This is a genomic window from Nocardia sp. JCM 38205 (assembly GCF_058222935.1).
This window is the reverse complement of sequence record NZ_JBYHFL010000002.1, coordinates 1,004,202-1,061,872: the sequence shown is the minus strand read 5'-3', so window position 1 is coordinate 1,061,872 and position 57,671 is coordinate 1,004,202. Positions and strand designations below refer to the sequence as shown.

Genomic DNA, 57,671 nt, shown 5'->3' with positions numbered 1-57,671 from the left:
GCTCACTGGTTCGCTGCGTCACCCGGATCGGTTCGCGGCTCTTTGTCGGACGGTCCGTCAAGGTGATGCTGAGCCCGCCCAGCGCACCGGCCATCAGGTCGTCGTCGCCGCTGTGCTCGGCCAGCATGACAGCGTCGGTGTAGCAGCGGCGGGACACAGCACGCTCGTTCGCGTCGTAGGTGAGCCAGCCGACGCAGCTCGAAAGCCAACCGGTGGCGGCGATCAATTCGGCACCGATGCGCGGCCCGTACTCCCCGTAATCGAGCAACCTCCGCGCCAACCGGTACTGCTCCAGCGCGTAGCGCGCGATCCCTCCCCCGCCGAAGCGGTTGTCGTGCTCCCACAGTCGGCGGGTCAGGTCGTGGAGGTAGGTGATGTGCGGGGTGCCGACCTTCACCGGGCCAGAGGTATCGGCGGCGGCGCCGGTGATGGCGACCGTCGTTGCCAGGCCGAACTGTCTGCGGTTCACGTCCTCGGCTCCTTCGTCCCCGCTTCCGATGGTCCCCGGACCTTCGGTTCCGAGCAAGAGTGGGACGAGGGCAGTGCGTGGGATGCCCAGTGCGTCGGCGGCGCGGCACAGTTCGCGCACGTCGAAGATGGTGCCGACTTCGCCGCGCTCCACTCGGCCGGTGTGCGTGCGATCCCAGTGCAGTAGTGCCCCGAAGTCGGCTTGGGACAGGCCCATCTGTTGGCGCACCAGGGCCAGCGCCCGGCCGGGCCTGCCCGCGGCGAGGAGCGTGCGGAACGCGGGCATTTCCCATGCGTTGGTGAGCTTTTCGTCGTCCATCCATTGCCCCCTGCGATGTGCGGTCAGCGAACTCTAGTCCCGAAACCGCACGTCAGGGATGTCAACGGCAGATTCTGCACATCACTGCTGCGCAGTTTTCGGCGTCGCCGCACCCCCGCCCGCCCGCGAAGCTGATCCCGCACCCGGCGCCGGGCCGATGCCGATCCACTCGGCACACCGACCGGCAAGGCCGCCGCCCGGTGGCGAAAGCCCCCGGCGCCGAGTGCCCGACCCGAAAGGCACCCATGGACACAGCGATTCGACGACGTCAGGCGGGCTGCGCGCCGCAGCGGCCGGTCCCATGTCCCCCTCGTCAGATGTCGGGCGAGGAGTTGGCAAGGGAGGTCGCGATGTTGGTGGCGGTTCGTGATGGGCTGGTGCGGCTTGTGGAGCGGGGGTGAGCGGGGTGGATTCTTGGCATGTGTTGACGGGGGTTGTTTCGGCGCTCGCGGGGTGCGGTGCGGCAGTGTTGATCGTGGGGTGCGTGTGGCCGGCCGACCGGCCGGAACCGCCGGCACCTCGGCGGGCGCGTGCGACGCGGCCGACGGTGCCGGGCTTCGATCCGACGGCGTGGACCTGCGGGTTGCCGTTGGCGCCGCTCTCGCTCGAGGACGCGCATCGCGCGATGCAGCATCACCGCGAGCACGATTGTGCTCGTAAGCGCGCCGCGTTCGTCACATTGGTTGCGGCCGGGCGCATCACGCCGGATTCGAGGCGACAACGCACTCGATGACGGCTGCGTGCCAGCTGGATCGCGACGCTAACCGCCGAACGATCCGGCACCGCCGAGGTCACGGTCCCGGCCCGGGTCGTACAAATGGGACCCCACACAGGATATTCCGGATTGCAGGGCTCGGCCGACGAGGATGACGGCGGCCTGGCGCAATTCCGCGGCGTCTACCTGGTCTGCGATATCGGCGAGCGTGCCGCGCAACACCAGTTCCTCGGGCTGGCTGGCCCGGTAGACGACCGCCGCGGGGCAATCGGGGCCGTGGAACTCGGCGAGTTCGGCGGCCAGGGTGCGGATGCGCGTGATGGCCAGGTGCAGGACGAGAGTGGCTCCGGTGCGGGCGAATTCGGCCAGGGCCTCGGATTCGGGCATGGCCGTGGAGCGGGCCTGGGTGCGGGTGAGGACTACCGATTGCACCACCTCGGGGACGGTGAGTTCGGTGCCGAGGATGGCAGCCGCGGCGGCGTAGGCGGGGACGCCGGGAGTGACGTCCCAGGGGATGCCGTGCGCGTCGAGGCGGCGGGTTTGTTCGGTGAGGGCGGAATAGATCGACGGGTCGCCGGAGCAGAGACGGGCGACGTCGCGGCCGGATTCGTGGGCGCGCACCAGGTGGGCAATGATCTGGTCGATATCCAGGTGCTGGGTGTCGATCAGCTCGGTGCCGGGCGCGCAGTGCGCGAGCACCTCGGGGTCGAGGTAGGTTCCCGCGTACAGGCAGACCGGGGAGCTGCGCAGCAGTTCGACCGCGCGGACGGTCAGCAGGTCCGCGGCGCCCGGGCCGGCGCCGATGAAGTGCACGGTCATGCGGTGAGTCTATTCAGCCGGTCATATCGAAGGCCGCGATGACCTTGTGCGACCGCACCCGCACCACCAGCTCGCCCGGCACGCCGTTGCGTTTGCCGAACTCCTCGGCCCGGTCGGCACCCATGTAGCGGCTGCCGATCGCGGTGGCGGTGCGCACCAGCTCATCGAGATCCTCCGACAGCGTCGCCGTGCCCTGGACCTGCACGAACGCATACGGCTCCTGCTCGAGATCCACGCACAGCGCGACGCGATTGTCGCGCGCCAGCGCCTTGCCCTTGGCCGAGGTCTTACCGGTGTTGAACACCAGCTCTTCGCCCTCGACGATGAACCACACCGGCACCACCACCGGCCGCCCGTCCCCCGCCGTGAACGCCACCTTGGCCGTGCGAGTGCCGTGACCGAGAAACTCACGCACCTTCGGATCCGTCAACGAAGCCATCCACCCAGCCTAGAGCCGCGATCGTCCGATGCCCGCGCACAACGAACGCATGTCACACCCGCTCCGGTCGGTCGGCGCCGAAGGGCCAGGTGGTCATCACGCCCATCAGCAGTTTTCGCACCCGCCGCGAACGGACTGGCTTTTATTTTTTTCTGACGTATGGTCGAAGCCAGTTGGAACTTCGAAAGCAGGAGCGACAATGGGTGACAAATCTCGCGGCAAGACCATGAAGAAACCGGCCAGCACGATCAAGGAGCGCCGGGCCGCGAAGCGTGAGCAGGCGGCGAATGAGTCGGTGATCGTCCGTAAGCGCAAGGGCTGATCGGATTTTCGCTCGCGCCGAGCCACACGGAACCGGGCAGGCGGCGTTTCGATCCACAGCACCCAGAAAATTCACACCGACTAGTTGGCGACTATTTTTTTCCCGGTCGAATACGGGATTCACAGCAGGATGTACCGCCGTGCAAAAAAGCGCGGCGGTTGCCGTTAAAAGGCCGGTCGTTTTACCTGAGGAGTACTCATGACTTCATCCGGAATCGCGGAGCGAAGAACACACCGCGGGTCGAGTTTCAGCACCGCGGAGATCAAGGCCCGCATCAAGGACATGTTCGACGCCAGGACGCAGCACGTACGAGCAGACGGGAACGGCAGTCGTGATCGTGACGAAGGGGAACCGTAGCGGCAGCGCGATACGCGCGCGGCCGCAACGCTGTACGCCGTCGACACTCTCGGGAGCCGGACGATCACCGGTCGTGATCGGCCGGCCGACGCGCCTACTCGAGGCGGTGGTCGCAGAGCTCCGCCGCAACGGCATACCCGCGAGCTACGGTGGCGCACCTAATATTTCGGTGCCCTTGCCCGAGGCCCACCGGGTGGACGATCGAGATCGAAACCACCACCGAGCGACCGGGAAGACGAGCCCACCGACGGCGGCCGAACCCGGAACCGCGGCGATCATCGTCCTCGTGGATCGCTCGCTGATCGAGTTCTCGTTCGGCGACCGGACGGGCAGCGCGACGGTCATCCGGCGGCTCGACCGCGCCCGGCGAATCCGCTCGATCGAACGCCGGATGCGGGATATGGCAACCAATTCGGCGCTGAGCATCGCCGCACGCCGCCTGCTCATCGTCTGCGACGCCGGTCGAACGTCGCCGGCGGAGCGGGCGGAAGCGATCCGCTGGGTGCGCGGACTGGCACATCGCATCGGCTACGAATGTTCGATCAACGGGCTGCACGGCCTCGGCACGTGGTACACGGTCGTCGTCCCCGGCACCGATATCGCCCACGCCTCGCGATCGGTGGTCGAGTGGTACCGGAAGGGGCATCTGCCGTCAACGGTCCGGCGCCGGTGAACGGGCGTGGCGCCGGGCCGCACGAACCCTCAGTGCCTGCCGAGTAGCGCAGGCTGCTGTTCGGCGACCAACTGCACCAGAGCGTCGACGACCGCCGACACCTCCGGGCGGCGCAGGGTTTCGGGACGCGACACCAGCCAGTAGGACAGCCGGATGGCGACGGCTTCGGGCAGGACGCGGACCAGGTCGGCGTGGCGGTCGGCCATGAAACAGGGCAGCAGGCCGAGGCCCGCGGCGGCGCGGGTGGCTTCGACGTGGACGAAGACATTGGTGGAGGTCACCGAGTCGGGCAGGGTAGGGACGAAGCTGGAGGCCAGATCCAGATCGTCCACCTGGAGCATGGAGTCGATGAAGTAGACCAGCGGATGTCCGGCCAGATCGGCGATGGACGCAGGCGTTCCGTGCTCGGCCAGGTAATCGCGGGAGCCGTAGAGGCCGAGACAATAGTCGCCGAGTCGAATCGCCTTGGCCCGCTGCACCTGTGGTTTGCCCACCACCACCTCGATATCCAACCCGGACCGCTGCTGGGACGCGCGCCGAGTCGTCGCCACGATCTCGACCGCCACCCGCGGATGCTCTCGCCGCACCCGCGCGGCGGCGGGCGCGGCGAGATAGGCGCTGAAACCGTCGGTCGCCGACATCCGCACCACCCCCTCCAGCTCGCGCTGCCCCCGCGGGCCCGCCATGAACTTGACGGCCGTCTCGATGGTCTCCGCCGCGACCAGCGCGGTGCGGCCGAGTTCGGTGAGCTCCCAGCCGCCCGCGGCCCGGGTGAGCACCCGCCCGCCGAGGGCCTGTTCCAGCGCGGCGATCCGGCGGGCGATGGTGGTGTGGTTGATACCGAGCTCGTTCGCCGCGGTGACGTAGCGTCCCGACCGTCCGACGGCCAGCAGGACCAGCAGATCATCGGCGCTGGGACGACGAGCCGGACCCGGAGCGGACGCGTTCATTTCTGCATTTTTGCAGATACGCCCTGCGCATCTGGTCATTGCCGCCGACATCGGTGTGCGCTGATACTCATCGTCATGGCCTGTGGCGGCCATCACATTCGATCAGTGATGTGGTCGCGATGATGAGGGAGTTTCGACGATGAGCGTGCACGACGCGGCGAAGACCGATGACAAAGGAGTACCGACCGGCCTGCGGAGAGTGGTCGCCGCGTCGATGGCGGGCACGGTGGTCGAGTGGTACGAGTTCTTCCTGTACGGCACCGCCGCGACGCTGGTGTTCAGCAAGGTGTTCTTCGCCGAGACCACCAGCGATCTGGATGCGATCCTGGCCGCGTTCGTCACCTACGCGGTGGGCTTCGCGGCCCGCCCGCTCGGCGGCGTCGTCTTCGGTCACTTCGGTGACAAGTACGGCCGCAAGAAGCTGCTCCAGTTCAGCCTGCTGCTGGTGGGTGCGGCGACGTTCCTGATGGGCTGTTTGCCCACTTTCGGCCAGGTCGGCTATTGGGCGCCGACGCTGCTGGTGATCCTGCGGTTCATCCAGGGATTCGCCGTCGGCGGTGAATGGGGCGGCGCGGTGCTGCTGGTGGCCGAGCACAGCCCCAACCGCAGCCGCGGATTCTGGGCGAGCTGGCCGCAGGCCGGTGTGCCCGCGGGCAATCTGCTGGCCACGGTGGTGTTGCTGGCGTTGACCTCCACGCTGTCGGACGCGGCATTCCTGAGCTGGGGTTGGCGGGTCGCGTTCTGGCTGTCGGCGGTGGTGGTGCTGATCGGCTACTACGTACGCACCAAGGTCACCGACGCGCCGATCTTCGTGGCCGCGCAGCAGGAGGCCGAGAAGGCCCGTGCCACCTCGTTCAGCGTGGTCGAGGTGCTGAAGCGTTACCCGCGTGGGGTTTTCACCGCGATGGGCCTGCGCTTCGGCGAGAACATCATGTACTACCTGGTCGTCACGTTCACCATCACCTACCTGAAGGTGCAGGTCGACGTCGATACCGACACCATCCTGTGGTGGCTGCTGATCGCGCACGCGATCCACTTCTTCGCGATCCCGATGGTCGGCAGGCTCAGCGACCGGTTCGGCCGGCGCCCGGTGTACCTGCTCGGCGCGATCACCGCGGGCACCTGGGGCTTCTTCGCCTTCCCGATGATGGACAGCGGCCACAACGCGGTCATCCTGGCCGCCATCATCATCGGCCTGCTGTTCCACGCGCTGATGTACGCCGCGCAGCCGGCGATCATGGCCGAGATGTTCCCGACCCGGATGCGGTACTCCGGTGTCTCGCTCGGCTATCAGGTGACCTCGATCGTCGCGGGCTCGCTGGCCCCGATCATCGCGGTGCGGCTGCTGGACACCTTCGACTCCTCGGTGCCCATCGCCTGGTACCTGGCCGGAGCCTGCGCGCTCACCGCCGTCGCGGTGATCGTCGCCCGCGAGACGAGTGGGCTGGATCTGGCCGAGATCGACTCGGCCGATGCGAAGTACCTGGCGGGCGAGGCCGCACGGGCCACCGCACCCGCACCCACTCCGGCCCCGGTGACGGCGAAATGATCGGCATCCAGCGTGGGCCGGTCGGCCGGGACGACCGTCCCGGCACCGCGCCCGGACGCGCGAGAACCAGCACATCCGCTGCGAGCCCATGCACTCGAAGGGCGGCGCGGTGAACACGCTCGAAGGGCGCCGCGCCCTGGTGACCGGCGGGGCGAGCGGGATCGGCGCGGCCTGCGCCCGGGCGCTCGCCGCCCGCGGGGCCCACGTCACCGTCGCCGATATCGATGAGGTCGGCGCGAAGGCGCTGGCCGAGGAGCTCGGCGGCAGCGCGTGGGGCGTCGATCTGCTGGCGGTGGGCGAACTCGAAGCGCTGACGCTCGAGGTCGAGATCCTGGTGAACAATGCCGGTATCCAGAGCATCGACCCCATCCCCGAATTCGCGCCCGAGCGGTTCCGCACCCTGATGACGCTGATGGCCGAGGCACCGTTCCTGCTGATCCGGGCCGCGCTCCCGCACATGTATGCCAACGGGTTCGGCCGGATCGTCAATATCTCCTCGGTGCACGGGCTGCGCGCCTCGGAGTACAAGGTCGCCTACGTCGCCGCCAAGCACGCGCTGGAGGGCATCTCCAAGGTCACCGCTTTGGAGGGCGGCAGGCACGGTGTGACGAGCAACTGCGTCAACCCCGGCTATGTGCGCACCCCCCTGGTCGACAAGCAGATCGCCGACCAGGCCCGCACCCACGGCATCGCGGAAAGTGAAGTGCTGGAACGCATTCTGCTCACCGAGAGCGCGATCAAGCGGCTGGTGGAGCCGGAGGAGGTCGGCGCGCTCACCGCCTGGCTGGCCGGGCCGGAGGCGGGCATGGTCACCGGCGCGTCCTACACGATGGACGGAGGTTGGAGCGCCCGGTGATCGGTCGGTGGCGGGTGCCGGTGCGCGGGGCCGCGGCGAGTCCACCTGGTCAGGCCAGAGGCCGCGCCGCTCGCTCCAGCACCCGACGTGCCGGGTCGGCGCTATGAGGGGGCCGATCCGGCACACCGACAGCCGCCATATCTTGCCAGGCGGCCGCAGCCCTGACACGCGCATCGAGCGCAGCCGTCGCGAGCAGGGCGCCCACTTGACCGTTCACAGCCAAGCAGGGTGCGGCGCCCACCGGGCCGGTCACAGCCATTACATGTCCAGCACTCGCCGCCCCGCGCACCGGTCAGCTCAGCACGGCGATCGCCATATCGCGCAAGATCGCCCGCGCCCGCGCTGCCGTCGCCGGCGTCGCGCTGTGCGGGGTGGAGTTCATCAGGCCGAACGCGGCGTGCGCCTTCACCCGGGCCGCGTCCTCGGCCAGTTCCGGATGCAGTTCGCGCTGCACGCCCACCCAGATCTCGACGTAGCGGCGCTGGAAGCGGCGCACTTCCCGGCGCGCGGGTTCGGGGACGTTGTCGAGATCGCGATCCTGGATGCGGATCAGTTCGGGCTCGCCGAGCGCGAAATCGAGATGGAAATCGACCAGCCTGCCGAGCGCCTCGCGGGGCGAACCGGCATCCGCGACCACGGCTTCGCCGCCTTCGAAGAGCCGGCGACTGACCCCGACCAGCAGTTCGACCAGCAGCGCCTCCTTGTTCGGGAAGTGCCGATACACCGCGGGGCCGCTGATGCCGACGGCCGCGCCCAGATCGTCCAGCCGCACGCCGAGGAAGCCGCGGTCGGCGATCAGGCGCGCGCCGGCATCGAGCAACTGCCGCCTGCGCTCGGCTTTCTGCTGTTCACGGCGCGTGAGCGTGCCGGTTTCCGTGCCGGTCATCGGCGCTCCTCCCAGCCGGTCTGGACAACTCGGTTAGTCAAGATTAACCTGTATTCCAGTTATCAGCGATTAACTGACTGGCAGGATGGCGTGATGACGATGACTCAGGACCCGCGCGCGAGCGCTGCGGTCTCCGACAACTACGCGGCGCATCAGGCGCTGGTCGCCGATCTGCGTGCCCGGCTCGCCGCGACCGCGCTCGGTGGCCCGGAGAAGGCCAGGCAGCGCCATATCGCACGCGGCAAGCTGCTGCCGCGGCAGCGGGTGGATCAGCTGCTCGACCCGGGCAGCCCGTTCCTCGAGCTCTCACCGCTGGCCGCGAACGGCATGTACGACGACGAATGCCCCGGCGCCGGCGTCATCACCGGCATCGGCCGGGTGTCGGGGCGCGAATGCGTGATCGTCGCCAATGACGCGACGGTCAAGGGCGGCACCTACTACCCGCTCTCGGTGAAGAAGCATCTGCGTGCCCAGGAAGTCGCGTTGCAGAACCATCTGCCCTGCGTGTACCTGGTCGATTCGGGCGGGGCCTACCTGCCGCATCAGGACGAGGTGTTCCCCGACCGCGAGCATTTCGGCCGGATCTTCTACAACCAGGCGAATATGAGCGCCAAGGGCATCGCCCAGATCGCGGCGGTGATGGGTTCCTGCACCGCGGGCGGCGCGTATGTGCCCGCGATGAGCGATGAAGCGGTGATCGTGCGCGATCAGGGCACCATCTTCCTCGGCGGTCCGCCGCTGGTGAAGGCGGCCACGGGCGAGGTGGTCACCGCCGAGGAGCTCGGTGGCGGCGCGCTGCATTCGCGGACCTCCGGCGTCACCGACCATCTCGCCGACGACGATCAGGACGCGCTGCGCATCGTGCGCCGCATCGTGAGCACGCTCGGCCCCCGGCCCGAAAGCCCCTGGGAGGTGCGCACTCCCATCGAGCCGGCGGCGCCGGTCGAGGAGCTCTACGACGTGGTGCCGGTCGACCTGCGCACCCCGTACGACGTGCGCGAGGTGATCACCCGCATCGTCGACGGCGATCCCGACGGCGGCAGCGGCTTCCACGAATTCAAGGCCGAGTACGGCAAGACCCTGGTCACCGGATTCGCCCACATCCACGGCCATCCGGTCGGCATCGTCGCCAACAATGGCGTGCTGTTCAGCGAATCCGCCATGAAGGGCGCGCATTTCATCGAACTGTGCGATAAGCGCAAGATCCCACTGCTGTTCTTGCAGAACATCACCGGGTTCATGGTGGGACGCGATTACGAGGCGGGCGGCATCGCCAAGCACGGCGCGAAGATGGTGACGGCGGTGGCGTGCGCGCGGGTGCCGAAGCTGACGGTCGTCATCGGCGGTTCCTACGGTGCGGGCAACTACTCCATGTGCGGGCGCGCGTACTCACCGCGCTTCCTGTGGATGTGGCCCAATGCCCGGATCTCGGTGATGGGTGGTGAGCAGGCGGCGTCGGTGCTGTCGACGGTGCGCGGCGATCAGCTCGACAGCAGCGGAAAGCCCTGGACCGAGGAGGATCAGGAGGCGTTCAAGGCCCCGATCCGGGATCAGTACGAGCGGCAGGGCAACCCGTACTACTCCACCGCGCGGATCTGGGACGACGGCGTGATCGATCCCGCCGACACCAGAACCGTGCTCGGCCTCGCCCTGTCGGTCTGTGCGCAGGCTCCGCTGGAACCTGTCTCCTACGGCGTCTTCCGGATGTGATGACCATGCTGAACACGAATCATCCCGTCGGTTTCGACACCGTTCTGGTCGCCAATCGCGGCGAGATCGCGGTGCGCGTCATCCGCACGTTGCGCTCCATGGGCATCCGCTCGGTCGCGGTCTACAGCGATGCCGACGCCGGTGCCAGGCATGTGCGCGAGGCAGATGTCGCGGTCCGGCTCGGTCCCGCGCCCGCCCGCGAGAGCTATCTCGATATCGCCAAGGTGGTCGACGCCGCCGTGCGGACCGGCGCCCAGGCCGTGCACCCCGGTTACGGATTCCTGTCCGAGAACGCCGCTTTCGCCGCCGCGCTGGCCGAGAAGGACATCGTGTTCCTCGGTCCGCCGGCCAAGGCGATCGAGGTGATGGGCGACAAGATCACCGCCAAGAACACCGTCTCCGCGTTCGACGTTCCGGTGGTGCCGGGTATCGCCGAGCCCGGCCTCGATGACGACGCGCTGATCGCGGCCGCCGCCGACATCGGCTATCCGGTGCTGGTCAAGCCGTCCGCGGGTGGTGGCGGCAAGGGGATGCGGCTGGTCCACGAACCGGGTGAGCTGCCCGCCGCACTGGTCAGCGCCCGCCGCGAGGCCGCGGCGGCGTTCGGCGACGACACCCTGTTCATCGAGCGGTTCGTCACCAGGCCCCGCCATATCGAGGTGCAGATCCTCGCCGACCAGCACGGCAATGTGGTGCATCTGGGCGAACGTGAATGCAGTTTGCAGCGCAGGCATCAGAAGGTGATCGAGGAGGCGCCCTCGCCACTGCTGGACGCGGCCACCAGGGCCAGGATCGGTGCGGCGGCCTGCAATACCGCGCGCAGCGTCGACTACGTGGGCGCGGGCACGGTGGAATTCATCGTCTCGGCCGACCGCCCGGACGAGTTCTTCTTCATGGAGATGAACACCCGCCTCCAGGTGGAGCATCCGGTCACCGAAATGGTGACCGGTGTCGACCTGGTCGAATGTCAGGTGCGGGTGGCGGCCGGGCAGCGGATCACCTTGGCGCAGGAGGACATCCGGCTCATCGGGCATGCCGTCGAGGCGCGGGTCTACGCCGAGGATCCCGGGCGCGGCTTCCTGCCCACCGGCGGCACGGTGGTCGACCTGGCCGAACCGAGCGGCAAGGGCGTGCGGGTGGATTCCGGGCTGCGGGTCGGCACCGTCGTCGGCAGCGATTACGACCCGATGCTGTCGAAGGTCATCGCGCACGGTCCCGACCGCGCGGCCGCGCTCGCGGCGTTGGATCGGGCGCTCGGCGAGACCGTCGTGCTCGGCGTGACCACCAATATCGAGTTCCTGCGGTTCCTGCTCGAAGACCCCGATGTCGTGGCCGGGCGTCTGGACACCGCGCTGCTGGATCGCCGGGCCGTCGACTTCACGCCTGCGCCGGTGCCCGATGACGCGTTCGCCGCGGCCGCCGTCTACCACTGGCTGCGCCGCTGGCCTACCCGGCCGGGCGACCCGTGGGATCAGCCGACCGGCTGGCGCCTCGGATCCGCCGCACCCACCTCGATCCGGCTCGAGGGCGGCAACCGCACCGAGCACGTCTACCTGACCGGCACCCCGGCGGCGGCGCAGCTGTGGATCGGCGAGGACGGTTCGCCGGTCTCGGTATCCGCCGAGCTCACCGCCCCCGGCGCGCTGACGATCACCGTCGACGATGTGCGCCACGACTACCGCCTGGCCGAACACGACAACCGGCTGTGGGTGGCCGGCCCGTCCGGTGTCTGCTCGCTGCGCGAGATGGCCGAGGTGAACGTCCGCGCCGGCGACGCCGATCTGGGTGACGCCGAAATCCGCAGTCCCATGCCGGGTTCGGTGATCGCGGTGCCGGTCGAACCCGGCGCCGAGGTCGCCGCGGGCGCGCCGGTGGTCGTGGTGGAAGCGATGAAGATGGAGCATTCGCTGACCGCGCCGACCGCCGGCACCGTCGAAGTGCTGGTGCGGCCAGGCGATCAGGTGAGCCTGGACCAGGTGCTCGCCAGGATCCACGCCGCCCCGGCGCCCGCGACCGACTCCCCCGCTGCCACAACGGCTACCGACCGATAGGACCACACGATGACCGACTTCCTTTCCACCGGAACACTTCCCGACGACTACCGCGACCTCGCGCTCACCGTCCGCGATTTCGCCAACCAGGTGGTGGCCCCGGTCGCCGCCGAACACGACGCCAACCACACCTTCCCGTACAAGGTGGTGCAGGGCATGGCCGAGATGGGCCTGTTCGGGCTGCCGTTCCCCGAGGAGTACGGCGGCATGGGCGGCGACTACTTCGCGCTGTGCCTCGCCCTCGAGGAACTGGGCAAGGTCGACCAGAGCGTGGCCATCACCCTGGAAGCCGGTGTGTCGCTGGGCGCGATGCCGATCTACCGCTTCGGTAACGAGGAGCAGAAGCAGCAGTGGCTGCCCCAGCTCACCAGCGGCCGCAACCTGGCCGCGTTCGGCCTCACCGAGCCCGGCGCCGGCAGCGACGCGGGCGGCACCCGCACCACCGCCGTCGCCGACGGCGGTGACTGGGTGATCAACGGCAGCAAGCAGTTCATCACCAACTCCGGCACCGACATCACCACCCTGGTGACGGTGACGGCGGTGACCGGCGAATCGGGCGGCAAGAAGGAGATCTCCACCATCCTGGTGCCCACCGACACCCCCGGTTTCGTCGCCGAACCGGCCTACAACAAGGTCGGCTGGAACGCCTCCGACACCCATCCGCTCTCGTTCACCGATGTCCGGGTGCCGCAGGAGAACCTGCTCGGTGAACGCGGCCGCGGGTACGCCAACTTCCTGCGCATCCTCGACGAGGGCCGCATCGCCATCGCCGCGCTGGCCACCGGTGTGGCGCAGGGTTGTGTGGACGAGAGCGTGCGCTACGCCAAGGAACGCGAGGCCTTCGGCCGCGCGATCGGCACCAACCAGGCCATCGCCTTCAAGATCGCCCGGATGGAGGCACGCGCACACACCGCACGTGCGGCCTACTACGACGCGGCGGCGCTGATGCTGGCCGGTAAGCCGTTCAAGAAGCAGGCCTCGATCGCCAAGCTGATCGCCGGCGAGGCGGCCATGGACAACGCCCGCGATGCCACGCAGATCTTCGGCGGCTACGGCTTCATGAACGAATACCCTGTGGCCAGGCACTACCGCGACAGCAAGATCCTGGAAATCGGCGAGGGCACGACGGAGGTGCAGTTGATGTTGATCGCACGGGAGCTGGGCCTGTGAGCGCCGAGCAGAACACCGCGCCCGCCCAGATGCGCCGCGTCGTGCAGACCGGACTGTGGTTCGAGGAACTCGAGACCGGCGTCATCTACGAGCACCGGCCCGGCCGCACCATGACCGAAACCGACAACGTGCTGTTCAGCACGCTGACGATGAATCCGCAGGGCCTGCATATCGACGCCGCCTACAGTGAAGCGCAGGAGCCGTTTCATCAGCGGCTGGTGAATTCGCTGTTCACCCTCGGCACCATGGTCGGCCTCGCGGTCGCACATCTGACCCAGGGCACCACCGTCGCGAACCTGGGCTTCAGCGAGGTGAAGTTCCCGGCGCCGCTGTTCCACGGCGACACCATCTACGCCGAGACCGAGGTGCTGGACAAGCGTCTGTCCAAGAGCAGGCCCGGCGAAGGCATCGTGACCTTCCGGCACACCGCGCGCAACCAGCACGGCACGGTGGTGGCGGTGGCGGTCCGCAATGCGATGATCCGCGTCCGGCCGCAGTCCGAGGACGGTGCGGCGTGAGCGAACCCTGGGTGCCCGCGGGCCCGGCCTGGCTGTTCTGCCCGGCCGACCGGCCGGAGCGGTTCGCCAAGGCGGCCGCCGCCGCGGATGTGGTGATCCTCGATCTGGAGGACGGTGTCGCCGCGGGCGACAAGGCCGCCGCGCGCAAGGCACTGGTCGAGACCCCGCTGGACCCGGAGACCACGATCGTGCGGGTCAATGCCGCGGGCACCGATGAGCACCGCCACGACCTGGCCACGCTCATCGAGACGGGCTATCGCAGGCTCATGCTGCCCAAATGCGAGTCGACCGCCCAGCTGGCGGCGCTGTCGGCCTATGAGGTGATCGCGCTGATCGAATCGCCGCTCGGCGCGCTGGAGGTGGCGCGCACGGCGGCGGCCGACAACACCATCGGCGTGATGTGGGGTGCGGAGGATCTGGTCGCCGGACTCGGCGGCGCGTCCAGCAGGCACGCCGACGGCAGCTACCGCGACGTCGCCCGGCACGTGCGCTCGACCTCGCTGCTGGCCGCCAAGGCACATGGGCGGCTGGCCCTGGACTCGGTGTATCTCGACATCGCCGACCTGGACGGTCTGCGGGCCGAGGCCGAGGACGCGGTGGCCGTCGGGTTCGACGTCAAAGTGGCCATCCATCCGAGCCAGGTGGCCGTCATCCGGGACGCCTGCGCCCCCACCGACGACGAACTCGCCTGGGCGCGTGGCGTTCTCGACGAGGCACCGCAGCATCGCGGTGTCTTCGCCTACCAGGGCCGGATGGTCGACGCCCCCGTGCTGCGGCACGCCGAGCAAGTCGTCCGGCGCGCCCGCCGCTGATCCACATACCGAGCCAGGAGAACCACGATGCAGCCACAGTGGGTGCCCACCGACCGGGATATCGCCGAAGCGAAGATCACCGATTTCGCCCGTTTCGTCACCGCACGCACGGGTGTCCCCACACCCGATTACGCCGCGCTGTGGCAGTGGTCGGTGCGGGACCTGGCGGGTTTCTGGCAGGCGCTGTGGGATTACTTCGAGCTCGGCGAGACCGCGGGCGAGGTGCTGGCCGAGGAAACCATGCCCGGTGCGCGCTGGTTCCCCGGCACCCGGTTGAACTATGTGGATCAGGTGGTGCGGCAATTCCGTACCGACCGCCCGGCGATCGTGGCGCTCGGTGACGGCGGCGAAGAGGTCACCGAGGTCTCCTGGACCGAATTGATCGACCGCACCGCGGCATTCGCCCGGACCCTGCGTTCGCTCGGGGTACGTCCGGGCGATCGGGTCGCCGGATATCTGCCGAATATCCCAGAGGCGGTGATCGCGTTCCTCGGCACGGCCGCCGTGGGTGCGGTGTGGAGCGCCTGCGGCCAGGACTACACCGCCAAGGCGGCCCTCGACCGGCTCGGCCAGTTGGAACCGACGGTGCTGGTCACCGCCGACGGCTACCGCTTCGGCGGCAAGGCGCACGACAAGCGCGCCGATATCGAGCAGCTGCGCGCCGGCCTGAGCAGCGTGCGCGAAACCATCGTGGTCTCCCGCCTCGGACTCGATATGCCGGGCACGCTGGCCTGGACCGACGCCGTCGCGGGCACCGACGCCGATCCGGTGATCGAGACCGAAGCCGTCGACTTCGACCATCCGCTGTGGATCGTGTTCTCCTCCGGCACCACCGGCCTGCCCAAGGGCATCGTGCACGGTCACGGCGGCGTGCTGCTCGAACATCTGAAAGCCGTGGCGCTGCAATCGGATATCGGACCCGACGATACGTTCTTCTGGTACACCAGCCCGAGCTGGATGATGTGGAACTTCCAGGTGGCCGGACTGCTCGCGGGCGCGACCATCGTCTGTTTCGACGGCAGCCCCACCTATCCCGAGCCGGACGCGCTGTGGCGGATCGCGGCGAAGGTGCGCGCGACGGTGCTCGGTACCAGCCCCGGCTATGTGCTGGCCTGCATCAAGGCGGGCTCGGTGCCCAAGGACGAGCACGATCTGTCGGCCCTGCGGATGATCGGCATCACCGGCTCGGCGCTGCCACCGTCGTCGGCACTGTGGTTGCGCGACAACGTCGGCGACCATATTCCGATCTCCTCGATCAGCGGCGGCACCGATGTGGTGTCTGCGTTCATCGGCGGGGTGCGCACGGTGCCGGTGTGGCCGGGCGAGCTGTCGGCGCCGTATCTGGGTGTGGCACTGGATGCCTACGACGAGTCGGGCAATCCGGTGCGCGGGGAGGTCGGCGAGCTGGTGGTCACCCGGCCGATGCCGTCCATGCCGGTGAGTTTCTGGCGCGATCCGGACGGAAAGCGTTATCACGACGCCTATTTCGACACCTACCCCGGCGTGTGGCGGCACGGCGACTGGATCACCATCACCGACCACGGCTCGGTCGTCGTGCACGGACGCTCGGATTCCACGCTCAATCGGCACGGCATCCGGATGGGCAGCGCCGATATCTATCAGGCCGTGGAAAGACTGCCCGAGGTCGCCGAGGCGCTGGTGATCGGGGCCGAGCAACCCGACGGCGGCTACTGGATGCCGCTGTTCGTGGTGCCGGCGCCCGGCACGGAACTGACCGATGAGCTGGCCGAACGGATCAAGGACGTGATCCGCCGCGAGGTATCGCCGCGGCATGTGCCCGACGAGATCCTTGCCGCGCCCGCCGTCCCGCACACCCGCACCGGCAAGAAGCTCGAGGTGCCGATCAAGAAGCTGTTCCAGGGCGCCGACCCGGCCCGTGTCGTCGAACGCAGCGCCGTCGACGATCCCGATCTGCTCGACTGGTACGCGCGGATTCGTCCCCCCGGGCGCGCGTGATCCACGACTCACGGCGGGGAGCGCCACATTGCCGCTGGTTACCGAGCGATACCATGTCGGAATGAGTGTCGACAATCGCCGTACGGTGCGTGCGAAGGGCAACGGCGACTCGGCGCCACGGGAGATCCGGCGCAGGCCGAAGAACCGGCGAGCCCAGATCGCGGCGGCCGCCGCCTCGGCCTTCGGCTCCCTCGGCTACCACGGTGTCAGCATGGAGGACATCGCCTCGGGTCTCGGCATCAGCTCGGCCGCGCTCTACCGGCATTACCCCAGCAAGTACGCCCTTTTCCGGGAGGAACTGCTGCGCGTGGGCCGGGCCATGACCGAATCGGTCCACCGACCCGAGGCCGCCGCCGACGCCGGTCCCGAGCAGCGGCTGCGGCAGGTGCTCGACGCGCTCATCACCGCCACCATCGACAACCGGGCCAGCGTCACCCTGGTGCGCTGGGAGGGCCGCTACCTCGAGGCCGAGGATCTGGACCTGCTCAACGAACAGCAGGCGACGGTGGTCGACGCACTGGGCGCCGAGCTGCACGCGCTGCGCCCCGAGCTCGACGACGACGATCTCCGGGTCCTGCGCGCCGCGATGTTGAGCACCATCACCAGCATCGCCGACCACCACGCCGCGCTGCCCGCGAAATCGCTTACCCGCCTGCTGTCCTCGGCCTGCTGGGATATCGCGCGGGCCGAGCTGCCCGCCGTCGGCGATGCGGTGGAACCCGCCGCGGCGGCGGAGATCCCGGATTCGTTCAAGCACGAACTGCTGTTGCGCAAGGCGGTCGAGCTGTTCCACGATCGCGGGTACCCGAATGTCAGCGTGGAAGATATCGCGACTGCGGCCGGGCTGTCGGCGGCGTCGGCGGTGTACCGCTTCTATCGCGGCAAGAGCGATCTGCTGGCCGCCGCGTTCCGCCGTGCGGCCGAACGGGTTTCGAGCGCGATCGGCCCCGCGGTCGCCTCCGCCGACAGCGCCGAGGCCGCGCTGGTCTCGCTGATCGACCAGTACGTGGAAGGCTCGTTCACCGAGCGGGCGCTGACCTTCGTCTACTACACCGAGTTCCAGCACGTTCCGGCCGAGGAACGCACGGTGCTGCGCAATATCCAGCGGCTCAGCGTGGAGGAGTGGGCGCGGCTGGTGCGTGAGGTGCGTCCGGAGCTCGCGCCTGCCGAATCCCGGTTCCTGGTGCACGCCGCGTTCGCCTTGGTGGTGGATCTGGGGCGCTCGTTCGGTACCGCGCCGATCGCCTCGCAGGGGCGGGTAGCGGCGCTGATGCAGATCGTGTTGTTCGGGCGCCGCGCCCAGATCTGATTCCCGCTCTCCCCGATGGCCCGACGGGGCTCGACCCTGCTCATCCCGCGCACGGTAAGTTATGGGTCATTCTTACTATCAGTGCGGCAATTGTAGTCGTTACGGACTCTTTTGTGATTTCTAATTCACTTCTCCCGCCCGGGGAGAAAGTCGGGGTGAGCACGGGCACGGCCGGGCTATCATCGCCGCATGGGTGCCCGGAATCGCCGCGCGACGCGGGAGACGGCCGCGGGCGAGACCACCGGGTCTCGGTCGGTGCGGCGCAGGCCGCGCGACCGCCGCGCGCAGATCGCCGCGGCGTCGGCCGAAGCGTTCGGTTCGCTCGGCTATCACGGGGTGAGCATGGAGGACATCGCCTCGCGCCTCGATATCAGTTCCACCGCGCTGTATCGGCACTACCCGAGCAAATATGCGCTGTTCCGTGAGGAAACGCTGCGGCTGGGCAGGCTGAGCGTGGAAGCGGTGCGGCTCCCCGAGGACGCACGGCAGTGGACCGCGCGCGAGCGGCTCGCACACGAGCTGGACGCGCTGATCGGCGCCTCCATCGTCAACCGGCGCAGTGCCGCGCTGCTGCGCTGGCAACGCCGCTACCTCGAACCCGATGACGCCGCCCTGCTGCACACCCAGCTCACGGTGGTCGACAGCGCACTGCGCGAGGCCCTCGGCGACTACCGCCCCGACCTGCCGGTACGCGACCGCGCGGTGCTGACGGCGGCGCTGCTGAGCGTGCTGAGCAGCATCGGCGACCATCATGTGGCGATCCCGGTGCGTTCACTGACCGATCAGCTCGGCGCCGCCTGCCGCGCCCTGGCCGACACCCGGCTGCCCATGCCCGGCGACGACACCGAGGCCACCACGGCGCGCGAGATCCCGCTGACCTTCAAACACGAACTGCTGCTGGTGCGCGCGGTGGAACTGTTCCACGAACGCGGCTACCCGAATGTGAGTGTCGAGGACATCGCGACCGCCGCCGGGCTGCCCGCCTCCTCGGCGGTGTACCGCTTCTATCGCGGGAAGGGCGATATCCTGGCCGCCGCGTTTCGCCGTGCGGCCGACCGGGTTTCGGCCGCCATCGGCCCCGCCGTCGCCGGATCCGACGGCCCCGAGCAGGCCCTGCACACCCTCATCGACCTGTTCGTCGACGGCTCATTCGCCGAACGCGAGCTGACCTTCGTCTACTACGCCGAGATGAGTAATGTGCCCGCCGAGGAACGCACCGTGCTGCGAAACATCCAGCGGCTCAATGTCGAAGAGTGGGCCAAACTGCTGATGGCGGTGCGGCCCGAACTTCCCGCGGCATCCGCGCGGGTGCTGGTGCATGCCGCGCTGGCCATGGTGGTCGATCTCGGGCAGCGGTTCGGTTCGGTGGACCCGGCCTGCTCCCGCCGGCGGGTGGCCGCGCTGATGCGGCAGGTGCTGTTCGGGCGGTGAGCCCGGCCGTCAGGGCTGCGGTGACGGCGCCAGCGGTGCGTTCATGTCGTTGACCAGCCAGCGGTCCCCGGACTTCTCCATCCGCATCACCATCGACAGCTGCCCCGGCGCGGGCTGCCCCTGGGTGCCGAGACTGGTGATGGTCTGGCCGATCACCACGATGGCCTCCGCCGAAGTCTGGTCACCGGATTTGATCGCGCACTGCACATCACTGGCCGCCGAGACGACCTGCCCCTGCGCGAGCACGTCGCGCAACTCCTGGCTGGTGGCTTCGAACTGCTGGCGCCAGTCGCCGGTGGCACCGTCGAGCACCGCGCGGAAGTACGGGTCGAGGTTCTTCGCGTCGTAATTCGCCAGTACCGGGGCGTATTCGCAGGCCGCCTGCCGCGCCTGTTCCTGCGCGTCCAGCACCGCGTCCTTGTCGCGATCCTGGAGGTAGAAGTACAACGTCGACGCGGCGGCGGCGACCAGCAGCACCACCACGGCGCACCGGGCGGCCAGGACGCGCGCGGTCGGTCGTTGCCCGCCACGCCGGCCGACCATGGCGGTCAGCTTCCCGAGTGGGCGTATGCGCGTGGCGGGCGGTTCGCCGGGTGTGGTCGCCTCCTCGGACGGCGGCGGGGCGGCCGGGCGGTCCTGCTTCGAGAGTGCGGGGGCCACGGTCGACTCTGGATCGCTGTCTGCCTGCTGAACCGTTTCGGTCGCCGCCGCGTCCTGTTCGCCGGCGGACGCATCGGCGGTCACTGCGGGCGCGCCGACCACGGCGGACTCGGATCCGTGTTCGGCAACTGGATCAGTAGCCGAGCTTGCCGAGCTGGGTGCGGCGGTTCCGCGCGACCGCGTTTCCGTCCGTTCCACCGCGATGCTCAGCTCGTTCACCGCGTCCGTGGCGGCAGGGTCGGTGTCTTTGGTGCTCATACTGATTCGGTCCTATCTGCCGGGGATCGGGCGGGAGAGTTCGTTGCCGGAGACGCCCGGCGGCGGGCCCGCGGTGTTGTCGGGGACGTTCGGGCGCGGGGCATTGGCGGAACCGCGCACCTGCAAGGCCGGGTTGGTGGTGATGCAGTAGTTGTAGAGGCGCACCCGGGTGTCCGCGGTCGCGGTGGTCGGGACGACGGGGATGGTGTCGTATTCGCAGGTCGGGCGCGGCCAGGGGTCCACCAGGGTGTGATAGGCGCCGTCGTGGGCGGGGATGCCGATGGCGGCCGACCCTTCGCGCAGCGCCGGGAACAGTGCGGCGATGGCCGGGGCGCGCAGTTTCGCGGCCTTGGTGATGGCGACGAAATTGGTGACCAGGTTGGTGATCGGATCCTCGGTGGCCTGCACGAAGCCGCCGAGAGTCGCGAGCTGATCCGGAGCCAGATCCAGGAACCGGCGCACCTCTTGGTCGGCGGCGGTGAGCTGGTCGAACAGCGCACCCGCACCGGTGGTGAGGGTGGTCAGGTCCGGCTGGGCGTGCGAGGTGGTCTCGGCGATGACGCCGAGATTCTCGATCAGCTGACGGGTCTGCGGCAGCAGATCATTGAGCCCGGCCATGGCCCGGCTGATCCCGGAGATCATGTTGCGCAACCGATCCGGGCCGCCGGCCAGCGCCTTGTCCAGCTCGTTCACGATGACGGTGAGCCGCTCGGGATTGAGCCCGCCGATCAGACCGCTGACATTGGTCAGCACCGACTGCACCGACACCGGCGTCGAGGTGTTCGCCACATCCACGACCGCGCCGTCGTCCAGGTAGGGCCCGGTATCGGCATCCGGCCGGAAATCGAGGTACTGCTCGCCCGCCGCCGAAAGCCGCCCGACGGCGACGGTGCCGCCCACCGGGATCCGGGCCGACGAGTCGATCTCGGCCACCGCGGCGATGCCGGTCTCGGTCACCCGCACCTCGCGCACCCGGCCGACCCTGGTGCCGCGGAAGGTGACGTCGTTGCCGGCCAGCAACCCGCCGGAACCGCGCAGTTCGACGGTCACCGCGTAGGTGTTCGGCAGCGGATTGATCCGCAGCACCTCGGCACCCAGATACCAGGACCCGAGCACCAGGATCACCACGAGCCCGAGGTTCGCGATCGCGACGCGACGACGAACCAGGTAATTCCACAGCGGGATATTCACCGCTCACCATCCTGCGGAGCGGGCTGCGGCGCCGGCTGCCCCGGCACCGGCTGCGGCGGACTGGTGACCCGGCCGATCACCTTCTGGATCACCTGCGCGAGGCTGCCGATGAACGCGGGCACATCGCCGACCTCGGGCAGCCGGCTGCCGGTCGGATCGGTCAGCGCGCCGACACTCAGGTACGACACCGTCGCCGCGACGGCCAGCGTCGGCCCCTCGAGGGTGGCTTCCAGTGAGGGGTAGATCGCATGGAACCGCTCGAGCAGCTGCCCGAGATCGCCGCCCATCTGGGTGAACCCCGACATCAACCGCTGGATGCTGTCGAACAGGCTCACGAAATCGTCGCCGGTGGTGTTGGTGAAATCGCCGAGTGCGGCCATGGTGACCGACACCTTGTTGATCAGCCCGGAGATATCGCGATTGTTCTCGGCCACCAGTCCGAGCAGTCCGGGGAAGGTATCGGCCGCCTGGCCCAATTCCGCCTTGCGCGCGGCGAGTTCGCCGGTCAGCACATTCACCCCGGACAGCACACTGTCGATATCGCCGGTGCGGGCATTGAGCGCGGCGAGCACGCTGGTGAGTTCGGTGATCATGTGCGCCACCTGGGGTGCGCGCCCGCCGAACATCGAATCCATCTGCGCGGTGATCTCGGCGGCCTGATTGAGACCGCCGCCGTTGATCAGCATCGACACCGACACCATCAGCTCTTCCACGGACGCGCCGGCCCCGGTGTGTTCGGTGCTGATGACATCGCCGGGCTGCAGCAGCTCGGTCTCGGCGGTGGCCGGCGGCAGGGTCATCGCGATGAAGATGTCACCGAGCGGGGTGGCCTGGCGCAATTCCGCGGTGGTGCCGCGCGGCAGCTCGATGTCCTCGCGGATGAGCATTTCCACATCGGCGATGAAATTGGTGGTGGAGATATCGGTGACCACACCGATATCGGTGCCGCCGATCTTCACATGCGCGCGATCGGGCAGATTCAGCGCGTCACGGAAGGCCGCGCGAATGGTGTAGCCGGGGCCGCCGATACCCGGCTTCGGCATCGGCACGTTCTCCACCGTGATCCCGCAGCCGGTCGCGGCGCCCACGGTGAGTACGACGGCGAAGGCGCCGAGTGTCCTGCGGATCAGCACTGTCCTGCGAATCATCACTCTCATTTCGTGAGTCCGAGCAATGCGGCCGTCAGCCCGAAATCGGGACCGAAATCCTGGATCTTGCCGGTGCGGCAACCGTCGGAGCGCATCTGCACGCGCTCACAGAACAGTGAGAGCACCTCGCCGTCGAGCACCGCCTTGTCCAGCAGTCCGTGCAACCGCAGTGCCCGATGTTCACGGCTGACGGCGTTGGAGAAGTTCTCGAAGAACAGCGGCGCGACGTCGACCAATTCGGTGAGGCCGCGCGCGTTGGCGCGCATCTGGGCGGTGATGGTGGTGAACCGCTGTAACGCACCGGCCAGCTGATCGGAATTCTGGCCGACCACCGAGGAGGTGTTGTTCACGAAATCGTTGAGCTGGGTCAGCACGGCCTGCAGGCCGGGTGACTGCTCGCCCATCAACTGCACCAGCTCGGTGAGCCTGCCGCTGAAATCGCGGACGGTCTGATCGTTCTGGGCGATGATCTGGGTGATCTCGTTGAGTTTGATGATGGTGTTGGCGATCTGGTCCTTGTTGGCGAAGGACACCTCGAACGCCGACGACAGCGCGTCCAGCGTCGCGCGCAGTCGATCGCCATTGCCTTCCAGCAGCGGAAACAGCACCCGGCTCGCCATCGGGCCCTGGGCGTTATCGCCTTTGAGCGCGGCGCCGAGCTGATCGAAGTTCTCCAGAATGCGATCGAGCTCCACCGGCACCCGCGTCCGTTCCAGCGGAATATGCGCGCCGTCGGCCAGCAGCGGGCCTTCCCCCGAATAGGCGGGCGCCAATTCGACGTGCCGGTTGGTGATGAGCTGCGGTGAAATGAGCGCTGCCATCGCGTTTTCGGGCACCTTGACGCCCTTATCGATGGACATGGTGACCTGGACATAACTGCCCTTGGCCGTGACGGTGTCCACCCGGCCCACCGGCACGCCGAGAATGGCCACCTCATTGCCCGCGTACAGGCCTGCGACATTCTCGAAATCGGCGCTGATCCGCATGTGTTCGCCGAGATACTCGTTCGGCAGCGAACTGATGCTCTCCGGCAGCAGCGCGCATCCCGCCGCCAGCGTCGCCGCAACACACAACGCGGCGGTGCGAATGATCGTGCGGATTCTCATCAGCTGCACCCCTGTACGGCCTGGGCGAAACACAGCCAGTTGTCCGGCAGGAACCACGGCGCCCAGACATCGCCGTAGGGCCCGTTGCCGAGAGCATTGTTGAACTGGCGCAGGGCGATCGGCATGATCTCGTAGAGCCGGTCGAGGTTGTCGCGGTTCTTCTCCAGACCCTGGGTCATGGTGTTCAGGTTCTGGATCAGCGGCCCGAGTTGATCGTTGTTCTCGATGCCCATCTCGCGCAGCAGTGCCGACAGCGCGGCCACATTGTCGAGCAATTGCCGCAGCAGGTTCTGCCGCAGCGCGACCGCGTTGCCGATCGCCTCGCCGCGGGTGAGCAGCAACAGCACACTGTTCTGATTGTCGGCAGCCAATTGCGACACCTGGTCGAGGCCCTTCAACAGCACATCGACCTCGTCGCGGCGATCATTGATCACCTTGGCCAGCGCACCGATGCTGTCGAGCGCGGTGATCGCCAGCTCCGGGGATTCACCCATCTGCTGGTCGAACACATCCAGTGCCGTGCGCAATTTCTCCGGATCGATGCGTTCGATGCGTTCGAACGAGGACTTGTACTTCGGGTCCTGAATCACCTTGCCGAGGTTGTAGGGCACCGAGGTGTTCTCGATCGGAATCCGGTTGTCCGGCAACCCCTTACCGTCGCCCGGGGTGAGCTCGATGTGCAGTCGGCCCAGAATGGTCGACATCTTGATTGCGGCACGGGCATCCGGGCCCAGCCGCATATCGCGGCGAATCCGTAGATCGACGACCACTTTGTCGTCGACCAGCTGTACCGCCTGGACCGCACCGACCTCGATGCCCGAGACATCCACCGTCGCCCCCGGCCGCAAACCGGCCGCCTGCGCGAACTCCACCTGAATGGTCTTGTCCGATAACCGCGCCTGGGAGATCACGCTGGAACCGACCAGCAGCAGCACCACCGCCGCGGCAGCGCCGACCCCGAGCCACAGAAACCGATTCGAGGAATACTTCGGCAGTCGTATTCGTGCCATCACCGGCACACCTCCGATTGGGATTCGCCACCGACCTGCGAGAACAGTCCCGGTGGCAGCAGCACGCCCCACAGCGACACATCGAGGCGGCAGATATAGGCATTGGCGTAAGCGCCGTAGCTGGTGAACCGGGCCAGACCATTGAGCACATTCGGCAGCTCGATCGCGGCCTGATCCAGTGCGGCGCCATTGAGCAGCAGCAACGCCACACCACTGGTCGCCATGTTCTGCGCCCGTGCCATATCCGGTTTGACCTGGGTGATCAACCCGACCAGCGCATCGGTGGAGGTCGCCACCTGGTCGACCGAACTCTTCAACGATTCACCCTCGGTGTACAGCGCTTCCACCAGCGATCTGGCCTGCGTGATGAGCGTTTCCAATTCCTTGCTGCGATTGGCCAGGCCGGCGATCACGCTGCTCAGATTGGTGATCACCTGGCCGAGGATCTCGTCGCGTTCGCCGAAGGTGGTGGCCAGCTCGGCCGCCTGCGTGATCAGCGCACTCAGCGATACACCGTCACCTTGGAGGGCCTGGATCAGCGTCTCCGACAGCGAATTCACCTGGTCCGGTTGCAGCACCGAGAACAGCGGCTCGAAACCCGACAGCAGCGCCGACACGTCGAACGACGGTTCGGTGCGCTCCAGCGGAATACGGCTGCCCGGTTCGAGCACCGTGCCGTCGCCTTCGCCGGGAATCAGCGCGATATAGCGCTGGCCGATCAGATTCTGATACCGCACCAGGGCTTTGGTGGTGGTGGTGAGCCGCTGCCGGTCCTGGATACGGAATTCCAGCCGGGCCTTGTAGTCGGCATCGAATTCGATGCTGTCGACCCGGCCGACCCGCACGCCTGCCATGCGCACGTCGTCACCGACGCGCACGCCGAGCACATCGGAGAAGGTCGCCGAGTAGCTGTGTGTATCGCCGGACACCGAGCGCTGCAAGGTGGACCAGATGGTGTAGGTGAGCACGATTGCCAGCACCGCGAACAGGCTGAATCCGATCAGCGCCTTGCCCGACTTCATGCGTAGACCTCCACGGATCCACCGGCCAGCAGCGGCGTGAGCAGCAGGAGCTGAGCGGCAGTGGGTTTGCCGCCGACGATCTGGGCGACCGCCGCGTGACCGCGCACCGTGGCGACCGGACGGGCACCCGTCGCACCCGAGAGGGGGACGACGCGCTTCGGGCCTGCCGGCACAGGTGCCGCGACCGGAGCGCCGCCGGTGGAATCGACGCGAGCACCACCGGGCGCGGCGACGTCAGGTAACGCACCACCCGATCCGGGGCCGGAGGCCACAGGTGCGGCATCAGCCGGTCCAGGTACCACAGCCGCGGGCGCGGCACCACCAGGTGCGCTACCAGCGGCCCCCGGCACCGCACCCGCTGGCGCGGGAGCAGCGGGAGCCGGCGTGGTGATCCCGGGAATCGCGGGCAGCCCGGGAATGAACGGCAAGCCGGGGATGGCGGGCGCGCCGGGCTGTGCGGGCGCAGGCGCGACACCGGGCACCGGGATCGCGGCCGGCGCCGGGCCCGCCGAATCGAGCCGCCGCGGCAACATCTGCGGCGGATACTCCTGCGGCGGCGCCACTGTCGGCACCGTCGGCCCACCGCAGCGCGGGCCGTACATGTCGCCGTAGTGCGGGCAATCCTCGGCCGTGTACTGCTGGAACGGGGTGAACGAGACGTCCATTTTCCATACCATCTGCTTGCGTGGGCCGAAGCTGAACACCGACTGCATCTTTTCCAAGGTTGCGTTGAGGTTGGCCGCCGTGTACGGGATGGCGTCGGGGTCGCGGGCCAATGAGCCGAACAGTTCGTCCAGGCCAGGCACCAATTCCTTTGCCGCGTTCGGGTTACGGGCGAACAGGCTGTTCACCGAGTCGACGGCGCCGCTGGCATTGGCCAGCAGGGCGATCAGTTTGTCGCGGCGTTCGGTGAGGGTGCGCGCGGTCGTCACCGATTCGGACAGGACGCCGACCAGTTCGGGCGCCGACTGGCTCAACGCGGTGGTGGCGCGGCCGAGATCGCCGAGCAGCTCACCCACTCCGTCGATGGCACGCACCTGGGTGATCCAGTTGTCGAGCCGTTCGATGGTCGAGCCGGGCACGCGGGCGCCGGGATCGAGGGCCGCGGAGAAGGTTGCCAGCACCCGGCCCAGCTTCTCGGGCTGGATATTGTCGAGCACATCGCGCAGCACCGTCAGCGTGGTCTGCAATTGGACGGTGCCCGCGCTGGTGTCCTCGGCAATGGTCGAACCCGCATGCAGGACACCCTCGGACGGGCCGTTGTCGACCAGTTCGATCGCGGTGACACCGAACAGGTTGTTCGGAATCACCCGGGCGGTCACATTGTCCGGGATGGTCTCGGCCACCGCGGGTTTCAGATCGACGAACACTTCCTGGCTCTGCCCGGCCGCCACCACGTCGACCGCGCTGACCGCGCCGACCACCATGCCGCGAAACTTCACGTCCGCGCGCGCGGGCAGCCCGTCACCGGTGCTGGTGAGCGTGACGGTGACGGGCACCTTCGCCTCGAAGTAGCCGGTGTAGCGCAGCGCCAGCAGGCTCAGCAGCAACACCATGGTGGCCAGCACCGCGAGCCCGGACAAGGTCAGCTGACGGGCGGTGGGTCCACGCCCACTCGGATCCAGAATCATCGCGCCTACCCCGAGATCCGGAATCCGGGATCGATACCCCAGATCGCGAGGGTCAGGAACAGATTGGCGAACACCATCACGACGATGACCATCTTGATCGCCCGGCCCGCCGCCACGCCGACACCTTCCGGGCCGCCGGAGGCGAAATAGCCGTAGTAGCACTGGATGAACGTCGACAACATCACGAAAACGATCACCTTGAGCAGTGAGAAGAACACATCGGGACCGATGAGGAACTGGAAGAAATAGTGGTCGTAGGTGCCCGCCGAGGTGCCGCCGAGAAACAGCACCGACAACTTCGTCGCCAGATACGCCACCGCGAGGCCGATGCTGTAGAGCGGGACAATGGTCAGCGTCGCCGCGATCATCCTGGTGGTCACCAGATACGGCAGCGGCCGGATGGCGATGGATTCGAGGGCGTCGATCTCCTCGGAGATCCGCATGGACCCCAGTTGCGCGGTGAAGCGGCAGCCGGCCTGGATGGCGAAGGCCAGCGTGGCCAGGATGGGCGCCAGCTCGCGTGTGGTCGCGAAACCGGATATCGCGCCGGTCAGCGGGCCCATGGTGAGCAGATTCAGCGCGGTGAACGACTCCATGCCGACGGTGATGCCGCCGAACGCGCACAGAATGATCACCACGCCGACGGTGCCGCCGCCGACGATCAGCGAGCCGTTACCGAAGCCGACGTCGGCGGTCAATCGGAGTACTTCCTTGCGGTAATGCCGCAGCACGAACGGAATCGCGCCGACCGCCTGGAAGAAGATGATCGCCTGGTGGCCGACCCTGCGGTTGGCCTGAATCGGGACCGCGGCCGCCGCACCGGCCATCCGCACCGGTTTCAGCGCGGGCGGAGTGTAGGAGCTGCCCACCTCAGATCACCTTCGTCGGGAACAGGGTGTTGTAGAGCTGAGTCAGAATGATGTTGGTGGCGAACAACATCAGCGCCGAGCTGACCACCGCCGAGTTCACGGCGTCGGCCACGCCACCGGGGCCGCCCTTGGCGTGCAACCCGATATCGCAGGCGATGATCGCGGTCAGCAGGCCGAATACCGCGGCCTTCACCAGCGCGACGATCAGATCGTTGGCGACGGCGAAGGAGGCGAACGAACCGATGAACGAACCCGGCGTCCCCGACTGCGCGTACACGTTGAACATGTAGGCGGTCGCGAAGCCGACGAAGACGATGAACCCGCACAGCAGCATGCTCACCAGCACCGCAGCCACCAGCCGTGGCGCGACGAGCCTGCGCACCGGGTCGACGCCCATCACCATCATGGCGTCGATCTCCTCCCTGATGGTGCGTGATCCCAGATCGGCGCAGATCGCCGAACCGACCGCGCCCGCGATCATCAGCGAGGTCACCAGCGGCGCGCCCTGGCGGATGATGCCAAGGCCGGCGACCGCGCCGATGAAGGTGGTCGCGCCGACCTGGTTCACCAGCGCGCCCACCTGGATCGACACCACCACCGCGATCGGGATGGCGACGAAGACCGTCGGCGCGGCCGACACGTTCGCCATGAAGGCGCATTGCTTGATGAACTCGTGGAACGGGAAACGCCGCGCGAATATGGCGCGGAAGGTTTCGATGAGCGCATCGCGACCGAGGGTGACCTGGCGGCCGAGCGTTTCCAGCGAACGCTGCGGATGACGTTTCCACAGGCCCCTGGCATCGGCCAGCGCCCGCTCCAGATCCGTGGGCGGGGAGGGCTTTTCGACTGTCGTCATCGGCTCCGCATTCCCATCGCTGCGACCTCACCGCTGAGCTGATGCTCGAGCGCCACCAGCCCGTACCCCACCACCGCGACGCCGGCGGCCACGGTGCTCAGCACCGCAAGCCACAGCCCGAATCGCAGAATCGGGTTCACCTTCATCCGCCCGCCGAGAATCTTGACGCCGATCACCAAGATGTCGATGAGCCACACCAGGATCATCATCAGGTCATGCACACATTCGCGAAGGTGAGCACCGGCCAGCACACGATCGAGCCGAGAAACGAGATCACCACATCGATTCCGTGCATATCGCGTAGATGAGCGGTGTGCGTCAGCGTCCAGATGACGCCGATCAGCCCGTATGGAATGCCGAGGATGATGAGCGTCCCGAGAAATTCGGAGACCTTCATCTCGTAGCTGAATATTCGATCCAGCTTCTTGAGCATCGCCCTAGTCCTTTCCTGCCGGCCGACCCCGTCCGGCGCACGATCCCCGCCGCCGCGCGCAGGCGCAGCGCCGCACGTGTACGGCGCGCCTCCCAACCGGTCCGGCTGGATCGGTATGTTACGCACCATTCCGCTCGATACGGAAGCGATTCGGCAAGATTCCATCGAGCTCTGGCGAGATTGACCAGACCAGCCAGGCACGATGCCAGCAGAGCGGCCACATAAGTTATCGACTGTTCGCTAGCCGAAGCAGCCTTGCGAGGAAGAATCACGAGTAACATAATGGGCGCAGTGGCACCCGGAGAGCCACACTCGGCCCGTCCGGCGCACCGGCAAGAGAACGGAAATATGCCCATGACCGCAGTCGCGCGATCCTTCGAGCAGCATGGCCTGCCGCCGCTGACCACCGAGCAGACCCGCATCCCGATCCGCACCCACCACCGGCCGTTCACCAAACGCCCCCTGGCACTGACCGACGCGCTGGACTTCTGGAGCTTCGGCGGCGCCGCCGCCAATGTCGTCATGCAGATGGCGCGCCCGGGCGTGGGCTACGGCGTCGCGGAGAGCCGGGTCGAATCCGGTGCGCTCATGGTTCATCCGTGGAAGCGGGCCCGCACGACCACGCAATATCTGGCCGTCTCCATCCTCGGCACGCAGGAGGAGAAGGACGCGTTCCGCGAGGCGGTGAATGTGGCGCATCGGCAGGTGCGCTCGGGCCCGGACAGCAAGGTGAAGTACAACGCCTTCGATCGCCATCTACAGCTGTGGGTGGCGGCATGCCTGTTCATCGGATTCGAGGACACCTACCAGCTGCTCAACGGGAAGATGACCGATGAGCAGGCCGAGCAGTTCTATCAGACCTCCTCGCCGCTGGCGACGGGCCTGCAGGTGCCGCGGGAGATGTGGCCGGCCACCCGCAAGGATTTCGACGCCTACTGGAACACGATGGCCCGCGAGGCCGTGCTCGACGATTTCGTCCGCGGCTACCTGGATGATCTGCTCAACCTGCGGATGATCCACTGGTATCTGCGAATCCCGTTCCGCGGGCTGCTGAAATTCCTGACCATCGGATTCCTCGCGCCCTACTTCCGCGAACAGCTGCGGGTGGAATGGTCCGAGGCCGATCAGCGGCGCTTCGACAACCTTTTCCTGTTCGTCGGTTTCGTCAACCGATTCATCCCCAGGTTCCTGCGGTTCGGCGGATCGCACGCGCTGATGACGGATCTGCGCAGGCGTATCCGCAAGCAGAAGAGCCTGATCTGAGAAGCACGCGCACCGGCGGCGCAGCGCGGCACCGCCGGATGCGGGTGATCGCGCGCTACCCCGGACCGATCCCGCCGGGGTAGCTCGCTCGGTTCACCGGCGGACGTAGATCCCGACCAGGTCCTTGAGGGCACGGTTCTCGCCGTGCAGTTCCTCGAGCGCGATGCGCAGGCGGCGGACCTCGTTGGCCAGGTCGTCGGCGCTGCGATGGCCGAATTCCGGGTCGGCGACCGGGGTTACCGTCTGGGTCGGGGTGGTGGTCACCGCGACGAGCGCGGCTTCCCGCTGCTCCGGCTGCGCGGCCTCGTCCGCCGCGGGCGCCTCGGCCACGGCGGTGACCTCCTCGACGACGGGGGTGGGCGCGGGCTCGGCGACGAGCGTCGCGGCGGTCGCCACAACGGCCTGCGGGCTCGGCGCGGCCTTCTTCGGAGCCGAACCGTTGGTCGACGCGGCCCGCTTACGTGCGGTGGTGGCACGCGCCTTCGGCGCCTTCTTCACCACGCGCTTGCGCGGCGCCGGGGCCTCGGCCTCGGCGGCGGGCTCCTCGGCTGCGGCGCCGTTGGCCGCCGCCTTCACCCAGTTGGTGAGGGCGCCCACCGACGGCCAGCCCGCCTTCTGCACCACTTCCTCGCATGCCGCGTTCAACGACTTGCCTTCGGCGCGGAGCTTTTCCACCTTCTTGACCGCCCTGGCTTTTTCCGCATCGGTGAATCTCTTGGCCATTGTCGCCGCTCCTGCTATCCAGATCATGGTCGTGTCACCCGGTATCGAACACAGGTGACAGCACAGCCAGTGCCGTGCGAAACATAACGGATATACCCGATTCCATGCCAATCAAGACAATGTCCGCGACCGGGCGCGGAATTCCCCGCGCGACGGGTGCGGGTTCTCGCCGTGCGAGGGTACGCGCGTTTATCGTTGTGCGGGAACGGTTTCGAAATCGCCCGGGCGGGAACTGTGATCACCCGGGCGATACCGAATACCGATACCGGCCGGTCAGCCGCGACGGCTAGGCCGGCGTCACCGACACCGGTACTCCGTTGAACACTGCGTTCCCGGACGGAATGTCGATCACCGTGTCATCGGTGAGCACATTGGTGTTCACACCGGCGTGCTCGCGCGCCACCCGCTGACCGCCGACAGTGTGACCCCAACCGTGCGGCAGACTCACCACGCCGGGCATGATCGCCTCGGTCGGTTCCAGATCCACGGTGAGCTCACCGGCGGCCGATTTCACCACCGCGTGATCGCCGAGGCCGAGCCGGGCGACATCATCGGGATGGATGTGCAGCGTGCAACGGTTCGTCCCGCTCACCAGGCGCGGCATATTGTGCATCCAGCTGTTGTTGGAGCGCAGGTGACGACGCCCGATCAACACCAGGTCCGGTGCGGCGGCGGTCGATCCGGCGCGCAGCCGGTCGACGTCGGCGAGCAGCTGCGGTGGCGCGAGTTCGACGCGACGGGATTCGGTGCGCAGCACCTCGGGCAGCCGCGGTCGCAGCGGCCCGAGATCCACACCGTGCGGATTCTCCAGCAACGTCGTCAGGCTGAGGCTTCCGCCGTTCCACGCGCCGTAGGGCCCGAGGCGCAACATCATGTCGATGCGCTGCTCGGTGGTGTTCACCCCCGCCAGTTCGCCCCTGCGCTCGGCCAGACCGGCTTTGTGCAGGGTGCCTGCGATGACGAATTCGTCGAATGCGGAGACGGCGTCGCGCCCGTCGGCGCCGCGGTGATCCGCTCCGGTGACCGCCGCCGCCAACCGTGCGATGACCGCCGCCTCGGACGGCCGATCCCCCAGCGGCACCAGCGGGCGGGAGTAGCGCGCGTAATTGCGGACCGCGAATTGCAGCAACGCGAAATCATAATGCGGCGATTGCAACGGGGGCGGCGGCGGCAAGATCACATCGGCATGACGGGTGGTCTCGTTCAGATAGCAGTCCACGCTCACCATGAAGTCGAGTTCGGCGAACGCGGAATCCAACCGGGCACCATTGGGCGCCGACAACACCGGATTTCCGGCCACCGTGATCAACGCGCGCACCTGGCCCTCGCCCGGGGTGGTGATCTCGTCGGCCAGGGTGGCGATCGGGAATTCGCCCATCGCCTCGGGTAGTTCCCGGACCCGACTGCGCCAGCGGCCCAGCCGGAATGGTTTGGTGCGCACGATGCCGAGCGCCGCGGCCGAGGCGAACATCACCCCGCCCGGTACGTCCAGATTTCCGGTGAGGGTATTGATCACGTCGACGAGCCACTGGGTCACCGTGCCGAACTCGGCGGTGCAGGTGCCGATCCGGGCATACACGGCGGCGGTCGGCGCCTCGGCGAGTTCACGAGCCAGCCGGGTCACGGTCTCGGCAGGCACGCCGGTACGGCCCGCGACCGCCTCTGGTGCGAAATCAGCGGCGGCGGCGCGCACCTCGTCGAGGCCGTGCACGTCTGTCCGGATATCGATGAGGTTCTCGGCGAACAATGTGTGCACGATGCCGAACAGCAGATACGCGTCACTGCCCGGCCGGACGAACAGGTGCTCGTCGGCCAGCTCGGCGGTGCGGGTGCGGCGCGGATCCACTACCACCAGCCGCCCGCCGCGAGCGCGCAGCGCCTTCAATCGGCCGGGAAAATCCGGTGCGGTGCAGAGCGAACCGTTGGATTCCAGCGGGTTCGCGCCGAGCATCAGCAGGTAGTCGGTGCGCTCGAGATCGGGCACCGGGATGGCGAGCGGATCACCGAACATCAGACCGCACGCGACCTGCTTGGGCATCTGATCGGCGGTACTGGCCGAATACAGGTTCTTGGTGCCGAGCCCACGGATCAGCGCGGGCACATACAGCGCACCGGCCACACTGTGCGCATTCGGGTTGCCCAGATACAGCGCGGCGGCCTGCTTGCCGTACTCGGCCGTCACCGCCGGGATCCGCTCGGCGATCAGGTCGAACGCGTCATCCCATGAGGTAGTGCGCCAGGTATCGGTGGCGCGATCGCGGACCATCGGCTCGGTCAGGCGGTCGGGATCGGCATCGAGGGTGCCGAGGCTGGCGCCCTTCGGGCAGAGGAAGCCCTGGCTGAACGGATCCTGCCGGTCGCCGCGGACCGAGAGCACCCGGTCGTCGCGGTCGAGGGTCAGCTCGAGCCCGCAGACCGCTTCACACAGCGGGCAGGTGCGAAGCCCGGTCCGCGTGCCGTCGCCGGAGGCGGGCCGGTCGGAGGATGCGGTGGAGATGGACGCGCGTGTGGCCATACCTCATCGTCGCGCGGGGAGGCGGCCGATGAGAAGGATTCGGCGCGATTATCTCAATTCGCTTCCGCCCCCATGGCTCGGACGAGCGATTTCGGACGCATATCGAGCCAGTGCGCTTCGACGTAATCCAGGCAGGCCTTACGGGTGGTCGGGCCGTGGGCGATGGTCCAGCCGCCGGGGACGGTGGCGAAGGTCGGCCACATGGAGTGTTCGCCCTCGGCGTTGATCAGGACGTAGAACTGGGCGTCGTCATTGTCGAACGGGTTGGTCACGGTGGGGCCTTTCGATAGTGCGCAAGGGTAGGGTTATGCGCGGTCGTGGTCGGTCCAGCGGCTGGTGAGGACGTGACCGATGCGGGCGAGCGCGGCATCGGTGGTCATGCGCCAGTGGGTGGTCTGGACGGCGTGGTTGTGCACGGTGCCGTCGACGGCGTCGGACCAGGTGGCGGCGCCGGTGGCGCCGGTCGGGTCGTCGGCCGCGGCGGTGAAATACACCAGCTCGCCCTTGTAGGGACGGGGGTGGTAGCGGGCGATCAAACGCAGCGATTCGGTGCCGGAGTCCAGCACCCTGGTGAGCCGATCGGCGCCGAAGGAGGCGAACGGCTCCGGCAGTGCGGACAGGTACCCGGCCAGCCTGCCGGGTTCCAGGTCGATGTCGGCGTCATCGCCGAGCAGGCCGCCGAGTAGTTCCGCCACCGGGATCGGTGCGGCCGGATCGACCTCGCCGGTGAGCGAACTGTCCATCATGGCCAGGGTGGCGACGTGCTGGCCCTGGTCTTGCAGCAGCACGGCGATGGCGTGGGCGAGCACACCGCCGAGTGACCAGCCCAGCAGGTGATAGGGGCCTTCCGACTGCACCGCCCGGATCTCCCGGACGTAGCGCTGAGCCCATTCCTCGATCGAACCGGCCTGCGGTTCAGCCGAATTGAGCACCGGCGATTGCAGCCCGTACAGCGGGCGATCTGGTTCGATATGGGCGGCGAGGCCGGCGAACGACCACGCCACGCCGCCCACCGGATGCACGCAGAACAGGGGTTCGCGCCAGCCGACCGGCCGCAATGGCAGCAGGACGTCGAAGGCGGCGTCGGTGTCGATGTGGCCACGGCCCGCCCGGCGCTGCTCGATCTGAGCGACCAGCCCGGCAGGTGTGGGCGCGGAGAACAACCACACCACCGGGATCTGTTCACCGAGCGCGGCACCGAGCCGGGCGGCCAGGCGGGTGGCCAGCAGGGAGTTGCCGCCGCGTTCGAAGAAGTTGTCGTCCAGGCCGATACGCGCCTCCGCCGCCACGTCCGGATCCACTCCGAGAACTTCGCCGAATGCCTCGCACACCGTGCGTTCCAGCTCGGTGACCGGGGCACGGAACTCCCGGCTGCCGGCCGTCGGGCGCGGCAGTGCGTGGCGATCGACCTTGCCGTTCGCGGTCAGCGGCAGCGCGGGCAGCCGCATCAACGCCGCCGGAACCATGTAGCTGGGCAGCAGCTGCGTCAGCGCGGCGCGCAGAGTTGCCTCCTCGATCGGTTCGGCCGCGGTGAAATAACCCACCAGCATGGCGTTCTCACCGTCGGTGCGATGCGCGACGACGATGGCGTCGGCCACCTCCGGCCGTGACCGCAGCGCGTGTTCGATCTCGGCGAGCTCGATGCGGTAACCGCCGACCTTCACCTGGAAGTCACGGCGTTCCACGTATTCGAGGTCGCCGTCGGCGTTCCAGCGGGCCAGATCGCCGGTGCGGTAGAGGCGGCTGCCCGGTGCGCCGAACGGATTCGCGACGAAACGTTCCGCGGTCAGCTCCGGGCGGTGCTGATAGCCGCGGGCCAGTTGCGCGCCACCGAGATACAGCTCGCCGCTCACCCCGGCGGGCACCGGGTGCAGCCGGTCGTCCAGCACGTACACCTGATTGCCGGATTCGGGGGTGCCGATGGGCACGACCGGCTGCCGGGTGCCGCGGTCGGTGCGGAACCGGGTCACCGACACGGCCGCTTCGGTGGGGCCGTACAGGTTGTCGATGCGCGCGTCGGTGCACGCCGCGACGCGCCGCACGGTCGCGGCGGGCAGCGCTTCACCGATCACCAGGAGCCTGCGCAGCGAGGCGGGCAGCGGACGTTCGCCGGCGGCCTCGACGAGCATCGCCAGCAGCGACGGCACCAGGGTCAGCGTGGTCACCGCCGCACGCTCGATCACATCGAGCAGTCGGTGCGGATCACGCTGGGCGCCGTGCGGAGCCAGCACGATGCGGGCGCCGGTGCGGGTGGCCCACCACAGTTCCCAGATCGACAGGTCGAAGGCGGCCGAGGTCGATTGCAGCACCGCATCGCCGACGCCGAGCCCGTATTCGGCCTGCGTCCAGTCGAGCTGATGCGCGACCGCCGCGTGCGGGACCGCCACACCTTTGGGAGTGCCGGTGGATCCGGAGGTGAAGATGACGTAGGCGGTGTTCGTCGGCCGCAGCGGAGCCCGCAGCTCATGTGCGCGTACCGGTGCGGCGGCGGCAGCGGCGGCGTCGGCGGACCAGATGTCGAGCACCGTGGTGTCGCTCTCCGGCAGCGGCATCGGCGCCCGAGACGAGCTGAGAACCAGTGCCGGTGTCGCCGCCGCGAGCACAGCGGCGGTGCGGTCCAGCGGATGCGACGGGTCGAGCGGGACGTACGCACCGCCCGCCGTCACCACCGCGTACATGGCGATCAGCAGATCGATGCTGCGCGGCATCGCCAGTGCCACCAGGGTTTCCGGTCCGACGCCGCGGTCGATGAGCACCCGGGCCACCTGGTTGATCCTGGCGGCGAAGTCCGCGTAGGTGAGGGCGGTGTCGGCGGTGAGCACCGCGATCGCGCCCGGCGTGCGGGTCACCTGCGCCTCGAAGCCCGAGGTGAGCAGTGCCGGGGCGAATGCGTGGGCCGAGCTGTTCCAGGCGCGCAGCACTCGTTCGGATTCGGCGGGATCCAGCAGCGGCAGATCACCGACCGGGGTCCGCGGTGCCGCGCAGATGGCGGTGAGCAGCCGGTGCAGGCGGCCCGCGAATCCGGCGACGGTCGACTCGTCGAACAGCGCCGTGGCGTAGGTGAGCGAGGCGGCCATCCCGGCGGGGGTGCCGTCGGCGTGGTAGCGGTCGGTCACCACCAGGTGCAGATCGAACTGGGCGACCTCGGAATCGAAATCCGCTGCGGTGACGGTCAATCCGTCGAGTGCGAAATCGGCTTCGACCTGGTTGTGGAAGGAGAAGCCGACCTGGAACAGCGGATGGCGTGCGGTGGAGCGTTCCGGGTTGAGCACCTCCACCAGCCGCTCGAACGGCACATCGGCGTGCGCGAAGGCGGCGACGTCGGCGGCGCGCACCCGGTCGAGCAGCTCGGTGAACCCGGCCGCGGGTTCGATCTGCGCACGCAGCACCAGGGTGTTGACGAACATGCCGACGAGCTCGTCCAGGACCGCCTCACCGCGTCCGGCGACGGGGGTGCCGACCGCGATATCGGTGGTGCCCGACAGCCGAGCCAGCAACACCGCGAAGGCGGCGTGGGTGACCATGAACAATGTCGCGCCCGCCGCGCGGCCGAGTTCGGTGAGCCGGGCGTGCAGGGCGGCGTCGATGCTGAAATCGAGGTGCCTGCCCTTGGTGGACACCACGGCCGGCCGTGGCCGGTCGGTGGGCAAGGTGAGCTGGGCGGGTAGCCCGGCCAAGGCGTCGGTCCAGAATGCCAGCTGACGCGAGATCAGCGAATCGGCATCGTCCTCGCTGCCGAGCAGTTCGCGCTGCCAGCGGCTGTAGTCGGCGTACTGCACCGGCAGCGGAGCCCAGTCGGGTGCGGCGCCGCGTTTGCGGGCGGCGTAGGCGAGCATGACATCGCGGGCCAGCGGGGCCAGCGAGGAGCCGTCGGCGGCGATGTGGTGCACGACCACCACCAGCACATGCTCTTCCGGGGCGAGGGCGAGCAGCCGGGCCCGGATCGGCACGGTATCGGTGACGTCGAAACCGTCACCGACGAAGTCCGCCACGGCGGCGCCGAGATCGTCGGCGGTGACGGCGATCGGCGCCAGCACCGGCGTACCCGCCCGCTCGATCGGCAGTACCAGCTGCACCGGGCCGTCCTGCTGCTGCGGATACACGGTGCGCAGCACCTCGTGCCGGGCCACCACATCGGTGATGGCGGCATTGAGCGCGGCGACGTCGAGTGCACCGGACAGCCGCACCGCCAGCGGGATGTTGTAGGCGGTGGACTGGCGGTCGAGCCGGTTGAGGAACCACATGCGCTGCTGAGCCAGCGAGAGGGGGATAGGACCGTCGCCGGTGCGCCGGGCCAGCACCGGGCGGGCGGGTTCCGCGCCGCCGCGAGCGTCATCGAGGACGGCGGCGAGCGCGGCGACGGCGGGGTTCTCGAAGATGGTCCGCACACCGACGGAGACGCCGAGCGCGCTGCCCAGCCTGGCGGCCAGTTGCGTGGCGGTGAGCGAGTTCCCGCCGAGGGCGAAGAAATCGTCATCGAGTCCGACGAGCGGCTTTTCCGAGACCGCCGCATCGGCGGTGGCGTCGGTCTCGGCGGGCGTGAGCCCGAGCACGCCGGTGATGACCGCGGCCACCGTGCGCTCGGTGTCCGTGGTCGGCGCGCGGAATTCGGCGGTGCGGAACTCCGGTTCCGGCAATGCCTTCCGATCCAGCTTGCCGACCGGAGTCAGCGGCAGCTCATCGAGGACCATGATGGCGCTCGGCACCATGTAGGCCGTCAGCGATTCGGCGGCATGCGCGGTGAGGGCATCGGTGTCGATGACGTGGCCATGTGCGGCAACGACATACGACACCAGCGACACCATGCCCGCGCTGCCGGTATGACCGACGGTGACCGCGTACTCCACGCTCGGATGCGCGGCGAGCACGGCGTCGATCTCCCCCAGCTCGATCCGCAGCCCACGCACCTTCACCTGCTGGTCGGAGCGGCCGACGTACTGGATCGCGCCGGAGGCCGTCCAGCGCACCAGATCACCCGTGCGATACAGCCGCCCGCCGGCCGGGCCGTAGGGGTCTGCGACGAACCGCTGGGAGGTCAGCGCCGCCCGCGCGTGATAGCCGCGGGCCAGGCCGGGGCCGCGCAGGTACAGCTCACCGGTGACGCCCACCGGCACCGGCTGCAGCCGTGCGTCGAGCACCGCCGCGGACATGCCGTGAATCGGTGTGCCCATGTCGAACGGGTCGCCCGGACGCATGGGAGCGCTGATCGTGGTGATGATGGTGGTCTCGGTCGGACCGTAGGTGTTGTGGACGTCGCGCCGCTCGCCCGCCCAGCGGCGCACCACCTCCGGGCCGAACGATTCGCCGCCGACGGTCAGCCGAACCAGGCAGTCCAGTTCAGCGGGGTCGAGCGTCTGCAGGACGGCCGGGGTCAGGAACGCGTGGCTCACCCGTTGATCGCGGATGAGCGCGGTCAGTTCGCTGCCGCCGTACACCCCGGCCGGCGCGATCACCAGCGTGGCACCCGCGGCGAGCGCGAGCAGCAGCTCCAGCATGGAGGCGTCGAAACTGGGCGAGGCGACGTGCAGCACTCGCGACGCCGGGCCGACCTCGTACCGATCGCGTTGCGCCACCGCGACTCCGGCGATGCCGGCATGGGTGGCGACGACACCCTTGGGCACGCCGGTGGACCCGGAGGTGTAGATCATCCAGGCCGGATTGCCGATGCGCACCCGCCGCACCAGTTCGGTGGCGGCGATCGGTGCGGCACTGGCCTGCCGCAGCCGGGCGGCGGTGGCGGGGGCGTCGATCTCCAGCCAATCCACGTCGCCGGGCAGGCCCGCGCGCGCGGCGACCGTGCTGAGCCCGAGCGCGGCACCGGAATCGGTCAGCATGTGGGTGATGCGTTCGGCCGGGTAGGTCGGGTCGACCGGCACGAACGCCGCGCCGGTCTTGGCCACCGCCCAGACCGCGAGCATCGATTCGGCCGAGCGCGGAATGGCCACCGCCACCACGTCTTCGGCGCCGATACCGGCGCCGATCAGCAGCCGGGCCAGCCGCGAGGACTGTTCGTCCATGGCCAGGTAGGTCAGTTCGCGCTCGCCCTCGACCACCGCGACGGCGCCGGGATCGGAGACCACGGCGGCCGCGATGAGCTGGGCCAGCGTGCACGGCGGCACCGGCGCGGCGCCGCGGCGGGCCAGCAGATGCGCGCGTTCGAGCGGCGCGAGCAGTTCGGCGGCGCCGATGGGCTGTTCCGGATCGGCGGTGAGCACGCCGAGCAAGCGGCCGAAGCGGCGCAGCAGTCCGGCGGCGGTGCTGCGATCGAACAGGTCGGTGGCGTAATCGAGTTCGATGCCCAGGTGCCCGTCCGCGTCGGGTTCGGCGGCGACGGTGAATTGCAGATCGAAGCGGGCCACCGGCTCGTCGAACGGCACCGGCGTCACTTCCAGCCCGGGCACCGCGAAGGTGCCGGATCCGGTGTTCAGGTAGTTCAGCGCCACCGTGAACAGGGGATGGCGGGCCTGGGTGCGTTCGATGCCGAGCGCGTCGACCACCTGGTCGAACGGCACCGTGGCGTGGGCGAAGGCCGCTACATCGGCCTCGCGGGTGTGGTCGAGCAGTTCGGCGAAGGTCAGCGTGAGCTCGGGCCGGGTGCGCAACACCAGCGTGTTGACGAACATGCCGACCAGATCGTCGAGCGCCGCGGCGCCGCGACCGGCCACCGGCGTGCCGATGGCGATATCGGTGCTGCCCGACAACCGCGCCAGCAGCGCCGCCAGCGCGGCATGCAGCACCATGAACGGGGTGGCCCGGTGCTCGGCCGCGAGTTCGCGCACGCGGGCACCGACCTCGCCGCCGATGCGGGCGCGGATGCTCGCCCCGCGCTTGGCGGCGACGGCCGGACGCGGCCGGTCCATCGGCAGCGCGAGTTCTTCGGGCAGGTCCCGCAGGGTCTGCGCCCAGTAGGCCAGCTGCTCGTCGGCCACCGCGGCCACCGCGGCGTGCTGCCACAGCGCGTAATCGGCGTACTGCGCCGTCAGCTGCGGCCACAGCGGTGTGCTGCCGAGGACGCGGGCCAGGTAGGCGGCCAGCAGGTCGCGCAGCAGCGGGTTCATCGAATAGCCGTCGGCGGCGATGTGATGCACCACCGCGACGAGCACATGGCTGGTGTCGTGTTCGCGCAACAGCGTCGCGCGCACCGGCACCTCGGTGGTGACATCGAAACCGGCGGCGATGAACTCGGCGATGCGGTCGGCGACCGCTCCGGCCGGCGTTTCGAGGCGCAACGCGATGCCCGTGGATTCGACCGGCAGCACGACCTGGTGGCCGGTGCCCGCGTCATCGACGGGGTAGACGGTGCGCAGCGCTTCGTGCCTGGCGATGACGTCATCGAAGGCCGCTGTCAGGGCCGCGGTGTCGAGCTCGCCGCGGATGCGCACCGCCACCGGGATGTTGTGCGCCGCCGACGCGGGATCGAGCCGGTTGAGGAACCACATGCCGCGCTGCACCGGCGCCAGCGGAATCCGCTCGGGGCGCGGGCCCGCGACCAGTTCGACGGCCTGCTCACCGGCCTCGCCGAGGCGGGCGGCCAGCCCGTGCACGGTGGGCGCTTCGAACAGCAGCCGCACCGGCACCCGCCGGCCCAGCCGCTCCCCCAGCCGCGCGAGCACCCTGGTGGCGGACAGCGAATTGCCGCCGAGGTCGAAGAAGCCGTCGTCGAGGCCGACGCGCTCGACGCCGAGCACCGCCGCGAAGGCCTCGGCCACCAGCCGCTCGGCCGGTGTCACGGGCGTGCGGTAGGCGACGCGATCGAACACCGGATCCGGCAGCGCGGCGCGGTCGAGCTTTCCGGAGGCGTTGAGCGGGAAGCTGTCCAGCACCATGACCGTCGAGGGCAGCATGTACGACGGCAGCGCGGCGGCCGCTACCCGCAGCAACTCGTCCTGGTGCACCGCCGTGCCCGGCAGTGTGGTCACGTATGCGACCAGATGCTCACCGGCCACGCGGGCCGCGGCCTGCGCGACGCCGGGTGCGGCGGCCAGCACGGCTTCGATCTCACCGAGCTCGATGCGCTGGCCGCGGAACTTCACCTGGAAGTCGGTGCGGCCCAGGTACACCAGTTCCGCGCCGTCGGCGGTGTGTTCCCAGCGCACCAGATCGCCGGTGCGGTACATCCGTTCGCCCGGGGCGCCGAACGGGTTGGCGACGAACCGGTCGGCGGTGATGGCCGGGCGCCCGTGATAGCCGCGCGCCAGCTGCGTGCCCGCCAGATACAGCTCACCCGCGACGCCGGGCAGCGTCGGCCGAAGCCGCGCGTCCAGCACGTACACCCGGCTGTTCCATTCGGGTTTGCCGATCGGCATGACGGTGCGCTCGACCTCGCCGGTCACCTCGCGGTAGGTGATGCTGACCGCGGCCTCGGTGGGCCCGTACAGGTTGTGCAGTCCGGCGGTGCTCACCGCGCCGAAGGCCCGCACGGTTTCGGCGGGCAGCGCCTCACCGATGACGAACACCGACCGCAACGACCGCAGCGCGCCGGTCTGACCGGCCGCCGCTACCTCAGCGGCGAACACACTCAGCATCGACGGCACGAAATCGGTGACGGTGACCCCGTATCCGCCGATCACCTCGGCCAGGTAGCCGGGATCGCGGTGGCCGTCGGGTGTGGCGAGCACGACCGTCGCGCCCACCCGCAGCGGCAGGAAGTACCCCCACAGCGACACGTCGAAGGTGGTGGCGGTCTTCTGGAGGTAGACGTCGTCGCCGTCGAGCCGATACCGGTGCTGCATCCAGTTCAGCTGGTTGACGATCGCCGCATGGGAGATCGTGACGCCCTTGGGCTTTCCGGTGGAGCCGGAGGTGAAGATGACGTAGGCCGGATGCTGGGGAAGCAGGGCGCCGGTGCGTTCCTCGGCGGTGATCGGCTCGTCGGAGAGCTCGAGTTCGACCGTGTCGACGCACACCGTCGGCCCCTGATAGCCGACGTCGATCCGATCGCGTTCGGTGGTCAGCAGCGCGGCGGGCCGCGCGGTGCCGAGGATGTGGGCGATGCGCTGCGCCGGATGATCGGGGTCGATCGGCACGTACGCGCCGCCCGCCTTCAGCACCGCGTACATGGCGATCACCAGGTCGACGGAGCGGCGAATCGACAAGGCCACCAGGGATTCCGGGCCGACACCGAGCCCGATGAGGTGGCGGGCCAGCCGGTTGGCGCGGCTGTCGAGCGCACCGTAGGTGAGGACGATCGCCGGGGAACCGTCATCGGGGGCGTAGACCAGCGCCGGATCCTCCGGCGTGGCCACGGCCTGCGCCTCGAATTCGTCGAGCAGCAGCTCCGGGATGTAGGCGGTGTGTGCCGAATCGTTCCATTCGGTGAGCACGCGGTGGCGTTCGCCGGAGCCGAACAGGTCGATATCGCCGACCGGCAGGTCCGGGTCCGCTGCCGCCGCGTTCAGCAGCCGCAACAGCCGGGTGCCGAATCCGATGACGGTATCGGCGTCGAAAAGGTCGGTGGCATAACCGAACCGCAGTTGGTCTTCGGTGACGGTGAGTTGCAGATCGAAGCGGATGGTGTCGTGGCCGGAGTCGTATTCGCTGAGGGTGAGCCCGTCGAGTTCGAGCCGCACCGGTTCCAGATTCTGGAAGAACAGCGCGACCTGGAACAGCGGATGCCTGGCCTGCGAACGCGGCGGATCCAGCACCTCCACCAGGCGTTCGAAGGGCAGCTCGGCGTGCGCGAAGGCCTCCAGATCGCGCTCGCGCACCCGGCGCAGCAGCTCGGCGAAGCCGGTGGCCGCGTCGACGTCGGTGCGCAGCACCACGGTATTGACGAACATGCCGACCAGATCGTCGAGCGCGGCGTCGCCGCGGCCGGCGACCGGTGCGCCGATCGCGATATCGGAGGTACCCGACAGCCGGGCCAGCAGCACGGCGAAGGCGGTGTGCACGACCATGAACGGAGTGCTGCCGGTGCGCGCGGCCAGTGCCGCGATGCGGTCGCCGAGTTCGGCGCTCAGGCCGATGGTGACGGTGGCGCCCGCGTGTGAGGCGATGGCCGGGCGGGGCCGGTCGGCGGGCAGGTCGAGCTGGGCGGGCAGGCCACGCAAGCGGTGCCGCCAGTAGGCCAGCTGGGTGGCGGCGGGCGATGCCGGATCGTCTTCGGCGCCGAGCGTTTCGCGTTGCCACAGCGCGTAATCGGCGTACTGCACCGGCAGCTCGCGCCAGCTCGGTGCGCGGCCGGCGACGCGGGCGGCGTAGGCGGTGGCGATATCGCGGGCCAGCGGTGCCATCGAGTATCCGTCGGCCGCGATGTGGTGCACGACCAGCACCAGGATGTGGTCATCGGCGTCGAGCCGGGTCAGGCCGATGCGGACCGGGACCTCGCTCGTCACATCGAACGGGGTGCCGACGAATTCGGCGATGGCCTCGGCGGCATGCCGCGCGTCCAGTGCGACGATGGGCGGCACCTGCCCGGCATCGAGCACCCGCTGGCTGCCGACCCCGCCGATATCGGGGTAGACCGTACGCAGTGTTTCGTGCCTGCCCACCACATCGGCGACGGCGGCGGTCAAGGCTGCCGTATCGAGGCCGCCGGTGAGCCGGATCGCGACCGGGATGTTGTTGACCGTCTCGTCCGGATCGAACCGGTTGAGGAACCACATGCGCTGCTGAGCGAGCGACAGCGGCACCGGGTCCGGGCGTTCCCTGCGGGTCGGCGCCGTCGTGGCGCCGCTGCCACGCAATCCTCCCGCCCGCGCGGCGAGCGCGGCGACCGTCGGCGCCTCGAACAGCAGCCGCACCGGGATCTCGGCGTCGATCTCGGCGCCGAGCCGGGCGGCCAGCCTGGTGGCGATGAGGGAGTTGCCGCCGAGGGCGAAGAAATCGTCGTCTGCGCCGACGGTCTCGCGTCCGAGCAACTCACCCATCAGAGCGGCCACGGTCTGTTCCAGGCCCGCGGCAGGCGCACGGAACGGTGCGGCGGTGAACCGCGGGGCGGGCAGGGCGGCGCGGTCGAGCTTGCCGGAGGAGTTCAGCGGGAACTCGTCGAGCACGACGAACGCCGCGGGCACCATGTACCCGGGCAGCGCGGCGGCGAGTTCCGTACGGATCGCGTCGGTGTCGAGGCCGCCGTCGGCCGCGACGATATAGGCCACCAGCTGGTCGCCGAGCCGTGCGTCCGCGCGCACCACGACCACCGCGCGACGCACGGCGTCGAGGTCGGTGAGCGCCGACTCGATCTCACCCAGCTCGATGCGCAGGCCGCGCAGCTTGACCTGGAAATCGGTGCGGCCCAGGTATTCCACCTCGCCGTCGGCCCGCTGCCGCACCAGGTCGCCGGTGCGGTACATCCGCTCGCCGGGCGCGCCGAACGGGTTGGCGACGAAACGCTCCGACGTCAGCTCGGGCCTGGCCACATATCCGGCGGCCAGCTGCGCACCGCTCAGGTACAGCTCACCCGCGACGCCGGGCGGAACTCGCCGCAAGCGCGAATCCAGCACCAGCAGTGCGGTATTGAACACTGGGCGGCCGATCGGCACGGAGGTCTGGTCGTCATCGGAGACCTCGTGGAACGTGACGTCGACCGCGGCCTCGGTCGGGCCGTAGAGGTTGTGCACGGCCGCGCCGGTCAGGTCGCGGGCGCGTTGCGCGGTGGCGGCGGGCAGAGCTTCGCCGGAGGCGAAGAGCAGGCGCAGGGTCTGGCCCGCGCCCTGGCCGCCGGAACGGCCATCGTCGGCTGCCCGAGCGTCCAGGAACATCGCGAGCATCGACGGCACGAAATGGGCGACGGTGACCTGCTCCTCGCGGATCAGGCGGTCCAGGTAGGCCGGGTCGCGGTGCCCGTCGGGCCGGGCGAGCGCCAGCCGAGCGCCGGCCTGGAGCGGCCAGAAGAACTCCCACACCGACACATCGAAGGTGGCCGGGGTCTTCTGCACCACCGTGTCGGCGGCGGTCAGCGCGTACTGCTCCTGCATCCACACCAGCCGGTTGACGATGGCGCGATGCGGCACCGCGACGCCCTTGGGACGGCCGGTGGAGCCGGAGGTGAAGATGATGTAGGCGGTGGAACCGGAGGTGAGCGTGCCGATGCGGTCGGCGGCGGTCAGTGGGTGCGTGGCGTAGCCGGACAGATCGAGCCGGTCGATCCGCACCTGACGGGTGACGCCGGCGTCGAGATCGAGACCGGAGGTGAGCACGAATACCGGGCGGGCGGTGGTGAGCACGTACTCGGTGCGTTCGGCCGGATGGTCGGGGTCCAGCGGCAGGTAGGCCGCGCCCGCGGCGGTGACGGCGTACATGGCCGTCACCAGATCCAGCGACCGGCGCATACCGAGCGCGACCACCGATTCCGAGCCGACGCCCTGATCCACGAGCCAGCGCGCCAGGCGGTGCACCCGGTCCGCGAACTCGGCGTAGCTGATACGGCCGCGCGACATGCCCGCCGTCTCGAAGGTCACCGCGGTCGCGTCGGGGGTTCGGGCGACCTGCGCCTCGAACATCGAGACCAGCGTCGCCGCCGGGTCGACCGGGTGCGCGGTGTCGTTCCAGTGTTCCAGCGCGCGGCGTTCGGCCTCACCGAGCAGGTCGATCTCACCCACCGGCAGCTCCGGCGCCGCGACGACGGCCTCCAGCAGCCGCACGAACCGCTCGGCCACCGACCGCGCGGTGGACCGGTCGAACAGGTCGGTGGCATAGCGCAGCACACCACGCAGGACGGTGGCGCAGGCGTCGGCCTGTTCGCTCAGTTCCAGCGCCAGATCGAACTGCGCGACCCGGTTGTCGATGGGATACGCGGCGACCTCGAGCCCGGGCAGCCGCAGCACGGTGTCCTCACGGTGCTCGAAGGTGAGCAGCGTCTGCACGATCGGCGAATGCGCCTGCGAGCGCACCGGATCGAGCTCCTCCACGAGCCGCTCGAAGGGCAGCTCGCCATGGGCGAAGGCACGCACATCGGCCGCGCGGACCTCGGCGAGCAGATCGGCGAACGACCTGTCGGCATCGACCCGGGTGCGCAGCACCAGCGTGTTGACGAACATGCCGACCAGATCGTCCAACGCTTCCTCGGCCCGCCCCGCGACCGGGGTGCCGATGGCGATATCGTCCACGCCTGCCAACCGGCCCAGCAGAGCCGCGTAGGCGGCGTGCACCACCATGAACGTTGAAACACCGTGGGACGTAGCGAGGTCGGCGACCCGTGCAGCCAGCTCGGCTCCGATGACGAACTCCACCGCCGCGCCGCGCCCCGAGGCCACGGCCGGCCTCGGCCGGTCGGTGGGCAGTTCCAGCACGGGCGCGAGACCCGCGAGTTCCTGCCGCCAATGCGCGATCTGGGCGGCCAGCACCGAATCCGGATCGTCGGCCGAACCGAGCGCGGCGTGCTGCCAGAGCGTGAAATCGGCGTACTGGAGCGGTAGCGGCGACCAGCCGGGCTCGGCGCCCGCCGTGCGGGCGGTGTAGGCCGTCATCAGGTCGCGGGCCAGCGGCGCGGTCGAGACCCCGTCGGCGGCGATGTGGTGGACCACGACCGCGAGCACATGATCGTCGGGGGCGGCGCGCAGCAGCGCCGCGCGGACCGGGATACGGGTGCGCAGATCGAACCCACCGGAGACAGCGGCCAGTACCGCATCCATCAGGTCCGCCTCGGACACCTCGACGGGGCGCAGGCTCAGTTCGCCGGCGGGAACGCGGTCTAGCACCACCTGGGTGGGACCCTCGGCGTCGGCGGGGAAGATCGTGCGCAGCGATTCGTGCCGAGCCACCACGTCCCGCAGTGCCTTCTCCAGGGCGGGCACGTTCAGCGCACCGGTCAACCGGATGGTGATCGGGATGTTGTAGACCGCCGACTCCGGGTCGATCCGGTTGAGCAGCCACATCCGGGTCTGTGCCAGCGACAACGGAATCCGGTCCGGCCGCGGGCCGGCCACGAGCGCCGGACGCGACGCCGACTCCGTGGTGACGCGCGCCGCGAGGCCTGCGACGGTCGGCGCCTCGAACACCTCGCGCACCGTCAGCGCCGAGCCCAGCGCCGCATTGGCTCGGGCCACCAGCCGCATGGCCAGCAGGGAATTGCCGCCACGGGCGAAGAAGTCGTCATCGGCGCCGACCGGGGTGGTGGCGCCGATCAGATCGGCGATGAGCGCGGCCAGCACCGCTTCGGCACCTTCGCGCGGGGCTCGGTAGGCCGGACCGGCGGCGGCGACCTCGACGGCGGGCAGCGCCTTGCGGTCGAGTTTGCCCGCGGTGGTGAGCGGCATCTGTTCGAGCACCATCAGACGCGCGGGCACCATGTAGGCGGGCAGCCGGCCGCGCACCTCGTCCAGCACCACCTCGGCCGACAGCGCGTCACCGCTGACGTAGCCGACGAGGCAGTCCTGCCCCGACGCATCGCGGGCCGCGACCACCGCCGCGTTCCGCACCCCGGCGATCGCGGTGAGCGCCGCCTCGATCTCCCCCAGCTCGATGCGCTGACCACGCAGCTTCACCTGGAAATCATTGCGGCCCAGGTACACCAGATCGCCGTTCCGGTTCCAGCGCACCAGATCGCCGGTGCGGTACATCAGCCGTCCCGGCGCGCCGAAGGGGTCGGCGACGAAGCGTTCCGCGGTGAGCGCGGCCCGGCCCTGATATCCGCGTGCCAGCTGTTCCCCCGCGAGATACAGCTCACCGGTGACGCCGATCGGTACCGGGCGCAGCCGCGAGTCGAGCACGTAGGCGCGGGTGTTCCAGCAGGGCCGCCCGATCGCCACGTCCCGATCCGATTCGGAGTCCGGATCGGTGAATTCGTGGAACACCGCCGAGATCGCGGCCTCGGTGGGTCCGTAGGAGTTGTGCACCGCGCCGGGGACATCGGCGCGCAGCGCGGCCAGCAGATCCGGGGTGAGGGCCTCACCACCGCAGTGCAGGTGCCGCAGCGAGGCGAGCGCATCGCCCATGCCTTCACCGATGAGCGCCGCCAGCACCGACGGCACGAACTCGGCGAAGGTGATGCGGTGCGCACGCAGCAGGCCGGACAGGTAGTCCAGGTCGAGATGGCCGCTCGGACGGGCGACGATCAGTGGCGCGCCGACCACGACCGGCAGGAAGCATTCCCATACCGAGACGTCGAAGGTCAGCGGGGCGCGCTGCAACAGGCGGTCGCGTCCGGTGATCTCGTACCGGGATTCCAGCCAGCGCAGCTGGTTGGTGATCGCCCGGTGCGAGATCGACACGCCCTTGGGGCGGCCGGTGGAGCCGGAGGTGAACAGCACGTAGGCGGCGTTGTCCGGGCGCAGCGGATGCCTGCGGTCGGCATCGGTGACCGGCGCGTCATCCACCTCGGACAGATCCAGCGTCGCGTAATCCAGCACGGGCACAGCGAGTTCCGGGAGCCGGGCACCGCCGGCCCGCACCACGAGCAGCGGCGCCGCTCCGGCGATGACCTGCGCGATCCGCTCGGCCGGATGATCGGGATCGATCGGGACATAGGCCGCGCCCGACCGGACGATCGCGTACATCGCCACCAGCATGTCGATCGAGCGGAGCGCGCCGAGGCCGACGATCGTCTCCGGACCCGCGCCCTCGGCGATGAGCCTGCGGGCCAAGCGGTTCACCCGCGAACCCAGCTCGGCATAGGTCAGGGCCACACCCTCGAAACGGATCGCCACGGCATCCGGGGTAGCGGCGACCCGGGCGGCGAACAGGTCGTCCAGGGTTTCCGCGGGCAGCACCTGATCGGTGGCATTGCCTTCGGCCAGCAGCAGGTCGCGTTCGGCAGGCGACAGCAGATCGAGATCGCCGACGCGTGCGTTCGGAGTGTCGACCAGGGCACGCAGCACCTGCTCGAAGCCCGCCAGGAAGCGGGCGGCGGTGTCGGCGTCGAACAGGTCGAGCGCGTAGTGCAGGTGCACGTCGATGCCGTCTGGGGCGCCGTCGGCGGCATAGCGGTCGGTCAGCGTCCAGTCCAGATCGAGCTGAATCGGCGCGGCGTCCACGTCGAGAGCGCTGATGGCGAGCCGGTCCAGGCGCAGGTCCGGCGCGGCCTGATTCTGGAGGGTCAGCGCCACCTGATAGAGCGGGGCGTGGGCCTGGGAGCGCACCGGGTTCAGGGCGTCGACCAACTGCTCGAACGGAACGTGGGCGTGCTCGAAGGCGGCCACGTCGACCGCCCTGACCTGCGCGATCAGCTCGGCGGCGGTGACGTCCGGGCGCACCCGGGTGCGCAGCACCAGCGTGTTGACGAACATGCCGACCAGATCGTCGAGGGCCTGATCACCGCGACCGGCCACCGGCGTGCCGATCACGACGTCATCGGTGCCGGCCAGCCGCGACAGCAGGGTCGCCAACGCGGCATGCAACACCATGAACGGGGTGGCGCGATGGTCGGTGGCGAAATTCTGGACGCGGCGGTGCAGTTCGGCGTCGAGACGTGCGGTGAGCGCGGCACCGCGATGGGACGCGACCGCGGGACGTGGGCGGTCCGCGGGCAGCGTGATCACGTCGGGCAGGTCGGCGAGGCGTTCGATCCAGTACGTGAGCTGCTGGGACAGCACCGAATTCGGATCGTCCGGACGGCCGAGGGCAGCGCGCTGCCAGAGCGCGAAATCGGCGTACTGGAGTGGGAGCGGCGCGAATTCGGGTGCGGTGCCGGAGGACCGCGCGAGGTAGGCGAGCGCCAGGTCACGGGTGAGCGGGGCGAAGGACCAGCCGTCCGCGGCGATGTGATGGATGACGAACAGCAGCACATGGGTCTCGCTGTCGTCGACGGGTTCCGTCGGCCCGGTCAGCCGCAGCAGCTCGATGCGCAGCGGCACCTCGCTGGTCACGTCGAAACCTGTCCCGGCGGCCGTGGCCACCAGATGCGGCACCTCGGCAGCGGTGACCGTGCGCGGCTCGAGCGTCAGCGCCCGGGCAGCGGCGGGCAGCACCAGTTGCGAGGCGGTGCCATCGTGTTCGGGGTAGAGCGTCCGCAGCGTCTCGTGGCGGGCGATGAGGTCCTCGATGGCCGCGTTCAGGGCCGCCACATCGAGCGGGCCGGTGAGCCGCAGTGCGAAGGGAATGTTGTAGCCCGCGCTCGCGGCATCGAAGCGGTTGAGGAACCACATGCGCTGCTGGGCGATGGACAGCGGGATGGGCGCGGTGCGGTCCTGAGCCGTCAGCGGCGGGAGGTCCGGCGCGATGGCCGGCGCGTCCGCCTCGATCAGGCGGGCCAGCTCGCGGACGGTCGGGGCGTCGAATATCGCGCGCACCGGCACCTGCCTGCCGGTGGCCTTACTCAGGCGCGAGGCCAGCTGAGTGGCGATGAGCGAGTTGCCGCCCGAGCCGAAGAAGTCGTCGCCGGCACCCACCCGCGGCGCGCCGAGCAGCGCGGTGAAGAGCTCGGCCACCAGGGTTTCCGCGGCGCCCTCGGGAGCGATGAACTCGACCGGTGCCGCGACCGGAGCGGGTAGCGCCTTGCGGTCCAGCTTGCCGGAGGCGTTCACGGGGAACGCGTCGAGCACGACGAAACCGGTGGGGATCATGTAGGCGGGGAGCACCCGGGCCAGTTGGGCGCGGATGGACTCGATATCGGTGCTGGGCGCGGTAACGGTGTCCGCGGCGGCCTCGGGCACCAGGTACGCGACCAGCTGGGCACCGGATCCGTGATCGTCGCGCACCAGGACAACCGCCTGGGCCACCGCAGGCAATGCCAGCAGCGCGGCCTCGACTTCGCCCAGCTCGATGCGCAGGCCGCGTACCTTCACCTGGAAGTCGGTGCGGCCGAGGAAGTTCAATTCACCGTCCGCGGTCCACGACATCAGATCGCCGGTGCGGTACATGCGGGAGCCGGGAGCGCCGAAGGGATTGGCGACGAAACGGTCGCCGGTCAGGTCGGGGCGGCCCAGGTAGCCGTGCGCGAGCTGGGCACCGGCGAGGTACAGCTCACCGGGAACTCCCGCGGGGACCGGGCGCAGCCGGCTGTCGAGGACGTAAGCCTGGCTGTTCCACACCGGCCCGCCGATGGGCAGCACGGTGTCGTCGGCATCGGTCACCTCGTGCGCGGTGATCTCCACGGCCGTTTCGGTGGGGCCGTACATGTTGTGCACGCGGGCGCCGGTCAGCGCGCGGGCGCGATGCGCGATGGCGGCGGGCAGGGTTTCCCCGGAACAGAAGATGTGCCGCAGCGCCGGGACGTCTACCGGCTCTTCGGCGAGGAAGGCGGCCAGCATGGACGGCACGAAATGCGCGATGGTGATGGATTCGCGGCGCATCAGGTCGGCCAGATAGGCCGGGTCGCGGTGGCCGTCGGGCTTGGCGAGCACCATCCGAGCCCCGACCTGCAAGGGCCAGAAGAACTCCGGCACCGAGACGTCGAAGGTCGCTGGCGTCTTCTGCAGCAACGCGTCGGTGGAGTCGATCGCCACGTACGCCGACTGCATCCAGCGCAGCCGGTTCACAATGGCGCCGTGGCTCATCGCCACCCCCTTGGGGCGGCCGGTGGAACCGGAGGTGAACAGCACATACGCGGTGTTCGAGGCGCGCAGCGGAGCGCGACGGTCGGCGTCGGCCACCGGAGCCGACGAGTACGGCGCGAGGTCGAGGCGATCGATGCGGATCGCCTCGACCGGGAGTTCCGCATCCATATCGGAGGTGAGCACGCACAGCGGTGCGGCGGTTTCGAGGATGTGCGCGGTGCGCTCCACCGGATGATCCGGATCGAGCGGCACATAGGCGCCGCCGGCCATGGTCACCGCGTACATACCGACCACGAGGTCGATCGACCGGCGCATCTCCAGCGCGACCCGCATTTCCGGGCCGACGCCGTGCGCGATCAGATACCGGGCGAGCCGGTTGACCCGCGCGGCGAACTCGCCGTAGGAGAGGGTGTCGCCGGCTGCCGACCCGAACCGGTGCGCGCTGCGGGCCGAGTGCTCTTCCTCGGCGCGCACCTGGTCGTCCAACGAGCTCGCCGACGGTTGCCCGACGGGTGCCGGCTCCGGCCGACCGGAGGCCGTGTTCTGGCCGGAGGAAATACGCTCGGCGATTTCCCCGTCGAAGGTGATCGCAGGAGCGTCCGGGGTGCGGGCGGCCTGCTCGGCGAACAGGTCCGCGAGGGTCCCGGCGGGGACCGGGTGGACGGTGTCGTTCCAGGCTGTGAGGATCCGCGTGCGCTCGGCCTGGTCGAGCAGCTCGATATCGCCCACCCGGACCTCGGGATCCTGGCTGACGGCCGTGAGTACGCGCAGGAAACGCGCGGTCAGCGATTCGACGGTGGTGGCGTCGAACAGATCGGTGGCGTAGCGCAGGTTGCCCGTCAGGGCGGCGTCACCGGTGTCGGTGACCACCAGATGCAGATCGAACTTGACGGTCTCGTCGGGGATGTCCACCGGCTGCACCCGCAGCCCGGGCAGCTCGATCGCCTCGGCCGCAGCGCGCTGCTCACCGAAACTCAGCATCACCTGGAACAGCGGATGCGCGCCGCTGCTCCGGTCGACATCCATGCTGTCGACCAGCTGCTCGAACGGCAGCTCGGCATGGGCGAAGACCGCGAGGTCGGTGGCGCGCACCGCGTCGAGCAGTTCGGTGAAGGTGGCCTCGGGCCGCACCTCGCTGCGCAGCACGACGGTATTGACGAACATGCCGATCAGCGCGTCCAGCTCACGTGCGCCGCGCCCGCCCACCGGGGTCCCGACGACGATGTCGGTGGTGGCGCTCAGCCGCGCGAGCGTCGCCGCGAACGCCGCGTGCACGACCATGAACAGGGAGGCGCTCGCCCGACGCGCGAGGGCGCGCAGCCCCTCGGAAACCGCTGCGGTGACGGCGAACTCGACGACAGCACCGCGCTGTGTCGGCTGTGGCGGACGCGGCCGGTCGGTGGGCAGCGCCAGATCGGCGGGCAGCCCGTCGAGCACCGCATGCCAGAACCGGAGTTGCTGATGGGCCGGATCGCCGGGCTGGTCGGCGGCACCGAGCAGCTCGCGCTGCCACAGGCTGTAGTCGGCGTACTGCACCGGAAGTTCGGGCAGTTCGGGTGCGGTGCCGGCGGCCCGTGCCGTATAGGAGGCGATCAGATCGGTCACCAGCGGCGTCAGCGACAGTGCGTCGGCGGCGATGTGGTGGACCACGAACACCAGCAGGTGTTCGTCGGTGCCGTCGACGGCCAGCAGCGCGACCCGCGCCGGCAGTTCGGTGGTCACGTCGAATCCGCCGCGCGCGATGGCGGCCACCGTCGCCGCGATATCGCGGGAGCGCACCGGAACCGGAGGCACGTCGAGGCCGATCGCCGCCGCGGGCAGAATCGACTGATAGGGCCCGGACTCGCTCTCCGGGTAGAGCGTGCGCAGTGATTCGTGCCTGGTCAGCACGTCGAGCACAGCCTGCCGCATGGCTCGCGGATCAAGAGTTCCGGTCAACCGCAAGACCACCGGCAGGTTGTAGACGCCGGTAGCCGCCGAGCCCTGGGCTTCCAGGCGGTTGAGGAACCACAGCCGTTGCTGGGCGGGCGCGAGCGGAATGCGCTCGGGACGTTCGCGGCGGGTCAGCGCGGGGCGCGGGTGTGCTCCGGCGCGCAGTTCCGCGACGGCGGCCGCGAAGCCCGCGACGGTCGGGGCGTCGAACAGCGCGCGCACCGGGACCCGCACACCGGCCACCGCACCGGCACGCGCGGTGACCCGGGTGGCGTCGAGCGAGCTGCCGCCGAGGGCGAAGAAATCGTCGTCCAGGCCGACCCGTTCCACCCGCAGGACCTCGGCGAACACCTCGGCGACCAGCCGCTGATCGGCGTCGACGGGCGCGCGGAAACGCACCGTCCGCAAGGTCGGCACCGGCAGCGCCTTACGATCGAGCTTGCCGCTGGTATTGAGCGGGAACTCCGTCAACTCGACCACCGCGGTCGGCACCATGTACGCGGGAAGCCGCTGGAACAGCGAATCTTTCAGCTCGGCGACGTCCAGGTCCGCGCCCACCGCCGCGATGACGTAACCGGCGAGGAAATCCCCCTCCACGCCGCTGATCAACCGCGCCGCCGCCTGACTCACCCGCGGATCGGCCAGCAACGCGCTCTCGATCTCGGCCAGTTCGATCCGTTGTCCACGGAACTTCACCTGGAAGTCGGCGCGGCCCAGATACACCAGTTCGCCGTCGGCGGTCCAGCGCACCAGATCGCCGGTGCGATACATCCGGGCACCGTCGAACTCGAACGGATTGGCCACGAACCGGTCCGCGGTGAGGTCGACGCGGCCGTGGTAGCCGCGCGCCAGCTGCTCGCCGGCCAGGTACAGCTCGCCCGGCACCCCGATCGGAACCGGACGCAGCCGCGAATCCAGCACGTAAACCTGCGAATTCCATTCCGGTTCACCGATCGGCACCAGCGGCGCATCGGCCGCGGTGACCTCACGGTAGGTGATCGAGACCGCGGCCTCGGTCGGGCCGTAGAGGTTGTGCAGTCCGGCGTCGCTCACCGCGTGGAACGCCGTCACGGTCTCCGGCGGCAGCGCCTCGCCGATGACGAAGACATCGCGCAGCGAGTCCAGCTCCTCGCGGCGGGCGTGGGCGGCGAACACCGTCAGCATGGACGGCACGAAGTCGGTCAGGGTGACGCCGTGGCGCGCGATCGTCTCGGCGATGTAGCGGGGGTCGCGATGCCCGTCGGGCGCGGCGAGCAGCAGGGTCGCGCCGGTGCGCAGCGGCAGGAAATAGCCCCACAGCGACACGTCGAAGGTGGTCGCGGTCTTCTGCAGATACACATCGCCGGTGCGCGGCCGGTACTCGTGCTCCATCCAGGCCAGCTGGTTGGCGATGGCGCGATGCGGCACCGCCACGCCCTTGGGCTTGCCGGTCGAGCCGGAGGTGAAGATCACGTACGCCGGATGATCGGGGCGCAACGGGGTTCGGCGCTCGCTCTCGGCGATGGCGCGCGAGGGCACCTCGGACAGGTCCAGCGCGTCCAACAGGTGCACCGGCGCTTCCGTCGCCGCCGCGAAACCCGCTGCCCGCGTGCTCAGTACACAGTGCGGCCGTGCGGTGTCGAGGATGTGGCCGATCCGTTCGACCGGATGCGCCGGGTCCACCGGCACGTACGCGCCGCCGGCCCGCGCCACCGCGTACATGGCCACCACCAGCTCCACCGAACGCGGCATCGCCAGCACCACCAGCGATTCCGGGCCCACGCCGGTACCGATCAGGAAGCGGGCCAGGCGGTTGACCCGCTCGGACAGCTGCGCGTAGGTCAGCTCGACCGGCACCGGATCCTCGGCCACCAGGGCGAGGGCGTTCGGGCTGCGGCGCACCTGGTTGTCGAAACCCTCGTGCAGGAAACGGTCGGCCACCTTGTGGCCGCTGGCATTCCAGCTCGCGGTGACGTAGTCGAGTTCGCCGGCGTCCAGCAGCTCGATATCCCCGACCGGCGTGGCCGGGTCGGCGAGTGCGGCACGAAGCAGCCGGAGGAACTTCACGGCGAACTCGCCGACCGTCGGCGCATCGAACAGGTCCGTGGCATAGGTGAATTCGGCACGGTAGCCGTCGCCGGAGTCCGAGATGGTGAGTTGCAGGTCGAACTTGGCGAATTCGGCGCCGAAGTCCACCGTCTCGGCGGTGAGTCCCGGCAGTTCCAGGGCGAGCGGGCCGAGGTTCTGCATGAACAGCGCCACCTGGAACAGCGGGTGCCTGGCCTGGGAGCGGGCCGGGTTCAGCACCTCGACCAGACGCTCGAACGGGACGTCGCTGTGGGCGAAGGCGCGCAGATCGCGGTCGCGGGCATGGGCGAGCAGATCGGCGAACGGGAGCCCGGCGGGCACTTCGGTGCGCAGCACGAGGGTGTTGACGAACATGCCGACCAGATCGTCCAGTTCGGCGGCACCACGGCCCGCGACCGGGGTGCCGATGGCGATATCGGTGGTGCCGGACAGCCGGGCCAGCAGGGCGGCGAGCGCGGCGTGCAGCACCATGAACGGGGTGGAGCGAGTCTCGGCGGCCAGGCGGTCGATATCGGCACGCAGCCGGGCGTCGATGCCGAATTCGTGGACCGCGCCCCGATAGGAGGCCTGCTCCGGACGCGGACGGTCCGCCGGAAGATCGAGCTGCGCGGGCAGATCGGCCAGTTCGGCGGTCCAGAATTCGAGCTGCCGCGCGGCCACCGATGCGGGATCGGCGTCGTCGCCGAGCATCTGCTGCTGCCACAGCGCGTAGTCGGCGTACTGCACCGCCAAGGGTGCCCACTGCGGTGCGTGTCCCTCGCGGCGGGCCGCGTAGGCGATGATCAGATCGCGCAGGAGCGGGCCCATGGACACACCGTCGGCGGCGATGTGGTGCACCACCAGCACCAGCGTGTGATCGTCGGTGGCCGCGCGCAGCAGCCGGATCCGCACCGGGACCTGCTCGGCCACATCGAATCCGATGCCCGCGGTCTCTCGCATCGCGGCGGCGATATCCGCCACCGGCTCCGCGGCGAGCTCGACGACCGCGACCGGGCGCACCTTCTGGACCGGACCGTCCTCGTGCCGGGGATAGACCGTGCGCAAGACCTCATGGCGGCCGAGCAGATCGGTGACCGCCGCCGACATGGCGTCGAGGTCCAGTTCGCCGCGCAACCGCAGGGCCACCGGAATGTTGTCGACCGCGGCGGTGGCGCCGCCGGATTCGACGGCGAATTGGTTGAGGAACCACATCCGCCGCTGCGCCGGGGACAGCGGAACCCGGTCCGGGGGGGGGGGGGGGAAAAACCAGGGGGGGGGGGGTGGCGGTGAAGTCAGAGGGGCTTCA

Annotated in this window: 32 protein-coding genes and 1 pseudogene (1 of these 33 only partly in view); 13 read left to right on the top strand and 20 right to left on the bottom strand. The window is 69.2% G+C overall.

The features are described 5' to 3' along the window. The 3 genes from AC4HOU_RS11585 to AC4HOU_RS11575 form a co-directional block, all read right to left on the bottom strand. Positions 1-787: the 5' portion of a helix-turn-helix domain-containing protein gene (locus tag AC4HOU_RS11585; RefSeq protein ID WP_195020061.1), read on the bottom strand. Its footprint begins 515 nt before the window's first position; the window shows 787 of its 1,302 coding nt (coding positions 1-787); it begins with the start codon at positions 785-787; its stop codon lies beyond the left edge, outside the window. A 760-nt stretch (positions 788-1,547) separates the two neighbouring features. After that, positions 1,548-2,321: a precorrin-4 C(11)-methyltransferase gene (gene cobM, locus AC4HOU_RS11580; RefSeq protein ID WP_195006808.1), complete on the bottom strand. Its 774-nt coding sequence runs from the start codon at positions 2,319-2,321 to the stop codon at positions 1,548-1,550. A gap of 13 nt (positions 2,322-2,334) precedes the next feature. Then, positions 2,335-2,760 carry a PPOX class F420-dependent oxidoreductase gene (locus tag AC4HOU_RS11575; RefSeq protein WP_490724464.1) on the bottom strand — a complete coding sequence of 142 codons (426 nt, stop codon included), beginning with the start codon at positions 2,758-2,760 and terminating at the stop codon, positions 2,335-2,337. Positions 2,761-2,959: 199 nt separating this feature from the next. On the opposite strand from AC4HOU_RS11575, the gene AC4HOU_RS11570 reads away from it, so the two are divergent. Both AC4HOU_RS11570 and AC4HOU_RS11565 read left to right on the top strand, forming a co-directional pair. Continuing rightward, the gene (locus AC4HOU_RS11570; RefSeq protein WP_256673438.1) at positions 2,960-3,082 is read left to right on the top strand and encodes a hypothetical protein; all 123 of its coding nucleotides are present in this window, start codon (positions 2,960-2,962) and stop codon (positions 3,080-3,082) included. A 643-nt stretch (positions 3,083-3,725) separates the two neighbouring features. Next, positions 3,726-4,112: a hypothetical protein gene (locus AC4HOU_RS11565; RefSeq protein ID WP_195020063.1), complete on the top strand. Its 387-nt coding sequence runs from the start codon at positions 3,726-3,728 to the stop codon at positions 4,110-4,112. A 29-nt stretch (positions 4,113-4,141) separates the two neighbouring features. Here the strand turns inward: AC4HOU_RS11565 and AC4HOU_RS11560 are convergent, their stop codons facing one another. Further along, a complete protein-coding gene (locus AC4HOU_RS11560) occupies positions 4,142-5,062 on the bottom strand; it encodes a LysR family transcriptional regulator (RefSeq protein WP_163815258.1) in 921 nt (306 codons plus the stop codon). Between the two features lie 139 nt (positions 5,063-5,201). Between AC4HOU_RS11560 and AC4HOU_RS11555 the strand changes: the two genes are divergently transcribed. Together AC4HOU_RS11555 and AC4HOU_RS11550 are read left to right on the top strand one after the other, a co-directional pair. Continuing rightward, on the top strand, positions 5,202-6,611 hold the full coding sequence (locus AC4HOU_RS11555; RefSeq protein ID WP_163815256.1) for an MFS transporter: 1,410 nt from the start codon (positions 5,202-5,204) through the stop codon (positions 6,609-6,611). Positions 6,612-6,699: 88 nt separating this feature from the next. Continuing rightward, positions 6,700-7,467 (top strand): 3-hydroxybutyrate dehydrogenase, encoded by a 768-nt coding sequence (locus AC4HOU_RS11550; protein WP_195020064.1) that lies wholly within the window; start codon positions 6,700-6,702, stop codon positions 7,465-7,467. A gap of 292 nt (positions 7,468-7,759) precedes the next feature. On the opposite strand, the gene AC4HOU_RS11545 is transcribed toward AC4HOU_RS11550, so the two are convergent. Then, entirely contained in the window at positions 7,760-8,353 is a 594-nt protein-coding gene (locus tag AC4HOU_RS11545) for an SACE_7040 family transcriptional regulator (RefSeq protein ID WP_490724463.1), read from the bottom strand. Positions 8,354-8,446: 93 nt separating this feature from the next. On the opposite strand from AC4HOU_RS11545, the gene AC4HOU_RS11540 reads away from it, so the two are divergent. From AC4HOU_RS11540 to AC4HOU_RS11505, 8 genes are all read left to right on the top strand, one after another. Continuing rightward, the gene (locus tag AC4HOU_RS11540; protein WP_416383074.1) at positions 8,447-10,063 is read left to right on the top strand and encodes a carboxyl transferase domain-containing protein; all 1,617 of its coding nucleotides are present in this window, start codon (positions 8,447-8,449) and stop codon (positions 10,061-10,063) included. Positions 10,064-10,068: 5 nt separating this feature from the next. Then, positions 10,069-12,114: an acetyl/propionyl/methylcrotonyl-CoA carboxylase subunit alpha gene (locus AC4HOU_RS11535; RefSeq protein WP_490724462.1), complete on the top strand. Its 2,046-nt coding sequence runs from the start codon at positions 10,069-10,071 to the stop codon at positions 12,112-12,114. A gap of 9 nt (positions 12,115-12,123) precedes the next feature. Next, the gene (locus tag AC4HOU_RS11530; RefSeq protein ID WP_163815247.1) at positions 12,124-13,284 is read left to right on the top strand and encodes an acyl-CoA dehydrogenase family protein; all 1,161 of its coding nucleotides are present in this window, start codon (positions 12,124-12,126) and stop codon (positions 13,282-13,284) included. Positions 13,285-13,313: 29 nt separating this feature from the next. Continuing rightward, positions 13,314-13,802 (top strand): MaoC family dehydratase, encoded by a 489-nt coding sequence (locus AC4HOU_RS11525; RefSeq protein WP_195020857.1) that lies wholly within the window; start codon positions 13,314-13,316, stop codon positions 13,800-13,802. Then, positions 13,799-14,614, top strand: a complete 816-nt coding sequence (locus tag AC4HOU_RS11520; protein WP_490724461.1) for an HpcH/HpaI aldolase/citrate lyase family protein — start codon at positions 13,799-13,801, stop codon at positions 14,612-14,614. Before AC4HOU_RS11525 ends, AC4HOU_RS11520 begins: the two co-directional genes overlap by 4 nt. 27 nt (positions 14,615-14,641) lie before the next feature. Further along, positions 14,642-16,591 carry an acetoacetate--CoA ligase gene (locus AC4HOU_RS11515; RefSeq protein ID WP_490724460.1) on the top strand — a complete coding sequence of 650 codons (1,950 nt, stop codon included), beginning with the start codon at positions 14,642-14,644 and terminating at the stop codon, positions 16,589-16,591. Between the two features lie 61 nt (positions 16,592-16,652). Further along, positions 16,653-17,900 carry a TetR/AcrR family transcriptional regulator gene (locus AC4HOU_RS11510; protein WP_195020067.1) on the top strand — a complete coding sequence of 416 codons (1,248 nt, stop codon included), beginning with the start codon at positions 16,653-16,655 and terminating at the stop codon, positions 17,898-17,900. Positions 17,901-18,089: 189 nt separating this feature from the next. Continuing rightward, positions 18,090-19,331 (top strand): TetR/AcrR family transcriptional regulator, encoded by a 1,242-nt coding sequence (locus tag AC4HOU_RS11505; protein WP_195020068.1) that lies wholly within the window; start codon positions 18,090-18,092, stop codon positions 19,329-19,331. 9 nt (positions 19,332-19,340) lie between these two features. Here the strand turns inward: AC4HOU_RS11505 and AC4HOU_RS11500 are convergent, their stop codons facing one another. Genes AC4HOU_RS11500 through AC4HOU_RS11450 form a run of 11 tightly spaced genes read right to left on the bottom strand, consistent with a single transcriptional unit; the run spans position 19,341 to position 29,515 of the window. Then, complete coding sequence (locus tag AC4HOU_RS11500) at positions 19,341-20,249, bottom strand: hypothetical protein (RefSeq protein WP_228815157.1); 909 nt, start codon at positions 20,247-20,249, stop codon at positions 19,341-19,343. A gap of 12 nt (positions 20,250-20,261) precedes the next feature. Further along, positions 20,262-21,440 carry an MCE family protein gene (locus AC4HOU_RS11495; protein ID WP_163815239.1) on the bottom strand — a complete coding sequence of 393 codons (1,179 nt, stop codon included), beginning with the start codon at positions 21,438-21,440 and terminating at the stop codon, positions 20,262-20,264. After that, positions 21,437-22,588: an MCE family protein gene (locus AC4HOU_RS11490; RefSeq protein ID WP_228815158.1), complete on the bottom strand. Its 1,152-nt coding sequence runs from the start codon at positions 22,586-22,588 to the stop codon at positions 21,437-21,439. The genes AC4HOU_RS11495 and AC4HOU_RS11490 overlap by 4 nt, the downstream gene beginning before the upstream one ends. Positions 22,589-22,593: 5 nt before the next feature. Next, on the bottom strand, positions 22,594-23,694 hold the full coding sequence (locus AC4HOU_RS11485) for an MCE family protein (protein WP_163815237.1): 1,101 nt from the start codon (positions 23,692-23,694) through the stop codon (positions 22,594-22,596). Beyond that, on the bottom strand, positions 23,694-24,704 hold the full coding sequence (locus tag AC4HOU_RS11480; protein WP_195006811.1) for an MCE family protein: 1,011 nt from the start codon (positions 24,702-24,704) through the stop codon (positions 23,694-23,696). The genes AC4HOU_RS11485 and AC4HOU_RS11480 overlap by 1 nt, the downstream gene beginning before the upstream one ends. Continuing rightward, entirely contained in the window at positions 24,704-25,726 is a 1,023-nt protein-coding gene (locus AC4HOU_RS11475) for an MCE family protein (protein WP_195020069.1), read from the bottom strand. Before AC4HOU_RS11475 ends, AC4HOU_RS11480 begins: the two co-directional genes overlap by 1 nt. Further along, complete coding sequence (locus AC4HOU_RS11470; RefSeq protein WP_195020070.1) at positions 25,723-27,357, bottom strand: MCE family protein; 1,635 nt, start codon at positions 27,355-27,357, stop codon at positions 25,723-25,725. Before AC4HOU_RS11470 ends, AC4HOU_RS11475 begins: the two co-directional genes overlap by 4 nt. Before the next feature lie 5 nt (positions 27,358-27,362). Next, the gene (locus AC4HOU_RS11465) at positions 27,363-28,226 is read right to left on the bottom strand and encodes an ABC transporter permease (RefSeq protein ID WP_163815229.1); all 864 of its coding nucleotides are present in this window, start codon (positions 28,224-28,226) and stop codon (positions 27,363-27,365) included. 1 nt (position 28,227) lies between these two features. Continuing rightward, positions 28,228-29,082, bottom strand: a complete 855-nt coding sequence (locus AC4HOU_RS11460) for an MlaE family ABC transporter permease (RefSeq protein WP_163815227.1) — start codon at positions 29,080-29,082, stop codon at positions 28,228-28,230. Further along, positions 29,079-29,291, bottom strand: a complete 213-nt coding sequence (locus tag AC4HOU_RS11455; protein WP_163815224.1) for a hypothetical protein — start codon at positions 29,289-29,291, stop codon at positions 29,079-29,081. The genes AC4HOU_RS11460 and AC4HOU_RS11455 overlap by 4 nt, the downstream gene beginning before the upstream one ends. After that, on the bottom strand, positions 29,291-29,515 hold the full coding sequence (locus AC4HOU_RS11450) for a hypothetical protein (protein WP_138455458.1): 225 nt from the start codon (positions 29,513-29,515) through the stop codon (positions 29,291-29,293). The genes AC4HOU_RS11455 and AC4HOU_RS11450 overlap by 1 nt, the downstream gene beginning before the upstream one ends. A gap of 354 nt (positions 29,516-29,869) precedes the next feature. Here AC4HOU_RS11450 and AC4HOU_RS11445 point away from each other — a divergent pair, with 354 nt between their 5' ends. Next, positions 29,870-30,778, top strand: coding sequence for an oxygenase MpaB family protein (locus AC4HOU_RS11445; RefSeq protein ID WP_194991641.1), 909 nt, complete (start codon positions 29,870-29,872; stop codon positions 30,776-30,778). A 93-nt stretch (positions 30,779-30,871) separates the two neighbouring features. On the opposite strand, the gene AC4HOU_RS11440 is transcribed toward AC4HOU_RS11445, so the two are convergent. From AC4HOU_RS11440 to AC4HOU_RS11425, 4 genes and pseudogenes are all read right to left on the bottom strand, one after another. Next, positions 30,872-31,501 carry a hypothetical protein gene (locus AC4HOU_RS11440; RefSeq protein WP_195020071.1) on the bottom strand — a complete coding sequence of 210 codons (630 nt, stop codon included), beginning with the start codon at positions 31,499-31,501 and terminating at the stop codon, positions 30,872-30,874. Positions 31,502-31,787: 286 nt separating this feature from the next. After that, positions 31,788-34,016 carry a molybdopterin oxidoreductase family protein gene (locus AC4HOU_RS11435; RefSeq protein WP_228815159.1) on the bottom strand — a complete coding sequence of 743 codons (2,229 nt, stop codon included), beginning with the start codon at positions 34,014-34,016 and terminating at the stop codon, positions 31,788-31,790. 53 nt (positions 34,017-34,069) lie between these two features. After that, on the bottom strand, positions 34,070-34,288 hold the full coding sequence (locus tag AC4HOU_RS11430) for an MbtH family protein (RefSeq protein WP_194991642.1): 219 nt from the start codon (positions 34,286-34,288) through the stop codon (positions 34,070-34,072). Between the two features lie 33 nt (positions 34,289-34,321). Further along, a pseudogene (locus tag AC4HOU_RS11425) lies at positions 34,322-57,607 on the bottom strand (non-ribosomal peptide synthase/polyketide synthase); the annotation flags it as partial. Between the last annotated feature and the right edge of the window lie 64 nt (positions 57,608-57,671).

What these genes read in the sequence shown, in the direction of transcription:
- AC4HOU_RS11575 (WP_490724464.1), bottom strand. Translation starts at nt 2,760, where the DNA reads ATGGCTTCGTTGACGGATCCGAAGGTGCGTGAGTTTCTCGGTCACGGC.
- AC4HOU_RS11535 (WP_490724462.1), top strand. Translation starts at nt 10,069, where the DNA reads ATGCTGAACACGAATCATCCCGTCGGTTTCGACACCGTTCTGGTCGCC.
- AC4HOU_RS11435 (WP_228815159.1), bottom strand. Translation starts at nt 34,016, where the DNA reads ATGGCCACACGCGCGTCCATCTCCACCGCATCCTCCGACCGGCCCGCC.
- cobM (WP_195006808.1), bottom strand. Translation starts at nt 2,321, where the DNA reads ATGACCGTGCACTTCATCGGCGCCGGCCCGGGCGCCGCGGACCTGCTG.
- AC4HOU_RS11570 (WP_256673438.1), top strand. Translation starts at nt 2,960, where the DNA reads ATGGGTGACAAATCTCGCGGCAAGACCATGAAGAAACCGGCCAGCACG.
- AC4HOU_RS11490 (WP_228815158.1), bottom strand. Translation starts at nt 22,588, where the DNA reads ATGATTCGCAGGACAGTGCTGATCCGCAGGACACTCGGCGCCTTCGCC.
- AC4HOU_RS11545 (WP_490724463.1), bottom strand. Translation starts at nt 8,353, where the DNA reads ATGACCGGCACGGAAACCGGCACGCTCACGCGCCGTGAACAGCAGAAA.
- AC4HOU_RS11550 (WP_195020064.1), top strand. Translation starts at nt 6,700, where the DNA reads ATGCACTCGAAGGGCGGCGCGGTGAACACGCTCGAAGGGCGCCGCGCC.
- AC4HOU_RS11445 (WP_194991641.1), top strand. Translation starts at nt 29,870, where the DNA reads ATGACCGCAGTCGCGCGATCCTTCGAGCAGCATGGCCTGCCGCCGCTG.
- AC4HOU_RS11460 (WP_163815227.1), bottom strand. Translation starts at nt 29,082, where the DNA reads ATGACGACAGTCGAAAAGCCCTCCCCGCCCACGGATCTGGAGCGGGCG.
- AC4HOU_RS11500 (WP_228815157.1), bottom strand. Translation starts at nt 20,249, where the DNA reads ATGAGCACCAAAGACACCGACCCTGCCGCCACGGACGCGGTGAACGAG.
- AC4HOU_RS11525 (WP_195020857.1), top strand. Translation starts at nt 13,314, where the DNA reads ATGCGCCGCGTCGTGCAGACCGGACTGTGGTTCGAGGAACTCGAGACC.
- AC4HOU_RS11475 (WP_195020069.1), bottom strand. Translation starts at nt 25,726, where the DNA reads ATGAAGTCGGGCAAGGCGCTGATCGGATTCAGCCTGTTCGCGGTGCTG.
- AC4HOU_RS11515 (WP_490724460.1), top strand. Translation starts at nt 14,642, where the DNA reads ATGCAGCCACAGTGGGTGCCCACCGACCGGGATATCGCCGAAGCGAAG.
- AC4HOU_RS11470 (WP_195020070.1), bottom strand. Translation starts at nt 27,357, where the DNA reads ATGATTCTGGATCCGAGTGGGCGTGGACCCACCGCCCGTCAGCTGACC.
- AC4HOU_RS11510 (WP_195020067.1), top strand. Translation starts at nt 16,653, where the DNA reads ATGAGTGTCGACAATCGCCGTACGGTGCGTGCGAAGGGCAACGGCGAC.
- AC4HOU_RS11560 (WP_163815258.1), bottom strand. Translation starts at nt 5,062, where the DNA reads ATGAACGCGTCCGCTCCGGGTCCGGCTCGTCGTCCCAGCGCCGATGAT.
- AC4HOU_RS11555 (WP_163815256.1), top strand. Translation starts at nt 5,202, where the DNA reads ATGAGCGTGCACGACGCGGCGAAGACCGATGACAAAGGAGTACCGACC.
- AC4HOU_RS11505 (WP_195020068.1), top strand. Translation starts at nt 18,090, where the DNA reads ATGGGTGCCCGGAATCGCCGCGCGACGCGGGAGACGGCCGCGGGCGAG.
- AC4HOU_RS11450 (WP_138455458.1), bottom strand. Translation starts at nt 29,515, where the DNA reads ATGCTCAAGAAGCTGGATCGAATATTCAGCTACGAGATGAAGGTCTCC.
- AC4HOU_RS11455 (WP_163815224.1), bottom strand. Translation starts at nt 29,291, where the DNA reads ATGATGATCCTGGTGTGGCTCATCGACATCTTGGTGATCGGCGTCAAG.
- AC4HOU_RS11530 (WP_163815247.1), top strand. Translation starts at nt 12,124, where the DNA reads ATGACCGACTTCCTTTCCACCGGAACACTTCCCGACGACTACCGCGAC.
- AC4HOU_RS11440 (WP_195020071.1), bottom strand. Translation starts at nt 31,501, where the DNA reads ATGGCCAAGAGATTCACCGATGCGGAAAAAGCCAGGGCGGTCAAGAAG.
- AC4HOU_RS11540 (WP_416383074.1), top strand. Translation starts at nt 8,447, where the DNA reads ATGACGATGACTCAGGACCCGCGCGCGAGCGCTGCGGTCTCCGACAAC.
- AC4HOU_RS11485 (WP_163815237.1), bottom strand. Translation starts at nt 23,694, where the DNA reads ATGAGAATCCGCACGATCATTCGCACCGCCGCGTTGTGTGTTGCGGCG.
- AC4HOU_RS11480 (WP_195006811.1), bottom strand. Translation starts at nt 24,704, where the DNA reads ATGGCACGAATACGACTGCCGAAGTATTCCTCGAATCGGTTTCTGTGG.